This is a genomic window from Corallococcus sp. AS-1-12 (assembly GCF_020036995.1).
In the GTDB taxonomy this organism is placed as follows: domain Bacteria; phylum Myxococcota; class Myxococcia; order Myxococcales; family Myxococcaceae; genus Corallococcus.
Map to the genome: position 1 here is coordinate 56,280 of NZ_JAIQDD010000023.1, position 55,137 is coordinate 111,416.

At 71.6% G+C, this 55,137-nt stretch carries 56 protein-coding genes (2 of these 56 running past the window's edge); 10 read left to right on the top strand and 46 right to left on the bottom strand.

Features of this window, described 5'->3' with window-relative positions; translation table 11 throughout:
* The 3 genes from K8556_RS28450 to K8556_RS28460 form a co-directional block, all read right to left on the bottom strand.
* Positions 1–1,069 carry the 5' portion of a LysM peptidoglycan-binding domain-containing protein gene (locus tag K8556_RS28450; protein WP_223743254.1) on the bottom strand. 44 nt of this gene lie to the left of the window's left edge, so only the first 1,069 of its 1,113 coding nucleotides appear in the window; the start codon lies at positions 1,067–1,069; its stop codon lies beyond the left edge, outside the window.
* A 104-nt stretch (positions 1,070–1,173) separates the two neighbouring features.
* Positions 1,174–2,172: a c-type cytochrome gene (locus tag K8556_RS28455; protein ID WP_223743255.1), complete on the bottom strand. Its 999-nt coding sequence runs from the start codon at positions 2,170–2,172 to the stop codon at positions 1,174–1,176.
* Positions 2,169–2,732, bottom strand: coding sequence for a cytochrome C oxidase subunit III (locus K8556_RS28460; RefSeq protein ID WP_223743256.1), 564 nt, complete (start codon positions 2,730–2,732; stop codon positions 2,169–2,171). Before K8556_RS28460 ends, K8556_RS28455 begins: the two co-directional genes overlap by 4 nt.
* 159 nt (positions 2,733–2,891) lie before the next feature.
* On the opposite strand from K8556_RS28460, the gene K8556_RS28465 reads away from it, so the two are divergent.
* Positions 2,892–4,427 (top strand): glycosyltransferase family 87 protein, encoded by a 1,536-nt coding sequence (locus K8556_RS28465; RefSeq protein ID WP_223743257.1) that lies wholly within the window; start codon positions 2,892–2,894, stop codon positions 4,425–4,427.
* Here K8556_RS28465 and K8556_RS28470 read toward each other — a convergent pair.
* Genes K8556_RS28470 through K8556_RS28480 form a run of 3 tightly spaced genes read right to left on the bottom strand, consistent with a single transcriptional unit; the run spans position 4,424 to position 7,316 of the window.
* Positions 4,424–6,157 (bottom strand): cbb3-type cytochrome c oxidase subunit I, encoded by a 1,734-nt coding sequence (locus K8556_RS28470; RefSeq protein WP_223743258.1) that lies wholly within the window; start codon positions 6,155–6,157, stop codon positions 4,424–4,426. The genes K8556_RS28465 and K8556_RS28470 overlap by 4 nt on opposite strands.
* A complete protein-coding gene (locus tag K8556_RS28475; protein WP_223743259.1) occupies positions 6,154–6,990 on the bottom strand; it encodes a cytochrome c oxidase subunit II in 837 nt (278 codons plus the stop codon). The genes K8556_RS28470 and K8556_RS28475 overlap by 4 nt, the downstream gene beginning before the upstream one ends.
* Positions 6,990–7,316, bottom strand: coding sequence for a hypothetical protein (locus K8556_RS28480; RefSeq protein WP_223743260.1), 327 nt, complete (start codon positions 7,314–7,316; stop codon positions 6,990–6,992). The genes K8556_RS28475 and K8556_RS28480 overlap by 1 nt, the downstream gene beginning before the upstream one ends.
* A 154-nt stretch (positions 7,317–7,470) precedes the next feature.
* Between K8556_RS28480 and K8556_RS28485 the strand changes: the two genes are divergently transcribed.
* Entirely contained in the window at positions 7,471–8,130 is a 660-nt protein-coding gene (locus K8556_RS28485) for an SCO family protein (RefSeq protein WP_223743261.1), read from the top strand.
* A gap of 177 nt (positions 8,131–8,307) precedes the next feature.
* Here the strand turns inward: K8556_RS28485 and K8556_RS28490 are convergent, their stop codons facing one another.
* The 12 genes from K8556_RS28490 to K8556_RS28545 all read right to left on the bottom strand — a co-directional run bounded on the left by K8556_RS28490 (position 8,308) and on the right by K8556_RS28545 (position 18,032).
* Positions 8,308–8,724 (bottom strand): hypothetical protein, encoded by a 417-nt coding sequence (locus K8556_RS28490; protein WP_223743262.1) that lies wholly within the window; start codon positions 8,722–8,724, stop codon positions 8,308–8,310.
* Between the two features lie 130 nt (positions 8,725–8,854).
* Positions 8,855–9,262, bottom strand: a complete 408-nt coding sequence (locus K8556_RS28495; RefSeq protein WP_223743263.1) for a hypothetical protein — start codon at positions 9,260–9,262, stop codon at positions 8,855–8,857.
* 162 nt (positions 9,263–9,424) lie between these two features.
* The gene (locus K8556_RS28500; protein WP_223743264.1) at positions 9,425–10,006 is read right to left on the bottom strand and encodes a Fis family transcriptional regulator; all 582 of its coding nucleotides are present in this window, start codon (positions 10,004–10,006) and stop codon (positions 9,425–9,427) included.
* Positions 10,007–10,145: 139 nt separating this feature from the next.
* Positions 10,146–11,507, bottom strand: coding sequence for a universal stress protein (locus K8556_RS28505; RefSeq protein WP_223743265.1), 1,362 nt, complete (start codon positions 11,505–11,507; stop codon positions 10,146–10,148).
* Positions 11,508–11,653: 146 nt separating this feature from the next.
* Complete coding sequence (locus K8556_RS28510) at positions 11,654–12,073, bottom strand: type II secretion system protein GspG (RefSeq protein WP_223743266.1); 420 nt, start codon at positions 12,071–12,073, stop codon at positions 11,654–11,656.
* A 20-nt stretch (positions 12,074–12,093) separates the two neighbouring features.
* Positions 12,094–13,554, bottom strand: coding sequence for an adenylate/guanylate cyclase domain-containing protein (locus K8556_RS28515; protein WP_223743267.1), 1,461 nt, complete (start codon positions 13,552–13,554; stop codon positions 12,094–12,096).
* Between the two features lie 141 nt (positions 13,555–13,695).
* Positions 13,696–14,823 (bottom strand): hypothetical protein, encoded by a 1,128-nt coding sequence (locus K8556_RS28520; protein ID WP_223743268.1) that lies wholly within the window; start codon positions 14,821–14,823, stop codon positions 13,696–13,698.
* A 13-nt stretch (positions 14,824–14,836) separates the two neighbouring features.
* Positions 14,837–15,394: a Uma2 family endonuclease gene (locus K8556_RS28525; RefSeq protein ID WP_223743269.1), complete on the bottom strand. Its 558-nt coding sequence runs from the start codon at positions 15,392–15,394 to the stop codon at positions 14,837–14,839.
* A gap of 140 nt (positions 15,395–15,534) precedes the next feature.
* Entirely contained in the window at positions 15,535–15,711 is a 177-nt protein-coding gene (locus K8556_RS28530; protein ID WP_158617790.1) for a hypothetical protein, read from the bottom strand.
* Between the two features lie 125 nt (positions 15,712–15,836).
* The gene (locus K8556_RS28535; protein WP_120622620.1) at positions 15,837–16,700 is read right to left on the bottom strand and encodes a tryptophan 2,3-dioxygenase; all 864 of its coding nucleotides are present in this window, start codon (positions 16,698–16,700) and stop codon (positions 15,837–15,839) included.
* Between the two features lie 129 nt (positions 16,701–16,829).
* Entirely contained in the window at positions 16,830–17,354 is a 525-nt protein-coding gene (locus K8556_RS28540) for a cell wall protein (protein WP_223743270.1), read from the bottom strand.
* A 180-nt stretch (positions 17,355–17,534) separates the two neighbouring features.
* A complete protein-coding gene (locus K8556_RS28545; protein ID WP_223743271.1) occupies positions 17,535–18,032 on the bottom strand; it encodes a hemerythrin domain-containing protein in 498 nt (165 codons plus the stop codon).
* A 207-nt stretch (positions 18,033–18,239) separates the two neighbouring features.
* Between K8556_RS28545 and K8556_RS28550 the strand changes: the two genes are divergently transcribed.
* The 4 genes from K8556_RS28550 to K8556_RS28565 are packed head-to-tail and all read left to right on the top strand — an operon-like array spanning position 18,240 to position 21,265.
* Positions 18,240–18,929: a lysophospholipid acyltransferase family protein gene (locus tag K8556_RS28550; RefSeq protein ID WP_223743272.1), complete on the top strand. Its 690-nt coding sequence runs from the start codon at positions 18,240–18,242 to the stop codon at positions 18,927–18,929.
* Positions 18,922–19,803 (top strand): alpha/beta fold hydrolase, encoded by an 882-nt coding sequence (locus K8556_RS28555; protein WP_223743273.1) that lies wholly within the window; start codon positions 18,922–18,924, stop codon positions 19,801–19,803. Before K8556_RS28550 ends, K8556_RS28555 begins: the two co-directional genes overlap by 8 nt.
* A gap of 37 nt (positions 19,804–19,840) precedes the next feature.
* Positions 19,841–20,779 carry a proline dehydrogenase family protein gene (locus K8556_RS28560; RefSeq protein WP_223743274.1) on the top strand — a complete coding sequence of 313 codons (939 nt, stop codon included), beginning with the start codon at positions 19,841–19,843 and terminating at the stop codon, positions 20,777–20,779.
* A gap of 3 nt (positions 20,780–20,782) precedes the next feature.
* Complete coding sequence (locus K8556_RS28565) at positions 20,783–21,265, top strand: hypothetical protein (RefSeq protein ID WP_223743275.1); 483 nt, start codon at positions 20,783–20,785, stop codon at positions 21,263–21,265.
* A 10-nt stretch (positions 21,266–21,275) separates the two neighbouring features.
* On the opposite strand, the gene K8556_RS28570 is transcribed toward K8556_RS28565, so the two are convergent.
* From K8556_RS28570 to K8556_RS28630, 13 genes are all read right to left on the bottom strand, one after another.
* On the bottom strand, positions 21,276–23,069 hold the full coding sequence (locus K8556_RS28570) for a thiamine pyrophosphate-requiring protein (protein ID WP_223743276.1): 1,794 nt from the start codon (positions 23,067–23,069) through the stop codon (positions 21,276–21,278).
* 132 nt (positions 23,070–23,201) lie between these two features.
* Positions 23,202–23,540 (bottom strand): monovalent cation/H(+) antiporter subunit G, encoded by a 339-nt coding sequence (locus K8556_RS28575; protein WP_223743277.1) that lies wholly within the window; start codon positions 23,538–23,540, stop codon positions 23,202–23,204.
* The gene (locus K8556_RS28580; RefSeq protein WP_223743278.1) at positions 23,537–23,824 is read right to left on the bottom strand and encodes a monovalent cation/H+ antiporter complex subunit F; all 288 of its coding nucleotides are present in this window, start codon (positions 23,822–23,824) and stop codon (positions 23,537–23,539) included. Before K8556_RS28580 ends, K8556_RS28575 begins: the two co-directional genes overlap by 4 nt.
* 12 nt (positions 23,825–23,836) lie before the next feature.
* On the bottom strand, positions 23,837–24,334 hold the full coding sequence (locus K8556_RS28585; protein ID WP_223743279.1) for a Na+/H+ antiporter subunit E: 498 nt from the start codon (positions 24,332–24,334) through the stop codon (positions 23,837–23,839).
* Complete coding sequence (locus K8556_RS28590) at positions 24,331–25,698, bottom strand: complex I subunit 5 family protein (RefSeq protein WP_223743280.1); 1,368 nt, start codon at positions 25,696–25,698, stop codon at positions 24,331–24,333. Before K8556_RS28590 ends, K8556_RS28585 begins: the two co-directional genes overlap by 4 nt.
* Positions 25,698–26,066, bottom strand: a complete 369-nt coding sequence (locus tag K8556_RS28595) for a sodium:proton antiporter (RefSeq protein ID WP_223743281.1) — start codon at positions 26,064–26,066, stop codon at positions 25,698–25,700. Before K8556_RS28595 ends, K8556_RS28590 begins: the two co-directional genes overlap by 1 nt.
* Positions 26,063–26,506, bottom strand: a complete 444-nt coding sequence (locus tag K8556_RS28600; protein ID WP_223743282.1) for an MnhB domain-containing protein — start codon at positions 26,504–26,506, stop codon at positions 26,063–26,065. The genes K8556_RS28595 and K8556_RS28600 overlap by 4 nt, the downstream gene beginning before the upstream one ends.
* Positions 26,507–26,510: 4 nt before the next feature.
* A complete protein-coding gene (mbhE, locus tag K8556_RS28605; protein WP_223743283.1) occupies positions 26,511–28,790 on the bottom strand; it encodes a hydrogen gas-evolving membrane-bound hydrogenase subunit E in 2,280 nt (759 codons plus the stop codon).
* Between the two features lie 138 nt (positions 28,791–28,928).
* The gene (locus K8556_RS28610) at positions 28,929–29,546 is read right to left on the bottom strand and encodes a DUF4276 family protein (RefSeq protein WP_223743284.1); all 618 of its coding nucleotides are present in this window, start codon (positions 29,544–29,546) and stop codon (positions 28,929–28,931) included.
* Positions 29,540–30,748: an AAA family ATPase gene (locus K8556_RS28615; protein WP_223743285.1), complete on the bottom strand. Its 1,209-nt coding sequence runs from the start codon at positions 30,746–30,748 to the stop codon at positions 29,540–29,542. The genes K8556_RS28610 and K8556_RS28615 overlap by 7 nt, the downstream gene beginning before the upstream one ends.
* Before the next feature lie 44 nt (positions 30,749–30,792).
* Positions 30,793–31,674: an ATP-binding protein gene (locus tag K8556_RS28620; RefSeq protein WP_223743286.1), complete on the bottom strand. Its 882-nt coding sequence runs from the start codon at positions 31,672–31,674 to the stop codon at positions 30,793–30,795.
* A gap of 75 nt (positions 31,675–31,749) precedes the next feature.
* Positions 31,750–34,791: an FAD-binding and (Fe-S)-binding domain-containing protein gene (locus tag K8556_RS28625; RefSeq protein ID WP_223743287.1), complete on the bottom strand. Its 3,042-nt coding sequence runs from the start codon at positions 34,789–34,791 to the stop codon at positions 31,750–31,752.
* Positions 34,788–35,915, bottom strand: coding sequence for an enolase C-terminal domain-like protein (locus tag K8556_RS28630; RefSeq protein WP_223743288.1), 1,128 nt, complete (start codon positions 35,913–35,915; stop codon positions 34,788–34,790). The genes K8556_RS28625 and K8556_RS28630 overlap by 4 nt, the downstream gene beginning before the upstream one ends.
* A 227-nt stretch (positions 35,916–36,142) precedes the next feature.
* On the opposite strand from K8556_RS28630, the gene K8556_RS28635 reads away from it, so the two are divergent.
* From K8556_RS28635 to K8556_RS28650, 4 genes are all read left to right on the top strand, one after another.
* The gene (locus tag K8556_RS28635; protein WP_223743289.1) at positions 36,143–36,688 is read left to right on the top strand and encodes a hypothetical protein; all 546 of its coding nucleotides are present in this window, start codon (positions 36,143–36,145) and stop codon (positions 36,686–36,688) included.
* Positions 36,689–36,952: 264 nt separating this feature from the next.
* Positions 36,953–37,372 carry a hypothetical protein gene (locus K8556_RS28640; RefSeq protein ID WP_223743290.1) on the top strand — a complete coding sequence of 140 codons (420 nt, stop codon included), beginning with the start codon at positions 36,953–36,955 and terminating at the stop codon, positions 37,370–37,372.
* A 13-nt stretch (positions 37,373–37,385) separates the two neighbouring features.
* Entirely contained in the window at positions 37,386–37,850 is a 465-nt protein-coding gene (locus tag K8556_RS28645; protein WP_370639982.1) for an SMI1/KNR4 family protein, read from the top strand.
* A gap of 76 nt (positions 37,851–37,926) precedes the next feature.
* The gene (locus K8556_RS28650; protein WP_223743292.1) at positions 37,927–39,258 is read left to right on the top strand and encodes a DUF2254 domain-containing protein; all 1,332 of its coding nucleotides are present in this window, start codon (positions 37,927–37,929) and stop codon (positions 39,256–39,258) included.
* 3 nt (positions 39,259–39,261) lie between these two features.
* Here the strand turns inward: K8556_RS28650 and K8556_RS28655 are convergent, their stop codons facing one another.
* The 15 genes from K8556_RS28655 to K8556_RS28725 all read right to left on the bottom strand — a co-directional run.
* On the bottom strand, positions 39,262–39,666 hold the full coding sequence (locus K8556_RS28655) for a cytochrome C oxidase subunit IV family protein (RefSeq protein WP_223743293.1): 405 nt from the start codon (positions 39,664–39,666) through the stop codon (positions 39,262–39,264).
* Positions 39,667–39,677: 11 nt separating this feature from the next.
* Positions 39,678–40,307 (bottom strand): cytochrome c oxidase subunit 3, encoded by a 630-nt coding sequence (locus K8556_RS28660; RefSeq protein WP_223743294.1) that lies wholly within the window; start codon positions 40,305–40,307, stop codon positions 39,678–39,680.
* Positions 40,297–41,904 carry a cbb3-type cytochrome c oxidase subunit I gene (locus tag K8556_RS28665; RefSeq protein WP_223743295.1) on the bottom strand — a complete coding sequence of 536 codons (1,608 nt, stop codon included), beginning with the start codon at positions 41,902–41,904 and terminating at the stop codon, positions 40,297–40,299. The genes K8556_RS28660 and K8556_RS28665 overlap by 11 nt, the downstream gene beginning before the upstream one ends.
* Positions 41,885–42,916 (bottom strand): cytochrome c oxidase subunit II, encoded by a 1,032-nt coding sequence (gene coxB / locus K8556_RS28670; protein WP_223743296.1) that lies wholly within the window; start codon positions 42,914–42,916, stop codon positions 41,885–41,887. Before coxB ends, K8556_RS28665 begins: the two co-directional genes overlap by 20 nt.
* A complete protein-coding gene (locus tag K8556_RS28675) occupies positions 42,913–43,272 on the bottom strand; it encodes a hypothetical protein (protein WP_223743297.1) in 360 nt (119 codons plus the stop codon). The genes coxB and K8556_RS28675 overlap by 4 nt, the downstream gene beginning before the upstream one ends.
* Positions 43,269–44,459 (bottom strand): hypothetical protein, encoded by a 1,191-nt coding sequence (locus K8556_RS28680; RefSeq protein WP_223743298.1) that lies wholly within the window; start codon positions 44,457–44,459, stop codon positions 43,269–43,271. Before K8556_RS28680 ends, K8556_RS28675 begins: the two co-directional genes overlap by 4 nt.
* Before the next feature lie 286 nt (positions 44,460–44,745).
* The gene (locus K8556_RS28685; RefSeq protein WP_223743299.1) at positions 44,746–45,675 is read right to left on the bottom strand and encodes a c-type cytochrome; all 930 of its coding nucleotides are present in this window, start codon (positions 45,673–45,675) and stop codon (positions 44,746–44,748) included.
* Positions 45,672–46,202 (bottom strand): DUF3341 domain-containing protein, encoded by a 531-nt coding sequence (locus tag K8556_RS28690; RefSeq protein WP_223743300.1) that lies wholly within the window; start codon positions 46,200–46,202, stop codon positions 45,672–45,674. The genes K8556_RS28685 and K8556_RS28690 overlap by 4 nt, the downstream gene beginning before the upstream one ends.
* Complete coding sequence (gene nrfD, locus K8556_RS28695) at positions 46,199–47,623, bottom strand: NrfD/PsrC family molybdoenzyme membrane anchor subunit (protein WP_223743301.1); 1,425 nt, start codon at positions 47,621–47,623, stop codon at positions 46,199–46,201. The genes K8556_RS28690 and nrfD overlap by 4 nt, the downstream gene beginning before the upstream one ends.
* Positions 47,620–50,835, bottom strand: a complete 3,216-nt coding sequence (locus K8556_RS28700) for a TAT-variant-translocated molybdopterin oxidoreductase (RefSeq protein WP_223743302.1) — start codon at positions 50,833–50,835, stop codon at positions 47,620–47,622. The genes nrfD and K8556_RS28700 overlap by 4 nt, the downstream gene beginning before the upstream one ends.
* Positions 50,823–51,473 carry a cytochrome c3 family protein gene (locus K8556_RS28705; RefSeq protein WP_223743303.1) on the bottom strand — a complete coding sequence of 217 codons (651 nt, stop codon included), beginning with the start codon at positions 51,471–51,473 and terminating at the stop codon, positions 50,823–50,825. The genes K8556_RS28700 and K8556_RS28705 overlap by 13 nt, the downstream gene beginning before the upstream one ends.
* A 207-nt stretch (positions 51,474–51,680) precedes the next feature.
* Positions 51,681–52,628: a protein kinase gene (locus tag K8556_RS28710; protein WP_223743304.1), complete on the bottom strand. Its 948-nt coding sequence runs from the start codon at positions 52,626–52,628 to the stop codon at positions 51,681–51,683.
* A 118-nt stretch (positions 52,629–52,746) separates the two neighbouring features.
* Complete coding sequence (locus K8556_RS28715; RefSeq protein WP_223743305.1) at positions 52,747–53,346, bottom strand: hypothetical protein; 600 nt, start codon at positions 53,344–53,346, stop codon at positions 52,747–52,749.
* A gap of 199 nt (positions 53,347–53,545) precedes the next feature.
* Positions 53,546–54,544, bottom strand: a complete 999-nt coding sequence (locus tag K8556_RS28720; protein WP_223743306.1) for an SDR family NAD(P)-dependent oxidoreductase — start codon at positions 54,542–54,544, stop codon at positions 53,546–53,548.
* A 123-nt stretch (positions 54,545–54,667) separates the two neighbouring features.
* Positions 54,668–55,137 carry the 3' portion of a DUF2378 family protein gene (locus K8556_RS28725; RefSeq protein WP_223743307.1) on the bottom strand. 142 nt of this gene lie beyond the right edge of the window, so 470 of the gene's 612 nt are visible here — the last part of the coding sequence; its start codon lies off the right edge, out of view — the gene reads right to left on this strand; the stop codon is at positions 54,668–54,670.

The following is a 55,137-nucleotide window of genomic DNA, read 5'->3' on the forward strand; positions in this document are numbered from 1 at the left end:
TCGCGAGGCCGTTGTAGCCGCCGTTGATGCGGCGGGTGACCTCGCGGAAGTTGCCCGCGTCCGCGTAGCTGTTCAGGTTGCGCGAGCCCCAGTACCAACCCGCGATGCGGAACGCGACGTCCGGATCCTTCGCGCGCTCCGGGTGCCCTTCCAGGTCGATTCCCAACGCCTTGCCCGCCGCGCGGTAGTTCGCGCGGCCCGTCAACTGGATGGGGCCTCGGCCCTTGTAGCGCTTGCCGTCGCCCGGCTGCGTGTTGCCCAGGTCCTTGCGGCCCTCGTACGCGGCGCCGGAGGCGATCTCCTCCATGTAGCGCAGCTCGCCGCTCTCATGCGCCAGTTGGGCCAGGAACATCTCCTTGCGCCGGGGTGTGTTGATGTTCGCCTCCGCCATCGCCTTGTTCAGGTGCGGCAGGTACTGCTCCGCCTTCGCCTGCGACAGGTTCGGCATGATCCGCCGCAACTGCGCCACCGTCACCCCGCCCTTCCCTCCCGACGTGCCCGGCGTCCCACCCACGCCCCCCGTCGACGGAGGCGGCTTCGACGCCCCGCCCGTCCCGCCCGTGCGGCCCGGAATCGTCAGCTTCTGCCCGACGTAGATCTTGTTCGGGTTCGCGATGTGGTTCGCCTGCTGCAACGCCCCCACCGTCGTGCCGTACCGCCCCGCGATGCCGCTCAGCGTGTCCCCGCTGCGCACCGTGTACGAAGCGCCCCCGGACGGCGGCGGCTTCGACGTCACCGGCGCCGCGCCCCCACCCGCGCCCGGAATCGTCAGCCGCTGGCCCACGTAGATCTTGTTCGGATTCGCGATGTGGTTCGCCTTCGCCAGCGCCCCCACCGTCGTGCCGTGCCGCCCCGCGATGCCACTCAGCGTGTCCCCGCTGCGCACCGTGTAGCTGCCCGCCTTCGACGGCGCCGCCTGGAACCCGTCCGGGACCGTCAGCCGCTGCCCCACGCGGATGAGGTTCGCGTTCGCGATGTGGTTCGTCTTCTGGAGCGAAGACACCGACGTGTTGAAGCGCTGCGCGAGGCCGCTCAACGTGTCGCCGCTGCGAACGGAATAGGTCGTCACGGATGAAACTCCGGGGAAAAGAGGTAATCAGTGCCCGGATTTTCGCGACGCCTGGGAATTAGTTTCCCAGGAAGACCTACTTTTCAGGTTGCTGCATCTATCCGTTATTCCTGCACCTTCGAGTCACGCAACCGTTGCTGGAGGTCGCGGGCGGCGCGGGTGTCGTGCATCACGACGAGGCTCTGCACGTAGTACGTGAGCGCCCAGAGGTTCTCCTCCGGGATGGCGCCCTTCCATGACGGCATGGCCGCGCCGCCGACGCCCGCGGCCATCACGCGATAGAGGTCCTCGCGCTGGGCCTGCGCGGTGTACGGCTGGCCCTCCACGCGCGTGCCCTGCGGCCACACCGTGCGCAGGCGGTGGAAGAGGAAGTCCGGCGGCAGCACCTTGGCCATCTGCGTGGCTTCCCCCTTCGCGTCCACGGTGAGCGAGTAGTCCGAATCCCGCTGCAGCGCCGTGTACGGATCCGCGTTCGCCAGGTTCACCTTGCGGCCGGTGACGCTCTCCGTGAGCGCGGCGAGCTCCGCGCGGGGCAGGTACGCGACGTGGCAACTGGCGCAGCCCGCGTTGCCCTTGCCGGCCACGTGGTAGACGGTGCGGCCGCGCTCCACGGCCTCGGCTTCGCGGCCCTTCCACGGGTCGTCCGACACGGCGATGGCCGCGCCGGGGGACTCCTGCGTCCAGCGCGGGCTGAACGTCTTCAGGTACTGCACCACGGCGTCCACGTCCGCCGGGGGCACGTCCCACGCGAACATGGGCGTGCCGTGCAGGCCACGCCGCAGCGTGCGCTTCAGCGCGTCGTCGGTGGGCAGCTCGCCCGCCGCCACGCCGCCGAACTTGTAGAGGCCCTGGTGGAAGTTGCGCGGCGGCGGCCGCATCCCGGAGCCCGCCGGGCCCTGACCGTCGCCCTTCTCGCCGTGACAGGACGCGCAGTAGTGCGTGTAGACGTCGTATCCGCGCGCCAGCGTCGCGGCGGGGATGACGGTGCCGTCCGCGAGCTTCAGGGGCTCGAAGGTGGGCGCCTCCTTGCGGCACGCGGGAGCGAGCGCCCCCAACGCGAGCACGGCGAACAGGCGGAGCGAGGAGCAGGGAGTGGGCTTCATGGGAGGTACACCACCGCGAAGAGGACGCCGTACATCATCGTCGAACACCACCAGCCGGGCAGGGCGCGCCGCACCGGAGCGCTCGCGTCCTGTCCGCGCAGGACGCGGAGCCCCGCGCGCAGCAGCCCCAGGAGCACGACCGCCAGGTGCGCGGCGTGCACCGCCGACAGTCCATACAGCGCGGAGGCGAAGACGCCGCTGTCGGGGATGCGCAGGTCCCGGTACCAGAACAGCACGTGCAGCCAGGCCGCCTGCGTCGCCAGGAACCCCGCCCCGGCGCCCAGCACGCCCGCCAATGTGAGCCGGTCCGGCCGGGGCCGCCGGAGCGCGACGTGCAGCAACACGGCCCCGATGACGAGGAGCCCCCCGGCCAGCGCGGGGACGAGGACTCCCGGGCGCGCGGACGCGGGAGGCCAGAAGCCGCGCAGCCGGTAGAAGCCCGCGGTGAAGGCCATGGCGCAGAAGAGCATCGCCGCCGCGCCGTGCGCGATGACGGCCCCGAACCAGAGGTTCCCTTCGTCATGATGAGGGGACGGCGAGGCCCGTTCGTTCGTGCTCACGGGGCCGGACTCTCGCATGCCTGGGCCCGGCGCGAAGCACCAGGAAGCCGGGCGGCCCCCCGTCCCTCGGAGCGGCGCCCATCGACCGAATCACCTCCGCGCATCACACCCGTGATGCCGCCCTGGGCCCGCCGGTAGTAGCCTGCCGCGCTGACTCCGATGGAACCCGCGCCCACTCCGTCCCCGCCCGTCCCTCCTCGCGCCGCGCGGAGCCTGGACCTCTGGCCGTTGATCATCGTGGCGCTGGGCGCCTGGGTGCTGCGCGCGATGGCGTTCTTCCATCGCTCCGGCGCCATGGGCTACCCCATGGACTACGACGAGGGCGTCTACTTCTCCGCCGCGTCGCTCCTGCTGCGCGGGGACCTGCCCTACCGCGACTTCATCTTCGTCCACCCGCCCGGCGGCCTCCTGCTCTGGGCCCCCGGCGCAGCGCTCACGCTGGGGCTCGACGCGGCCACCGCCTACGGCATCACCCGCTACCTCGCCGCCGCCGTGGGCGCCCTGTGCGTGTTCCTCGCCGGCCGGGTCGCCTGGCGCGCCTGGGGGCCTGTCGCGGGCTGCGTGGCCGCGCTCGCCTATGCCGCGTATCCGGAGGCCGCCCTCGTGGAGCGCGGCACCTTCCTGGAACCGCTGCTCAACGTCCTGTGCCTGGGCTTCGCGAACCTCTGGCTCGCCTCCGGCCCGCCCTCCCGAGCCCGCCGCATCGGCGCGGGCGTGCTCCTGGGCCTCGCCCTCTCCGTGAAGCTCCCGGGCGGACTGTGGCTCGTCGCCGCGCTGCTCTCGCGCCCGGGGAGGGAGTCCTGGCGTCACGCCCTCCTGCCCGTGCTCGTCGCGTCCGCCACCTTCGTCGCCGTCGTGGGCCCGCTGGCCGCGCTCGCCCCTTCCGAGTTCCTCCGCGACGTCATCACCTTCCAGGCCACGCGCCCGCCGGACGGCGAGCTGGACCGCTGGCTGCGCCTGCGCGACATCTTCCACGAGCGCCGGTGGGGCGAGGTCCTCCTCGCCCTCGTGGGCCTGGGCACCGCGTGCGTGCGCGCCTTCCGTGCCGCGCCCGAGCACCGCCCCGCCGCGCGCTTCTTCGCCTGCGCGTTCGTCCTCAGCGTGGCCCTGTTCCTCGCGTCGCGGACCTACTGGAACCAGTACAACGCGCACCTCGCCGCGTCGGAGGCCGTGCTCGCGGGCCTGGGCGCCTCCGTGCTCCACGCCTTCAGCACCCGCTGGGGCCGCGCGGCCTCACGCGCCGCGGCCGCGCTCCTCTTCGCCGCCGCGTTCCTCCCCGGCGCGAGGCACGTCCACCAGAGCGCCCGGCTTCAGGCCCCGGACGTGGTGGCGCTCGCGAAGCACATCCGCGCGGACGTGCCTCCCGATGCGTGCCTCTACTCCTTCGAGCCCGGCTGGGCGCTCGCGGCGGGCCGGCTCCCCACGGGCGCCACGCCCATCGTGGACGGCTACGCCACCATGCTCCAGGACGCCATGAGCACCGGCGACCGCTTCGAGACCACCGACGAGGCCCTCTCCGCCGATGAGGCCCAGCAGGCCCTGCGCATCATGCTGGGCTCCTGCCGCTTCGTCGTCCTCGGCTGGCGCGGCGAGTGGCAGCTCACGCCGCAGAGCCGCCCCTGGTTCAAGCAGCGCTTCGTCCGCCGATTCCCCCAGGGCGACGCCGGCGGCGTGGACCTCTGGGAGCACCGCTAGACGGCGCCCTCCACCCCGGGCACCGGCGGCGCCACCGGCTCCGCCACGGGCACGCCCGGGGACAGCGGCTCCGCCTGGCCAATCCAATCGCGACCCAGTTGCTCCTGCACTTCCGGTTGCGACAGCGCATGCGGCCCGCGCAGCACCAGCGCGCCGGGCGCCGCGTCCGTCCACTCCAGCGTGCCCACCCGCCACGGGTTCGGCTCCGCGGCGCGGCCCCACCCGAGCGTCCGCACCAGGTTCACCACGAACACCAACTGCGCCGCGCCCAGCGCGAACGCGGCCCAACTGGTCCACCGGTTCAACGGGAGCAGGTGCTCGAGGAACGTGTACTGGTACGGGTCATAGAGCCGCCGCAACTGCCCCGCGTAGCCCGCCACCAACTGGCCGCCGAAGACGGCGATGAACAGCACCGCGCTCAGCAGCACGTGCACCTTCGCCAGCCGCTCGTCCAACGCGCGCCCGTACATGCGGGGGAACCAGAAGTAGAGCCCCGCGAACACCGCGAGGAAGCTGGCCGCGCCCATCGTCAGGTGGAAGTGGCCCACCACCCACATCGTCCCGTGCAGCGGCACGTCCGTCGCCACCGCGCCCAGCGCCAGCCCCGTGATGCCGCCCAGGCCGAAGACGACCATCGTCGCCAGCGCCGCGAGCATCGGCGACGTGAGCCGAACGCTGCCCCGCCACAGCGTCATCAGCCAGTTGAGGAACATCACCTCCGCGGGCAGGGAGATCAGCAGCGTCAGCACCATGAACGTGCGCCCCAGCACCGGCGCCATCCCGCTGGTGAACAGGTGGTGCGCGTACACCGCGCCGCTCAGCGCCGTCACCACGCCCATGGCCCCCGCCGTCAGCCGGTAGCCGTGCGCGGGCTTGCGGCTGAAGAACGCGACGAAGTCCCCCACCATGCCCCACGCGGGCAGGATGAGGATGTAGACCTCCGGGTGGCCGAACAGCCAGAACAGGTGCTGGTACACCACCGGGTCACCGCCCCCGCCCACCGCCGCCGCGCCCGCGATGAAGAACTGCGTGCCCGCCACCCGGTCCAACAGCAGCAGCACCGTGGCCGCCGCCAGCACCGGCACGAACAGCACGTTGAGCACCGCGCCGTAGAACAGCCCCCACACCACCAGCGGCATCCGGCCCCACGTCATCCCCGGCGCGCGGCAGCGCACCACCGTGACGACGAAGTTGAGCCCGTACAGGAACGCGGACGCGCCCACGAACAGCACCGCCACCGTCACCAGCGTCTGCCCCAGCCCCGGCGTGAACGCGGGCGTCGCCAGCGGCGGATAGGACGTCCACCCCGCGCTCGCCGGCCCCAGCCGCACCACGAACGACACCAGCATCAGCGCGCCGCCCACCGCGTAGGCCCAGAAGCCGAACGGCGACAGCCGGGGGAACGCCATCTGCTTCGAGCCAATCGCCAGCGGCAGCACGAAGTGCCCCAGCGCGCCGAAGAGCAGCGGCGTCACCGCGAAGAAGATCATCAACAGGCCGTGCATCGTGAACACGGCCGTGTACGTGGGCGGCGTGAGCGCGCCCTTCGACTCGGGCAGCACCCACGCGAGCCCCGGCACCGGCTGCCCGGGCCACGCCCACTGGAAGCGGATGAGCATGGCCAGAAGGCCGCCTATCAGCAGGAACAGGAACCCGCCCCACAGGTACTGCCGCGCCACGCGCTGGGGGTCCGTCGTCCAGAGCGACTTCACGAGCGCCCCCGCCTTCATGGCGTCCTCCACACCCAGCCCCAGTGGGCCGCCGTGTCATCCGGGTCGTAGGCCTGCACCGCCTTGAGGCTCGCCTCGCGCAGCCACGCCGCGTACGCCTCCGGGGACAGCGCCGTCAGCATGCCGCGCATCCGGTAGTGGCTGGTGCCGCAGTGCTGGTAGCAGGCCACCTCCCACGCGCCCTCACGAGCGGCCTGGAACCACGTCTGGTTCACCCGGCCCGGGATGGCGTCCAGCTTCACGCGGAAGGCCGGCAGCGTGAACCCGTGCACCACGTCCGTGGAGACCAGTTGCACCCAGACGGGCACGCCCGCCGGCACGCGCAGGTCGTTCCACGTCACCACGTCGTCCTTCGTGCCGAACGCCCCGTCCGCGCCCGCGTACCGCGCCTCCCACGACCACTGGTGCGCGTTGAGCTGGATGCGCACCGTGCGCGGGTCCTCCATGGGGACGCGGAAGTTCCAGAGCACGTCGTCCAGGTAGCCCTGCGAGCCCAGGAACAGCGTCCCGTCCACCACGCCGAACGCGCACACGGCCAGCCCCAGCACCCACGCCCGCGAGCGCCGCGTGCCCCCGTCCGGCGCCACCTTCCGCGCGCCCCGGAAGCGCGCCACCGCCAGCAACAACCACCCGAGCATCACCGCCGCCAGCGCCAGGTCGAAGCCGTGGCTCGTGGCCAGCAGCGCGTCGATGCGGTCGCCCGTCGCGCTCGCGTTCTCCGGGGGCGCCAGGCTCCAGGCGCCACGCGCGGGCGGCACCGCCAGGGGCGCCTGCGCATCCGGCGGCGCGACGTCGCTCACGGACGACGGGGACAACGCAGGGGACTCCGCCATCACGGATGCTCCTGTTCCACGGGGGCCGAAGCCCGCTCTGCTCCCGGCGCCGCTCGCCCCGCCCGCCAGGCCGCCCAGAGCCCCACGCCCACCAGCGCGAAGGGCACCAGCATCAGCGCCAGCAGCAGCTCGCCCGCCCCACCCGGGGACTCCGGCGCCCGGGCCGTGCACGAGGGGCACGCCAGCGCCGCCGCCGGCACCAGCCCCCCGGCGAGCCCGAGCCACGGCCCGGAGCGACGGGAAAGCCTCCCCGCCAGCGACCGGAAGCCTCCCCACCCGCCCGGCGAAGCGCGTCCACCCGGGGGCTGGAAGAGGGCCTGGGACATGGCCTCCGGGCTAGCACGCACCCAACGTCCCCTCAAGCAGCACCCCGCCCTCCGCGAAGCGGCCACTCTCCCTCATGCCTCGCATGCGGCCAGCCCCTACCCCCGGCGGGCCCGGCGCTTGTGCGTCCCCCGCCGATGCCGTACGTGCCGACGCATGTCCGTCGAATCTCCGTCCGCCGCCCCCCGCTCCCGTCCCGTCCGCCGCTCCTGGGTCTGGGCGGGCATCGCCGTGGCGTCGCTCGGCTTCATGGGGGTGGCGGTCCACGACCTGGTGAAGGGCCGCGCCCAGCCGCCGCCCCGCCTGGGCGCGCTGCCGGACTTCACCTTCACGCGGCAGGACGGGCAGCCCTTCGGACTGAAGCAGCTCCGCGGCCACCCGTTCATCGCCAACTTCATCTTCACCCGCTGCCCCACCGTCTGCCCCGTCTTCACGCAGAAGATGGCGCGCGTGCAGGAGCACACCGCGGAGCTGGGGACGGACCTCCAACTGGTGTCCTTCTCCGTGGATCCCGCCTACGACACCCCGGAGCGGCTGGCCGAGTACGGGCGGAAGTACAAAGCGGACTTCACCCGCTGGAACTTCCTCACCGGCGACTACGCCACCCTCAAGGACACCATCGTCCAGGGCTTCAAGATCAGCATGGGCCGCGAGGCCGGCGCCCCCGAGGACGACCTGCTCTCCATCTTCCACGGCACCCACTTCGTGCTGGTGGACGGCACGGGGGAGATCCGCGGCTACTACGACAGCGCGGACCCCGAGGCGACCCAGAAGCTGGAGGCCGACGCCCTCCGCGTCACCCGCGAAGAGGGCTGAGCCCCGCCGCGCCCTGATCGCGCCCACACCCTGGGTGCGGCACACCAGGTCATATCCAACCCGCCTCCAGGCCCGGGCCGGAGCCCGGCGCGAAGCCCGCAAAGCCGAAGGGCCGGCCCCCACCTGACGGTGAGTACCGGCCCTCGTGCCTGAGTCACGCCAGCTTCAGCGGGGAGCTCAGTTGATGAGCGCAGCCTGCGCGTGGGCGAACAGGTTCTGCACGTTCTGCTGCGCGGGCTGGGAGGCCAGCGCGCCGACCTGGTCCGCGCCCTGCTTCACGGTGGTCGCGATGTCCGCGATGGACTTCACGGTGGGGGCGAACTTGGTGAGCTGGGACAGACCGGCCAGGGGGCCCTTGGCGAGCAGGGACGCGCCGGAGTCGATGAACTTGTCCACGAACGGCTTGGCCAGCTTGCCCAGGCCGAACGGGAGCTTGTCCAGGAGGCCGCCCGCGATGCCCTTCAGGCCGCCCGCGATGGCGCCCATGGGGTTCTGAACGAAGTTCAGCGCCTTGCCCGCGATGTTCGCGACGCCGCCCGCGATGTTGGAGACCGTCTTCGCGACGCTGCTGACAACCTTGCCGATGCCGCCCATGGTGAAACCCCCTGCTTAAATTTGGTTTGGAGAGTGTGAGCCGGAGTGAAGCTGCAAAAGGATTCTCGGAAGGGGGAGGAAAATGTTTCCTCCGAATTTCCGATCAATTTCACGCAGATTCCGGGCGGCCTCAGCCGCGGGTTCCGCCGCCGCCCTTCTTGAGCTGGTCCATCAGCTCCTGGCGCTTGGCCTCGTCCTGGGGCGCCTTGGGGGTCTCGGCCGCGGGGTTCAGGCTCGGCTTGCCCGCGCCGGCGCTCTTGCCGGCCTCGAACTCGGACTTGGCGAAGGGGTTGCCCTGGCCGGGCAGCTCACCCTTGGCGCCCGCGACCAGGAACTCACCGACCTCCTCCACCGTGTGCACGGGGAAGCCGTTCGCCTTCAGCTCCTCGTCGGACACGACGTTGAGCATGGGCTCCTTGTCCTTGTCCTGCGCGTACTCGAGCACCAGCTCGACGTAGTCCTCCAGCTTCATGCCCACGGCATCCGCGATGCGCTTCGTCTCGGGATCCTTGAGGAGCTCCGCGCGGACGACTTCCACGGGACGGGACAGACCACGCTTCTTGCCAGGGGCTTGCTGGGACATTGCGATTTCGCTCCGGTGAGGAGAGGAAAGACGGCTGGGAACAACTCTAGCCCATCTTTCCAGTAGTACCCATTCCCCACCCCGGAACGCGCCCGCCCCCTCTGGGGCGCCCGGGTTTCAGCGGACCGCGTTGCGGGGCGTGCCCTTGCGCACGGGGGCCGCGGGCTTGCGCTTGGGCAGGATGCGGGTGACGGAGCCGGGGCGGCGGGCCGCGGCGGCGGCGCGCTCCTTCTCCTCGGCGGCCTTTAGCGCCGCGGCGCGCGCGGCCAGCGCCTCCGCCTGCTGCGCCCAGCGGCGCTTGAGCGCGTCCCGCAGGCCCTCCGTCTGCAGGTCCACCTGCGCCTGGTGGAGCCGGTAGTGCAGGTCCTCGCGCAGCGTGCCCCGGGTGAGGGCGGCCATCGCGGTGCCGGACACGCCCACCACCACCTTGGGCCGCTCCTCCTGCATCTGGAGGCAGCGCAGGATGAGGCCCTGGGCGTCCAGCGGCAGCTTGCCCACGTCCGGGATGAACACCACGCCGTTGGGCTGACGGAGCGCTCCGGCCAGCTCCGGCGCCTGGCGCACCTCCGTGAGCGGGACGCCGAAGTTGCGGGCGGCTTCCTCCGCCCAGGCCCTGCGCTCGTCCTCGGTGCCTCCGTGGATGAGCAGCGACGCACGGTTGGAGACGAGGTCCTCTTCTCGATAACCGCGAAGAGCCACGGGATGCCCTACCCTTCTGGGAAAGCGGGTCCTCCCAAAGTCTAACGCCCTCCTGGGTCGCCTGTTCAATCCATTACGCGCGGGAAAAAAGCAGGGACCCGCGCCGCGAGGAGCCCCGCACTGGACGCCCGTTCCCGGGTCAAACGGAGGGCACCACCATCACGGGCCGGCGGCAGCGCACCACCAGCTCGCGCGCCACCGTCTCCTCCAGCACGTCCGGCGCCACCTCGCGGTGGGGGGACGTGCCCACGCAGACCAGGTCCACGCCCTCGCGCTCCGTGGCCTGGCAGATGGCGACGGCGACGTCCTCTCCGCTGACGCCCTCCACGCTCCAGTGCACCGCCCGCGCGACCGTGTCCCCGGGCACCTGCGCCCAGAGCCGCTTCAGCACCCGGTCCCGCTCGCTGTCGGGCTCCGGGAGCACGCCGTGGAAGTCCCGGGGGCCCCGCTCGCGGCCCCGGAGCCGGTGCACGTGCAGCAGGTGCACGCGGCCGCCCGGCCCCACCAGCGAGCACGCCTGCGCGATGGCCTGTCCGGAGGCCTGCGTGAAGTCCACCGGCACCAGCGCGCTCCGGGGCGGCGGCAGCCGGCGCGGCTCGCGCGCTCCGGGCGGGATGCACGCCACGGAGCGCTCCGCGTGGCGCAGCACCCCTTCCGACACGGAGCCGTGCCACAGCCGCAGCACGCCGCCGCGCAGGTGCATGCCCACCACCGTCAGCTCCACGCTGCGCGCGTGGGCCACGTGCAGCAGATGGTCCGCCGGGCGGCCATAGCCGGGCTCCAGCACCACCTCCACGCGGCCCTCGCCCTCCAGGTCGCCCAGGCGCTCGCGCACCTCGCGCTGGAGCACGCGCTCCACCAGCGGCTCCAGCCCCTCCATGGTGCGCTCGCGCGCGTCCAGCCGCTCCACGTGCACGGGGGTGTGGATGCCCAGCCGCTCGCGCTCCTCCAGCGGCGAGCACACGTACGTGGCCAGCACGTCGCACCCGCCCACGCGCCGCAGCTCCCGCAGGAAGGTGATGGCCGCGTCGGACGTGGCGGAGCGGGGGTCCACCCCCACCATCACCAGCAGCCTGCGCCGGCCCCGGGCCCAGTCCAGGAGCGCCGTGTCCCGGCGCACCGCCAGCACCGGGGCGCAGCCGTGGCGGGCCAGGCGCTCCGCCAGGGACGTCTTGCGCCAGGGGGACGTGCGCCAGCCCTCCGCGGCCACCACCACCAGCCGGGCGCTCCTGCACTCCTCCTCCCCCAGCAGCGTCTCCACGGAGGCGCCCCGCTGCATGCGCGGCTCCACGGTGCCCACGAACGCCCTCAGCCGCGCGGCCTCCTCGGCCAGCCCCCCTTCCTCCGTGGACAGGGCGTCCGGGGCCTGCGCGTCAGGGACGACGTCGTCATCCACCCCCAGGAGCAGCAGGGGCTCTCCCAGGCGGCCGGCGATCGTCGCCGCGAGGGTGGCCGCGTGCGCGGCGTCGGCGGACAGGTTGGTTGCGCAGATGATGGCCATGGCGGGGCCCCCCTCGGAGGAGGCGATGCCCGCTGGAGCCCCCCCTCGCCACGAAGGATGCGCACGCCGGACGCCGGTGACGCGCCGCCCGCGCATGCCGGCCTGCCTGCCTGGCGGGGTGGGGCGGCCCGGCGGCGGGGCCCTCCCTAGCGCAGGAGCTGCTGGTGCCCGTCGTGGTTGGTGTGGTCCTGGTTGTCGCCCACGCCGCCGCGCTGGTTCTCGCGGCCGAAGCTGGACAGGAACACGCCCTGGTCGCTGCTGGCGTAGTGGTACGGCCGGCCCCAGGGGTCCAGGGGCACGGCGGGGAGGTAGCGGGGCACCAGCAGCGCGTTCAGGTCCCCCTCCTCCGGCAGCTTTCCCCCGTGGTCCGCGCGGTAGCGCTCCAGCGCGTCCAGGATGAGGGCGAAGTCGGAGTGGATGTGCTGGGCCTGCTCGGGGTCGCGGCGGCGGAAGGCGGTGAGCACCAGGGCCACGACGAGCGCCACCGCGAACACCACCGCCACCCAGGGCAGCGGGGAGCGGCGGGACCTCTCGGAGGGGGCGGACGGGGCGGGGGTGGCGGCCATGGCCCACCCACCCTACCGCGTCAGAGGGCGCGGTAAAGCGGCACCGGCTGCTGCTTGCCCTTCAGGCGCACCGGCGGCAGGTCCTCGAAGGCGGTCTCGTTCGCGTCCACCAGCTCGCGCGTGCGCTCGCCCACCAGGATCTCCCCCGGCCCGGCCAGCGCGCACAGCCGCGCGGCCACGTTCACCGCGTCGCCGATGCAGGTGTACTCGGCCCGCATCGCGCCGCCGATGTTGCCGGACACCACCACCCCCGAGTTCAGCCCCACGCCCAGCTCCAGCACCAGGGGCCGGCCCTCGCGGCCGTGGGCCACCCACTCGGCCTCCGCCACGGCGCGCAGCTCCGCCACGGCCTCCATCATCATCTTCGCGCACTGCAGGCCCCGGAGCGCGTCGTCCGGGCGGCCCACCGGCGCGCCGAAGACGGCCATCAGCCCGTCCCCCAGGAACTTGTCCAGCGTGCCGCCGCAGGTGAGCACCGCGTCCGACAGGCGGCCCAGCACCTGGTTGAGCACCGCCACCACCTGTTCCGGAGGCAGGCTCTCCGCCAGGCCGGTGAAGTTGCGGATGTCCGCGAACAGCACCGTCACCTCGCGCTTCTCTCCGGCGAGCACCGCCGCGTCCGCGCTCTTGAGGATCTCCTCCACCACCGCGTCGGACGTGTAGCGCGCGAACAGCTTGCGCATGCGCTCCGTCTCGTCCGTGCGGCGCACCACGCTCTCGATGCGCGCCGCCAGCTCGTCCATGGACGCGGACTTGTTCACGTAGTCGTCCGCGCCCGCGCGCAGGCCGCGCACGCGCTCCGCCTCGCGGTCGTTGGCGGTGAGCATGATGACGGGGATGGCGCTGCGCGGGCCCTCCTTCAGCCGCCGGCACAGCTCCACGCCGTCCAGCCCCGGCATCTCCAGGTCGCTCAGCACGATGGCCGGCTGCAGCCGCCCCATGCCCTCCAGGGCCTCGTACGGGTCCTGGAAGCAGAGGACCTCGTAGCCCAGGGCCACCAGCCCCTCCTGCACGAACGCGCACGCCAGGGGGCTGTCGTCCACCACCACCACGCGGCGGCGCCCCTCCGTCGCGGGGCGCGGCAGGTCCTGCCGGCCCACGATGCGGTTCTGCACGCCCAGCGCCTCGTAGATCTGCTTGTACGTGCAGTGGCCCAGCTCGACGAGGATCTCCCCCAGCCGCCGCCCGTCGCGCCGCTGCCGCGCCAGCGCTTCGTCCAACTGCGCGAGCGTCACGTACTTGAGCCCCACCAGCAGCTCGCCCAGGGGCGGCTGCGAGGGCCCCTTCTCCTGGTTCAGGCCCAGAGCTTCTCCCAAGGCGTCCTGAATCTGTTCGCGCGACACGTAGCCCAACGAGATGAGCGCCTCCCCCACGCGCTGTCCGGTGAGGGCCTGGAGCGCGAGCGCCTCCTGCACCTGTCCCGGCGTGACGACGCCCAGCTTGAGCAGCAAATCACCGAAGAGGGGGTTCGATGCACTCACGCGGAAGCCTCCGTCACACGCCCGTCCGCGGAGCGTAGCGCAACCCCGGCCGCCGCGAACCCCTCACCCCGCCTTCCCCCGCCCCGGAGTCCCCCACCCGACGGGACCGTCGTCCCTTCGGGCGGGCCCGGGGGAGCGCCGTCAGTGCTCGAACACGCGGCTGAAGGCCATGACGATCTCCAGGATGATCAACGCGACGATCATCACCTCCAGGACGTGCGAGCGGTCGATGTCCACCTCGCCCTTGAGCAGGCCGTAGGTCTGCGCGAGCAACTGCTGCTTGCGCGTGACGGAGGCCTGCCACGCGGGGATGCGCAGGCGGCGCACGGCGGCCTCGTAGACCTTGGCCAGGTAGAAGTCGCCGATGATCTTCAGGCTGTTCTCCACCCGCTCCACGAACTCGTTGAGGTCCACGAGCGTGCCCAGCGTCTCCCGGGCGAGGTTGCGGTACGGGCTGCGGAACAGCGTGAGCCAGCCGGGCTTCTTCTTCTGCACCTCGTCGTGGATGCGCGCGATGTGCTTGTCCAGGCGCTCGTCGTAGTAGCGGAACTCCAGGAGCTGCGCGTTGGCGATCTCCAGGAGGTCCGGGATGTCGCGCGAGCCGGACGGCTCGTAGACGAACGCGCTGTTCCAGTCCACGACGACCAGGTCGTGGGCGGTGTAGCTGAAGCGCACCTGGGTGACGGCCTCGCGCTCGCGCGGCGCGAGCGGCGCGGCGGTGCTCTCTCCCAAGAGGAGCCGGGCGATGTCCGCGCGCTGGAACAGCTCCTCCGCGGAGGGGTTGCCCTGGATGCGCTCGGCGAAGATGACGGTGTAGCTCTCGCTCTGGTCCCAGAGGTGCGGCCCCTGCACGGCGGCGGCGATGGTGCGGCGCACGCCCTCCACCAGCTCCCGGGCCAGGTCCTCCAGGGCCTGGCTGTCATAGAGCTCGTCCGCGACCTGGGTGAGCGTCTCCCAGGTGGTGCCGGGCGCGACGGGGACCCTCAGGATGATGGACGCGGCGCCGTGGTCGAACAGGCGCGCGGTGGCGTCCACGGTGACGGGGCCGCCGCGCAGCGCGAGCGGCCTGCGGCCCAGCTCATAGGCCACGGGCGGGTTGGGCAGTTGGATGTACTGGCTGTTCTCTCGCGACAGCTTCAAGCGGCGCGAGTCCTCCGAGAGCGCCTTGCGCGCGCGCTCCAGGTCGATCTCCTCCGCGATGTCGAACGTGCGGTAGCAGAGGATGTGGGCCTGTTCGAAGAGCAGCGTCACTCCGGCGGGCGCGGACATGGTGCGGAAGAGCCTACTCGACGTCCTCCCACAGGACCTTCAGTTCCAGGGGAAGCGCCTCGAAGGGTTCAGCATGGACGGTCTCCGCGTCCTGATGGGTCCCCACCAGGAGGTAGTGGGAGCCCTCCAGACGGAAGACCTCCAGGGTGTACTGGAGCGGGTCCACCAACCAGACGTGCCTGACCCCCTCCCGGGCGTAGACGGGCAGCTTCCGGAAGCGGTCCAGCCGGGACGTGGACGGGGACAGCACCTCGCACAGCCAATCCGGCGCCAGGGTGAAGCCCACGACATCGGGCACCCTGGGCATCCGCTCCCGGCGCCACCCCGCCAGGTCCGGCACCAGGACGTCCTGGCCCAGGTGCAGCTCCGGCTCCGTGAGGATGATCCACCCTCCGGGTCCGCCACGGCCCCGGTCGAAGGGAGCATAGAGCTCGCCTCCCAGATGCGACGCCGCGACGGCATGCCGCGATGCCGGCCGGGGGCTGGCGTACAGCTCGCCATTCACGATCTCCCCCACCTGGTTCGAGGGGAGCGCTTCCAGGTCGGCGTAGGTGGCGGGCTTTCGGGTCATCTCTGGGACGAAGAACCTAGCAGGTAGGGACATGCCCGGACACTCTCATGCCCGTCTGACACGTGTACCCCGGTGGCCAGGAGCCCTGGAAGGGCCCCGGGCCTGAAACATTTCCGCCGAAACATTTCCGGATGTTTCACTCAGTCGCCGCCGCCCTCGGGCAGCTTGATGCCAATGCCACCCGGGCCCTCGCCGTGGTCCGGCAGGTTGCCAATGTGGCCGGGCGTGGGGATGGGGCGGTCTCCCGCCTGACGCTTGTTGTCCTGTTCGTCTTCCGGAAGCTGCGGTTCCTTCCGGGGGCTTTCGTGCTCACCCATGGTGGCTCCTTCGCGCGTTGAGAGGGTTTGACCTCTCCCAAGCTAGGGAGCCCGCGCCCCGGCTGGCACCCCGCCCCTGCCGGTCCGCGGGGCATGCGGGGACACGAGCGGGGCGGCCCGGGGGCTCAGGCGCCCCGGGGCTTCGCGGGCGGCGCCAGCGCCGTGCGCACGTCCCACAGCTCCGGGAAGAAGCGCAGGTCCAGCGCCTTGCGCAGGAAGCCCACGCCCGACGAGCCGCCCGTGCCCTGCTTGAAGCCGATGATTCGCATCACCGTCATCATGTGCCGGTAGCGCCAGAGCTGGAACCGCTCCTCCGTGTCCACCAGCTTCTCGCACATCTCATACGCGTCCCAGTGCTTCTCGGTGTCCTCGTAGATGCGGCGGAACACCTCCATCACCTGGGGGCTCTTCTCATACGGCTGACGCCAGTCGCGCTCCACGTGGCTTCTGGGGATGTCGTGGCCCTTGCGCGCCAGGTGACGCAGGAACTCGTCGTAGATGCCGGGCGACACCAGCAGGCGCTCCAGCTCCGCGTGCACGCCCTGCACGTGCTTGAAGGGCCCCAGCGCCGCGTCGTCCTTGTTGCCCAGCAGGAACTCCAGCGCCCGGTACTGGAAGCTCTGGAAGCCTGACGCGTGACCCAGCGTGTCGCGGAACTCCAGGTACTCGTTGGGGGTGAGCGTCTCCAGCACGCTCCACTGCTCGAAGAGCATCCGCTGGATGTGCGCGACGCGCGCGAAGATCTTGAAGGACGGCTCCAGCCGGTCCGCCTGGATGTAGCGGATGCAGGCGGACAGCTCGTGGATGAGCAACTTCATCCACAGCTCGCTCGTCTGGTGCTGGACGATGAACAGCAGCTCGTCGTGATGGGGAGGCTGGGAACGGGGCACCTGCGCGGACAAGAGGCGGTCCAACTGCAGGTAATCGCCATAGGTCGTCCGGCCCGCGAGGTCCGTGACGATTCCAGGCTCCAGGTCGCGTTTGTTCATGGCCCGGGCACTCATGCACACCAACCCCCTCGCGGCGCAAGCACATCCTCCGCGCGGTCACTCCTGCCACGTGCTTCCAGCCGGAAGGACGCGGTCCACCTCTGCCCGGGCCGGGGCAACAAATACTGCTTAAGCGTTCTTCTGAGCGGCTTCCGCGAGCGCCTTGGAGGCGGCGCGGCCACGGGGCAGCTTGATGTCCTCCACGCTGTTGGGGTTGGCGTAGTCCGACCACTCGGAAGGACGGCGGTTGGTCTTCTCCAGCATGCGCAGCTTCTGGTAGTGCGCCGCGCAGTAGCCCTTGGTGCGGCTGGGCTTGCCGCAGCCCTTGATGGCGCACTCACGGGCGCCGCCCTCCGCCGCCGCCGGCTTGCGGCCCCGGCGCTTGCCACCCGCCGCAGCCACCGGCGCGCTCACCGCGGCCCGGCCCGCCGGACGACCCGCGGGGCGACGACCGGCCTTGCCAGCCGCGGGCGCGTTCGCGCCGAAGAGGGGGCCCACCACCTGCGCCAGGGGCGCCAGCCGCTCGGCCACGTTGCGCAGCGCATCCAGGTCCGCCGTGCCCGACTCCAGACGAGACACCACGTCGCGCAGGGGCTTGAGCTGGACTTCAATCTCGTTGCGAATCATCTCGCGGAACGCCTTGTCAACTGACATTTCGAACAATCCTCGGTTTAAGGGGGGAGCATTGCCTTGGCGTGAACCGGCACGCCGGACTACCAATACCTTCCAGAAAGGCAATTGTCGAAGGAAGCGATAAAAAGTTGTGACGCGGCTGCGTATCAGCAGGCGAGAAAGGCCCGGGAAATGGGGCGCGGAGACGCTTTCAGCCGCTTCTCACGCATCCCAATGCAGGGGTTCCAACAACGCGCCACGACCGGAGGCGGGGGGGGGCTGCGAGCGATCCAGCAGTTCCTCGTACGTCAGTGCCAGATCGTGTCCCAGTTCCTCCAATTCATCCGCGTCCAGGGACGCGGACAGGCGGGGGAGCACCCCGTGTTCCATGGCCTGGACATGCGCCACGACCTGATCCTCCAGCGTGAAGAGGCGCGCCTGCCACTCGACGCCGCGAGGTGTCAGCTCCTGCAACTCCTCCATCAGCTCACGCAGGGTGAGGTGGTCCTCGGCCTCCTCGCGGGCGCGGGCGCGGCCCTCCACGCGCGTCACGAGCGGCTGGACGCAGCGCTCCTCCAGGCGGGAGTGCAGGCGCAGGAGGCGCGCCAGGGACTCCTGGGCGTGCGCCAGCTCCTCTGCGTCCGCCTCTGAAGCCAGCCGCTCCAGCAGGTCCTCCAGCTCGCGGTGTTGGTGAAGGAGGATGTCGAACGGGCCGGCCATGCCCCCAAGCATCAGCACGGCTCCGGAAGCAGACAACCGCACCCCTTCCCCCGACGTGAAAGCCAGCCTGCTGGCGTGCATGCCCTTTTCCGGTGATGGCGGCGGTGGAGCCCCTGCCCGGCCGCCTGGTCCCAGGGTGCCGGCGCGCGAGGGCGGCCGCATCTTGGCTCCACCGTGGAAAACGCACTCGCGAGTGTCCGGCAGGCCGTGTTCCGTTTCGCGGAGGGCGGCGCCGCCCTGTCCGCGCGCTACCACCGCGCCCGACTGGTGGGAGCTGAACATCTGCCCGGACAGGGGCCGTTGCTGCTCGTGGGCAACCACGGTGTCTGGGGATACGAGACCCCCGCCTTCTTCCACCTGCTGCACCAGGCCACGGGGCGCTATCCGCTGGGGCTGGCGGAGCGGGGGTTCTTCAAGATTCCCCTCGTGCGCACGGTGCTGCCCTGGCTGGGCGGGGTGGAGGGGACGCGGGAGAACGCGCTCCGCTCGCTCCAGGAGGGGCAGCTCGTCGTGTGTTATCCGGGCGGCGCGCGGGAGACCTTCAAACGCAGTCAGGGCCGCTACCGGCTGCGGTGGGAACGCGCGCTGGGCTTCGTCCGGCTGGCCATGCAGGCCGGGGTGCCGGTGGTGCCCTTCGCCGGCTTCGGGGTGGATGATACCTTCTTCTGGCCCCCGGACGAGGACCGCTGGTGCGTGCGCCTGGCCGCGGAGGACAAATACCGCATGCCGTTGGTGATGGGATTGGGCCCCCTGCCGCTGCCCGTCCAGCTCACCTTCGCCGTGGGTGAACCCCATGAACCGCCGCCGTCGGGTGCGTCGGAGTCGCGCGTGCGAGCCTTCCGCGACCGCGTGGCCGCCAGCGTCCGGCGCCTGCTGCTGAGGGCCTGCCATGCTTGATACCGCCTCCACTCCCGTCCCCGCCCCGCCCCGCCCGCCGCCGCTGGTGCCGGACGTGGAAGACATCCAGCGCGGCTATGAGCGGCTGGACTGCGAGGAGCGCGTCGTCCGGGGCACGCCGGCGCGGCTGTTCACCTTTCCCGGGGGCAACAGGGATGTATCACGCACGGTGGTCTGTCTTCCGGGGCTGGGCGCCAGTGGCCGGTCCTTCGCGCCCATGGAGCCGCTGGCCCAGGCGTGGAACCTGCTGTTGTGGACACCGCCGCTGAAGACGCCCGCGACACATACACCGCTGCAGTGGAACCTGTCGGTGCTCAACCACCCGGAGGCCGGGCTGCCGGAGCGCTTCGCGTTGCTGGGGTCGTCCTACGGCAGCCTGCTGTCCATCGCGTATGCGTTGGAGCACCCCCAGCGGGTGAAGGCGCTGGTGCTGGTGTCACCGGTGGCCAGCGTGCGCAAGGTGCGGCGGCTGGCGTTGACGCTGTCCACGCTGGTGCGGGCGCCCCGGCCGCTGGCGTATGTGTTCGCGCCCACGGTGGCGCGCATCCTGGGGGGCCGGTGGCTGCCGCCGGAGGGGCGGGCGGAGATCGTCCGCGAGGCGCGGCGCATGTCGTCGGTGGAGCTGATGCGGCGGCTGCGCGACATCCTGGCCGCGGACTTCCTGCACCGGCTGCGGGAGCTGCGCGTGCCCACGCTCATCATCGAGGGCGGCAGGGACCTGCTGGTGCCGCCCGCGGCCGCGCGCGACGTGGCGGCGCACGTGCCGGGCGCCGAGCTGGAGTTCCTGGAGACGGCCAGTCACCTGCCGTACATGAGCCACCCGGAAGCGTTCAATGCACGCGTGTCCGACTTCCTGTCGCGGCACCCGGACTGAGCAGGCGTTATCTCTAGCGGCGGGGGAACACACTCAGATGACCACTGCCTCGGATCAGTTGTCCCGCTCCGCGCTGCTGTTCCTGTCGCGTCAGTCCAACCTGAAGGACGTGGCCACGCGGCTCAAACCCTTTCGCCAGCTCGCGTCCCGCTTCATCGCGGGAGAGACGCTGGAGGAGGCGGTGGACGCGGTGAAGGCCCTCACGGCGAAGGGGCTGATGGCCAGCTTCGACCACCTCAACGAAGCGGTGCGCTCCCCGCAGGAGACGCGCGACGAGGTGAAGCAGTACCTGCGGCTGCTGGCGCGCATCGACCAGGTGGGCGTGCGGGCCAATGTGTCGCTGAAGCTCACGCAGTGCGGTCTGTTGTTCGACCGGAACCTGGCGCTGCAAAACGCGCGGGCGGTGGCGGCGGACGCGTCAGCGCGGGACTCCTTCGTGCGCGTGGACATGGAGGAGAGCGCCGTCACGCAGACGACCCTGGACATCGTGCGGGACCTGCACTCGGAGTTCGGCGAGCGGCACGTGGGCGCGGTGCTCCAGAGCTACCTGCGGCGCACGGAGGCGGACGCGAAGGCCCTGTGCGCCGAGCGCGTCCGCGTCCGGCTGTGCAAGGGGGCCTACCTGGAGGGCCCTGGCGTGGCCTTCCCGGACAAGAAGGACGTGGACGCGAACTTCGTGCGTTGCATGCGCATCCTGCTGGACAGCGGCGTGTATCACGGTATCGCCACGCATGATGAGCGGATGATCGACGCCACGTTGGAATACGCCGCGCGCCAGCATCTGCCCAGGGGCGCCTTCGAATTCCAGATGCTGTATGGCATCCGGCGCGACCTCCAGGAGCAACTGGTGAAGGCTGGCCATCCGGTGCGTGTCTATGTCCCGTATGGGAAGCACTGGTATCCCTATTTCATGCGCCGGCTGGCGGAGCGTCCGGCCAACCTGTGGTTCGTGATGCGCAACCTGCTGAAGGGGTAGGCCATGAGGAATCCCTACGCCGCCGCGTATGTGGCCGGGGCCGTGGGCACGGGCGCCCTGGGGGCGCTGGTCACCGTGCGCAATGCCTGGCTGGGCCACCCGCCGCCCTACGCCGCGCGCAACATCGCCCGGCACGTGCTGAGCCGGCTGTTCGGACGCAAGCTGTCCAGGCGTGAGGCGTCACAGTGGGCCTTCGCGCTGCGCGCGGGCTACGGGCCGCTCCTGGGGATGGGCTGGGGGCTGGTGCGCAGGCGCACGTCGAAGTGGACCCTGCTGCACAGCGGCGCGCTGCTGGGCCTGGGGGTGCTGGCGTTCGAGCGCGCGGCCTTCCCGGTGTTCAAGGCGACGGCCGCGGAGGGGTCCTGGTCGCGCGCGGAGCACGTCTGGCTGTTCGCGCAGACGGCCCTGTTCGGCGTCGTCACGGAGGCGACGATGCGCTGGCTGGTGAAAGAGGAGGAGCCCGCGTCCCAGGGAGACGCGGGCTGAAGGCTTCACGTCAGGACTTGTTGCCCTTGTGGGGGAGGAGCGTCTCCACCACCTCCTTCATGGACTGCTTGAGGAAGCCGCCCGCGTCCGCGTCCCCCTTCACCACGGCGGAGGCGAACATCTTCGCCTGCTCCACGGTGATGTGCGGCGGCAGGGGCGGCACGTCCGGGTCGGTATAGGCCTCGAAGACGACGGGCCGGTCCGCGGCCAGCGCGTCATCCCACGCGGCGGCGAGCCGGTCCGGCCGGTCCACGCGCAGGCCCTTGAGCCCCAGGGACTCGGCGTACTTCGCGTAGGGGAAGTCCGGCAGGTCCTGGGACGCTTCGTACTTCGGGTCGCCGGCCATCACGCGCTGCTCCCACGTCACCTGGTTCAGGTCGCGGTTGTTGAGCACCAGGATGATGAGGCGCGGGTCCTTCCACTCCTTCCAGTACTTCGCCACGGTGATGAGCTCCGCGTTGCCATTCATCTGCATGGCGCCGTCGCCCACCACCGCGAGCACCGGGCGGTGCGGGAAGGCGAACTTCGCCCCCAGCGCGTACGGCACGCCGCAGCCCATGGTGGCCAGGTTGCCGGACAGGGACGCCAGCATCCCCTGGCGCACCTTCAGGTCGCGCGCGAACCAGTTGGTGGAGCTGCCGGAGTCCGCCGTGAGGATGACGTCCGCGGGCAGCTTCGGGGACAGCTCCCAGAACACGCGCTGCGGGTTGAGCGGGTTCGCGCCGCTCATGGCGCGCGCCTCCAGCACCTTCCACCAGCGCGCCATGCCCTTCTCCACGCCCTCGCGCCAGCTCCGGTCCTCCTTGCGCTGGAGCTGGGGGATGAGCGCGCGCAGCGTCTCCCTCGCGTCGCCCACCAGGCCCACCTCCATGGGGTAGCGGATGGAGAGCATCCGGCCGTCCAGGTCGATTTGGACGCCGCGCGCCTGGCCCTCCGGCGGCAGGAACTCCGAGTAGGGGAAGCTGGTCCCCACCATCAGCAGCGTGTCGCACTCCTGCATCAGGTCCCAACTGGGCTTCGTGCCCAGCAGGCCGATGGGGCCCGTCACGAAGGGCAGCGCGTCCGGCAGCACCGCCTTGCCCAGCAGCGCCTTCGCCACGCCCGCGCCCAGCCGGTCCGCGACCTCCAGCACCTCGTCCGCCGCGTTCAGGGCGCCCGCGCCCACCAGCATCGCCACCCTCCTGCCCGCGTTGAGGACGTCCGCGGCGCGGCGCAGGTCCGCGTCCTGGGGAATCACGCGAGGGGACGCGTAGCCCACGCTGGAGTGCACGGTGCCGTGCTTGCGCGCGGGCGGCTCGTAGGGCTGCTCCTGCAGGTCATTGGGCAACACCAGACACGTCACGGTGCGCTCGCACCGGGCGATTCTCACGGCGCGGTCCAGCGCGTGCCGGACGGCGGAGGGCGCGGTCACCATGGTGATGTACTCGCTGGCCACGTCCTTGAAGAGCGTGGTGAGGTCCACCTCCTGCTGGTAGTGGCCGCCCAGGGCCGTGCGCGACTGCTGGCCCACGATGGCCACCACGGGCTGGTGGTCCAGCTTCGCGTCATAGAGGCCGTTGAGCAGGTGGACGGCCCCCGGGCCGGAGGTGGCCATGCACACGCCCACCTCTCCGGTGAACTTCGCGTGCGCGCAGGCGGCGAAGGCGGCCATCTCCTCGTGGCGGACCTGGACGAACTTCATCTCCGGGTTGCGCCCCAGCGCGCCCATCACGCCGTTGATGCCGTCGCCCGGGTAGCCGTAGACGCGGCGCACGCCCCACTGGATGAGGCGGTAGATGAGGTAGTCGCTGACGGTGGCGCTCATGCGCGAGGCTCCTGGACAGGGGTTGGGTGGAGGTCCCTCGCGCATCAAGCTGGTGACCGCGAAGGGCCCTGGAGCCCGGGGGCATCCGGGTGCCCGTGCCGCCTGTCCGTGAGCGGGCCTGCGTGCGGGCGGCTACTCCCGCTCGGGCTTCCCGGGCCGGTGCCGCGGGCCCTTGTCGTGGGCGAGCTCCGGGCGCTTCTCCGCCAGCCAGGCGATGGCGTGGGCGGAGCTGGGGATGGTGAGCATCAGGAACGCGGCGACGAGCAGCCCTCGCAAGAGGAGCCAGCCGTCCCCCGTCGCCAGCGTGGCGCCGATGATGACCAGCACCCCGCCGAAGGGCACCGCGCCCGTCGCGTGCACGCGGGTGAGCACCGAGGGCAGCCGGTACATACCGATGATGGCGGCGGTGATGAAGAGCAGGCCCAGCGCCACCAGGGCGTCGGCCACCCACTGCACGGCGGCGGACATCATCGGGAGTCCTCCTCGTCGTGGAAGGTGCGGCCGTGGTGCAGGAAGCGGGCGCCGGCCACGGTCTGCACGTAGGAGAGCAGGGCCAGCACCAGGGCCGCGTCCAGGTAGCCGGCCTCGCCGCGGGTGGCGCCGTACAGCGCCAGCACCGCGCAGATGACCAGGCCCAGGCTGTCCACGGACATGAGCATGTCCGCCGAGGAGCGCTGACGCGAGGCCAGCAGCACCAGCGCGCCCAGCAGGCCCACCATCCACACGATGGACAGGGTGAAGAAGGTCTCGTGCATCGCCGGGCCTCCCTACGGGAACACCGCGCGCTGGTAGCGCTGGTAGAAGTGGTCCTGCTGCTGGATGAGCTTGTCCGGATCCGACGCGTCCAGGGCATGGATGCGCATCACGCGCCGCTCCCAGTCCAGCTCCAGCAACACCGTGCCCGGGGCCATGGACAGGACCCACGAGGACACCTGCACGCCGCGCGGCGTGCGCTCGCCCATGGGGAACTCCACGACGCCCGCGAGGCTCGCGCGGTCAGCGGGGCCGAAGATGATGGTGAGCACGTGGACGCAGCTCCGCGTCACCAGCACGGCCAGGGCCCAGACGAAGCGGGGCAGGTGCAGCGTGCGGCGCCAGTGCTCACGAGCACTCAAGGCCGGCGCCAGGCCGGCCAGGGGGAACAGGCGCATCACGCCCAGGGCCAGCAGCGCGCCCAGCGCCAGGTCCACCGGGTGGAAGCTGCCCACCATCAGCGCGTACAGCAGCGCCAGGGCCAGCATGTTCACCAGGGTGCGCGGGCTCATGGCAGCGTCCCCAGGCCCTGGATGGCGTCGCGTCCGGCGCGCAGCAGCGGCTCCGGCCAGAGGCCCGCGGCGATGAGCGCCAGGGACAGCGCGTACACCACCGCGCCGGTGCCCCGGTGCAGGGCCGCGCCCTCCCTCAGCCACCGCTCGCGCTGGTAGGCGCGGAAGAGGGCCAGCAGCGACAGGGTGCTCGCCAGCACCACCAGCCCCGCGAGCCAGGCGTGCCCCTGCTCCAGCGCCGCGCGCAACAGCCAGGCCTTGGCCCAGAAGCCCGCGGTGGGCGGCACGCCCGCCGTGCTGAAGGCCGCCACCGAGTAGGCGCGGCGCGCCCGCTCGCCGCCCCGGTCCTGCGCCAGGAACAGCGCCGTCTTGTCCAGGGAGCCCGCCAGCGCCAGCGCCACCGCCGCGCACAGGCCCTCGCGGCCCGCCAGGCTCAGCGCGGCGATGATGAGCCCCGCGTGCGAGATGGACGCGTACGCGAGCACCTCGCGCGTGTCCCGCCGGGAGAGCGCCAGCACGGAGCCGTAGAGGATGCTCGCCGCGCCCAGCAGCTCCAGCAGCGGCCGGGCCTGCGCCAGCACCTGCGGCATCACGTCCACGCCGAAGCGCAGCAGGCCATAGCTGCCGATGTTCGCCAGCGCTCCCGCGAGCAGCGCCGCCACCGTGGGGCCCGCGTCCCGGTACACCGCGGGCGCCCAGAAGTGGAACGGGAAGAAGCCCAGCTTCACCCCGAACGCGCACAAGAGCAGCGTGCCCGGCACCAGCAGCGCGAACGGCGGCCCCGCCTGTCCCCACGCGATGATGGACAGCATGTCCAGCGTGCCGGTGGTCAGGTACAGCATCACCACCGCCGTGAGGAACAGCGTGGACCCCATCAGGTTCACCACCACGAAGGTGAACGCGGCGCGCAGGTTGCGGGGCTTCTCGCCATACGACGCCAGCCCGAACGCGGCCGTCATCGCCAGCTCGAAGAAGACGTAGAAGTTGAACGCGTCCGACGTGAAGAACACCCCGGTGAGCCCCGCCCCCATGAAGACCACCAGCGCGGGGAAGCTGCGCGACGTGATGCCCCCCGCCACGTGCTCGTACACGAGCGTGCCCAGCAGCACCGCCGTGGACACCAGCGCGAACACGATGGAGAGCTGATCCGCCCGCAGTCGGATGCCCACGCCCACCGGCCAGTCCCCCGTGACGAACTGGGGCGCCTGCGCGCTCCAGGCCTGGGGCAACAGCCACGCCGTGCACACGAGCGTGCCCCCAAGCCCCGCGATGGCCAGCCACGCCACCCACGCGCGGCGCCCATCCAGGAACGCCAGCACCGTGCCCAGCACCCACGGCAGGAGCAGCGGCCCCCAGAGCGGCATCAGTGCTCCTCCTCCGGCTCCACCGCGTGGACGCGCTTCAGCTCCGCCTCCACCAGCCGGTCCGTGCGCAGCGAGCCGTGCGCCCGCTGCGTGCGGTGCACCAGCGTGAGCAGCAGCGCGGACACCGCGAAGCCGATGACGATGGCCGTGAGCGCCAGCGACTGGAGCACCGGATCCGTCACCGGCCAGCCGGGCCGCACGCTCAGCGCCTCGCCCCGCTCCGGGAAGGAGCCCGCGAGGATGAGCAGGACGCTGGAGTTGGTGATGAGCACCGTGCCGCACGCCACGCGCACCAGCTCGCGCTCCAGCACCATGCGCACGCCGCACGCGAACAACAGGCCCACCACCAGGGACGCGATGAGGATCATGGTCCGGACTCCCCTTCCGTCCCGGTGCGCAGGGCGAAGCGGTCGATGACGGTGACCACCAGCCCGAAGACGATGAGCATCAGCCCCCCCTCGAAGATGAGCGCGGTGTGCAGGTGGAGCCCGCCCACGCCCAGCTCCTGCTGGTCCGGGCGGGGGAAGAGGCTCATGGGCGTGTAGCCCGCGAGCACGGGCAGGAACGCGGTGCCCACCACCAGCAGCAGCCCCACGCCCGCCAGCGGCGCGGCGTACCGCACCGCCACGTAGCGCCGGGTCTGGTCCCGGCCTATCACCACGTACTGGAGCAGCACCGCGAGCCCCGCGAGCGCCCCGGCCGGGAAGCCGCCGCCCACCGACGCGCCGCCCTTCAGCCAGAGCGCCAGCGCGATGATCAACGACGGCCACAGCAGCAGGCGCGACAGGGGCGGGACGAAGGAGATCATGGCCTCACCGCCTCCCCTTCAGGCGCAGGAGGCTGGTGACACCCAGCAGCGCCGCGACCACCACGGTCATCTCCCCCACCGTGTCCAGGCCCCGGAAGTCCGTGAGCACCGCCGCCACGACGTTGGGCGAGTGCGCGGCCTTCGCCAACTGCACCGTGCGCGCGCCCACGCGCTCGGCGTGCAGGTGGGACAGGGCGCTCCAGCTCAGGAGGAAGGCGCTCGCGCCCGCGACCGCCGCGGCCAGACGGTCTCGGCCACGGGGGTTCTGGGCCTCGTGCTGGGCGCGCTCGAGCCGGGCGCGGGGGAGCAGGGCCAGCAGGCCCGCGAAGAGCAACGTGAAGGTGGTCTCCACCAGCACGGAGGTGAGGGCCACGTCGGGCGCGGCGGCGAAGGCGAACACCATGGCCAGGCTGAAGCCCACGCAGGAGATGAGCAGAACCAGCCGCAGGTGGCCCTTCGCGCGCAGCGTGGCCAGCGCGGCGGCGGACGCGAAGGCGAGCGCCATCACCAGCGTGATGTCCGCCCAGCCCACGGGGCCCACCTTGAAGCGGTCGCGCAGCGGCGTCACGCCCAGCACCGTCAGGCCCAGCAGGCCCGTGGGCACCAGCACGGACGCCACGCGGTCGCGCAGGTCGCGCACCTCCTTCTCGTGCAGCCACGTGGACAGCCGGTCCAACTGGTGCAGCAGCAGGCGGTAGCCCCGCTCGGCGCCCACGTGGGACGCGGCCTCCAGCACGCGGGCGAGCGCGGGCGTCCACGCGAGCCGGGTGGCGAAGAGCAGCGCGCCCAGGGCCCAGGCCCCCACGGCGAGCAGGTTCTCCACGCGCGCGTCCAGGTGGTACGCGAGCTCCAGCGTGGAGGGCTCGCCGCGCATCGCCTCCGCGGCGGCGCGGGAGGGCGCGACCAGGAGCCCCGGCGCCACGCCGCCCAAAAGGATGCTCGCGGCGAGCACGACGACGGGGGCCACGAGGAGCGTGGGCGCGGCGGGCACGTCCTGGCGCGGCCCGCCGAAGAGGCCCCACCACAGGCGCAGCGTGTACGCGAGCGTCAGGCCCGCGCCCACGAGCCCCGCCGCCATGAACGCGGGGCCCTCCTTCGCGAGCGAGTGGAAGAAGACCTCGTCCTTGAAGAAGCCCACGGTGAGGGGCAGCGCGGAGAGCCCCGCCGCGGCGACGGCGCTGGCGCCCGCGAGCACGGGGAGCGAGTGGCGCAGGCCGCCGACCTGCGACAGCTTCTTCTTCCCGGTGACCTGGGTGACGGCGCCCGCGGTGAGGAAGAGGGCGGCCTTGCACGGCGCGTGGGCGGCCACGTAGAGCGGCGCGCCCTCGGAGCCCAGCGCCACCAGCACCAGCGCGTAGCCGTACTGCGCGATGGTGGAGTACGCGAGCACGCGCTTGAACGGATCCGCCACCAGGGCCATCAGGCTGCCCATGCCCATGGACAGAAAGCCGATGGCGAGCAGGCCGTGGCGCACGTCCGTGGCGGGGGCGAACAGCGGGTAGAGGCGCTGGAGGAGGAAGACGCCCGCGGCGACCATCGCGGCCGAGTGCAGGTACGAGGACACGGGCGTGGGCGCGGCCATGGCGCGCGGCAGCCAGAAGTGGAACGGCACCTGCGCGCTCTTGCCCAGCGCGCCCACGGCCAGGCACACCAGGGCGCCGGTGGACGCGGGGGACTGCGCGGCGAGTTCGAAGACGCGCGGCAGGGAGAAGGTGCCGTACTGGACGCCCAGCGCCATGGCGCCCGCGAAGAAGACGACGGAGGTGGCGCCGGTGAGCACCAGGGACAGGAGCGCGGCGGCGCGCGACTCGGGGTCCTCGCGGTCGAAGCCGATGAGCAGGTAGGAGATGATGGTGGTGAGGTCCAGCGCCACGAAGAGCAGCAGCAGGTCATCCACGGTGACGAGCAGCACCATGGCGGCCATGAACGCGAGCAGCAGCCCCTGGAAGCGCACCTCGTCGCCCGGGGGGCGCCGCTCCTGCGCCAGGTGGTGCGGCATGTACGCGCGCGAGTACAGGACCACGAGCGCGCCGACGCCCAGCGCCAGCGCGGCATAGAGGCCGGACAGGCCGTCGCGCGTGAACTCCAGCGACAGGCCCCAGGAGGGGGCCCAGGGGAGCACGAGGCGCGTGGTCCCCTGCATCCATTCGTAGACCAGCGCCCCCATGGCGGCGAGCGCGCCCGCGGCGCCCATCCAGGCCGCGGCGCCCGGACGCCACCGGCCCGCGACATAGGCGAGCGGCGCGCACGCCAGGGCCAGGAGGATGGGCAGGAGGAGGGGCATGGGCGAAGGGCCCACGTTAGGAGTGGCCCGCCGACGCAGGCGCACAACCGTCAGCCCCGCGCGCGGAGCGTCACCCCCAGGTCACTCGTGGAGCCGGAGCCGTGCGCTGGTGGACACAGCCCCGCATGCGCCGAGGGCTCAGGTCAGCAGCTTCTCGAGCACGGAGAACAACCGGTCGCAGTGCGGCGCCCGGGCGCGAACCTGCGCGGAGTCCACCTGCTTGAGCAGCTCCGAGCAGTGGCGAACCTTGTGGTACTCGCCCTTCCGCGTCCCCTGCGTCGCCTTCTTCAGCGAGGCCTCCAGGGTGTCCTTGGCGATGTGCTCCACGTTGGTTGTCCTGGGCAGGCTCGCGAGCGAGAAGCCCTGACCGTAGAAATCCTGGAGGGCCTTCGGGTCGGCCATGAGCCACGCCTCGACGGTTTGGACCATCAAGTGGCAGGAGTCCGCCGAAGCCTCTCCGGGCCGCCTCCATGATGGGTCGCGGGTGGCGAGGTGCTCCCATGGCGTGCCCGTCACAGGTCCTTCGGAATCAACGAGGAGGATGTTGACCGCGGACGCATGACTTTTGAGCGCGTGTCTGAACGCATGGAATGCCTCGCCACGCGAACCACACATCACGAAAGCCCACCGGACCCGGCTCTTCTGACCAAGTGTCACGGACGCATCGAAGAATTGCCTGAAGCCGTGGCGTAGAAGGGCCTTGCCATCCGCGGACGTTCCACCGCCCTCGATGTAGAGCCGTATCTCCTTCACCATCGGGTTCCCCCCAACTCACCCATCCGCCAGACCTCCCCCAGGCTGTACCGCGACAACCACTCCGACAGCTTTTCCTTCTCCAGGCGCCGCAACACCGTTCCGCCCTGCTCCTGCTCACAGACGACGACGGACTCCGGCACCTCCGAGAGCGCGGAGACCAACGTATCCGAATGCGTCGTCACGATGAGCTGTGTGCGTGTGCTCGCTTCGACCAGCAGCCGCCCGATGACCGGAATGATGTCCGGATGAAGCCCCAACTCTGGCTCCTCGATGCAGACCAGGGGCGGAGGCGTTGGGTGGCACAGCAGGGTGAGCAGACAGAGGTAGCGCAGCGTCCCATCGGACAACCGGGTCGCGGGAATGGGAGCGCTCAGACCTTCTTCACGAAAGAACACCTGCACGGTTCCGCCAGAAATCTTGACCGAAAAATCCTCCACGCGCGCGTAAAGGAGCCGGAGATTTTCCAAGAGAGCTTTCTTCACGCCGGGACGAAACTCCAAATCATTGAGCACAAGTCCCAAGTTGCTTGCATCCTCCAGCAAGAAGTCTCCTGGAAGGTCCACCCTTTGAGGAAGCCGCGGAGCCGTATACCGCCCCACGTTCCATTCACGGTGCAGCGAGAAGCGGCCCAGCAACGAATTCACATGGGTCAGTTCCGGGTAAACGTCCGCATCGCGCCGCTGCGAGAGGATGGACTGCTCAGAGCTGACTGAGTCCCGCTGCAAGACCCTGGGTTGGCGCCCTGTCAGAGTTCCTGGCTGGTCCTCTGCCTTCACGCGGGCGTTGATGACGGGCTTGCCGGACTGGTAGCGATAGAAGAAGTAAGGCTGAGCCAGATTCTTCTGCGGACGCTCATTCTCAATAACCTCATCGGACAGTTCCAAGCGTTGGCCCGCTGAGGTGAATGCCAACTGGTAGCGCAGCGGCATGACGCCTTCCGGGTAGTCCAGGACGACTTCCAGCCTCGCGGTGGTCGGCCCGGATTCCGTCCCCCCTTTCCACAACCATTCCGTGACGCCTCCGCCTTCACGAATGGGCGCCAGGAGGTTGCCGGGCGTTGACCGCAGCAGGCCCAGCGCCTCGATGAGGTTGGACTTTCCGGACGCGTTCGGCCCGATCAGGACGTTGAGCGCCCGAAGGGGAAAAGCTTCGGAGTCAGGTCCAAATGAGAGGAGGTTCTGGAGGCGGATGCTGCGGAGCATCCCTTTACTCTAGCCGGGACTGGACAGCTCTAGCTCCATTCTGGCTACAGCGTGTCCAGCAGCTCCCGGCACTCGCGGCGCCAGTGGAGCGCGGTGGCGGGCACGGGGCTCACGCGCACGGAGCCGTCCGCGGGCTCTCGCGACAGCAGGCGCACCTCTTCCGGGCGCACGTGCTCCAGGAGCTCCGGCGAGTGCGTGGCCAGCACCACCTGCACCGGCTGGCCTCCCGTGGACTCGCCTCGCGTCATGGCGCGCAGCAGCTCCAGCACCTCGCGCACCAGGCCCGGGTGCAGGGCGCGCTCCGGCTCGTCCAGCGTGAGCAGCTCCGGCAGCGGGCGCTGGTAGGGCAGCACCAGGAACGCGAGCAGCCACAGCACCCCGTCCGACACGTCGTCGGGGCCGAACCACACGTCCGGGCTCCAGCGGTCGCGGAAGCGCAGCCGGAAGGCGCGGTCCTCCAGGTCGCGCGCCACGTCCACCTCCGACAGCGACGGCACCCGCTTCGCCAGCTCCCGGGAGATGACGTCCCGCGTGGACATGGGCAGCGCCGCGAAGACGCTCGCGAGGTTGCCGCCCTTGCGCTCCAGCCACGTCGCCTTCGCGGACGAGCCTCCCGCCCGCAGCGCCTCCATGCTCAGCGTCAACTGCTGCGTGGAGTGCCCCTGCCCGGGCAGGGTGTCCATCACGCTGAACGGATACTCCACGCGCGTGCGGTCGCCGTGCGCGTACGTCCACTCAATCGAGAGCGGGCGGGACTCGTCCCGGCGCCAGAAGTCCGACGGCTCGTACGCGAGCTGGTGCTGGAGCCCCTCCAGCACGGCCGTCTTCCCCGACGCGGAGGGCCCCACCAGGACGGTCAACGGCTCCAGGGTGAGCTGCACGCGAAGCAGACACCGGTAGTGCTCGAAGCGGACGGAGGCAATCACAGCCGGAAGCCTAGCGGCCTCCCCCCAGGGGCCGTCCATGGCTCCAGTCGGACCCACGCTCCGCGTGTGGGGCCTTCAGGCCCTCCAGGAGACCCGCCCCGCGGCCATCAACACCCCGCCCACCGCCAGGGCCGCGGACAGGCGCGGCCGGGCGGGCGCTTCGTCCGGCACGTCCTCGCCGCGCCGCAGCGCCTTCCGCAACACCTGCGCCAGGTGCAGCGGCTGACGCCCCGTGGCCTGGCGGATCTGCTCCCGGCAACTGAACCCGTCCGCGATGAGCAGCGTGTCACGCGGCGCGGCGCGCACCCTGGGGAGGATGACCCGCTCGCCGCAGGCCTGGGACACGCCGTACTTGTCGCGCTCGTAGCCGAACGCGCCCGCCATGCCGCAGCAGCCCGAGTCCGGCTTCTCCCAGTCCAGCCCCGTGCGGTCCAACCACTGCTTCTCGTCGTGGAACTTCATCACCGCCTGGTGGTGGCAGTGCGCCTGCACCAGCGCCCTCCCCTCCAGCTTCGGGAGCTGGAGGTCCGGCGCACGCTTCCGCAACAGCTCGCTCAGCACGTACGTCTGCGCGGCCAGCCGCTGCGCGTCCTCGTCATGCGGGAAGAGGTTGAGCAGCTCGTCGCGGAAGACCGCCGCGCAACTGGGCTCCAGCAGCACGAAGGGGACCCCCGCGCGGATGTCCTCGCGGAAGCGCGTCAGCGTGTGCCGCAGCAGCGCCTTCGCCGTGTCCAGCATCCCGTAGTCGTAGAGCGGCCGGCCGCAGCAGACGAAGCCCTGGGGCACGCGCACCTCGAAGCCCGCCGCCTCCAGCACCTCCAGCGCCGCGGAGGCCGTGTCCGCGTGGAAGAAGTTGTTGAAGGTGTCCGGGAAGAGCACCACCGGGCCTCGCGGCCCCACCGCCGGGCGCCTGCCGCGCACGCGCCGCTGGAAGGGCGTCGCGGTGAAGCGGGGGACCTCGCGCGCGGGGTGCACGCCCGCGGCCGCCTTCGCCAGCGTCCGCAGCCCCGGCGCGTGCGTGAGGAGGTTCGCCAGCCACGGCACCCTCCCGCCCACGCGGGCCCAGAACATCACCAGGCCAAAGGCATACGCGTGCCGGGGACGCAGGCGGCCCCGGTAGTGGTGGCTCAAGAACTCCGCCTTGTACGTGGCCATGTCCACGTTCACCGGGCAGTCGGACTTGCAGCCCTTGCACGCCAGGCACAGGTCCAGCGCGTCCTTCACCTGCGGGCTCCTCCAGCCCTTCCCCACCACGTCGCCGCGCAGCATCTCGAAGAGCAGGTGCGCGCGGCCTCGCGTGGAGTGCCGCTCCTCGTGCGTGACCATGTAGCTGGGGCACATGGTGCCGCCCCCGGTGCGCCGGCACTTGCCCACGCCCACGCAGCGCGTGGTGGCGCGCGAGAAGCTGCCCTGGTCCTCCGGGAACCGGAAGTGCGTGCGCGGCTCGGCGGGGGCGTAGCGCGTGCCCAGGCGCAGGTTCTCGTCCAGCCGGTACGGGTCCACGACCTTGCGCGGGTTCATCCCGCCCTCCGGGTCCCACAGCCGCTTGAACTCCCCGAAGGCGCGCACCAGCTCCTCTCCGAACATCTTCGGCAGCAGCTCCGCGCGGGACTGGCCGTCGCCGTGCTCGCCGGACAGCGAGCCGCCGTGGCGCACCACCAGGTCCGCCGCCTCCTCCACGAAGCGGCGGTAGCGCGCGATGCCCTCGCGCGTGCGCAGCTCGAAGCTGATGCGGCAGTGCAGGCAGCCCTGGCCGAAGTGGCCGTAGAGCGACGCCTTGTAGCCGAAGCGGTCCAGCAGCCCGCGGAAGTCCCGCAGGTACAGGCCCATGCGCTCCGGGGGCACCGCCGAGTCCTCCCACCCCGGCCATGTGTCCGCCTCTCCCGGGATGAACGCCGTGGCGCCCAGGCCGGACTCGCGGACCTCCCAGATGAGCTCCTCCTGCGCCTTGTCGTCGTAGAGGTGCATGGACGGCGCGTGGCCTCTCGCCTTCAGCCGGTCCATCAGCGCGTGCGCCTTCGCGTCCGAGTCCGCCTTGGAGTCCCCGCCGAACTCCACCACCAGCCAGCCCTCGCCGTCCGGCAGCAGCGGCAGGTCCTGCACGTGCAGGTGCTTGCGCCGCATCCCGTCGATGAGCTTCGCGTCCATGCCCTCCAGGCCGATGGGCCCCGCCTCCACCACCTCCGGGACGTCGTCCGCGGCGCGGAACACGTCCGGGTAGCCCAGCACCAGCAGGGAGCGCGCCCCGGGCTCCGGCACCAGCTTCAGCGTGGCCTCCAGCACGGTGACGCAGGTGCCCTCGGTGCCCACCAGGGCGCGCGCGACGTGGAAGCCGTTCTCCGGGAGCAGCTCGTCCAGGTTGAAGCCGGACACGCGGCGGGGGATGCGCGGGTACCTGGCGCGGATGAGGCCGGCGTAGCGATCGCGCAGCGCCTTCATGCCCCGGTACAGCTCGCCCACGCGGCCGGGCTCGCGCATCAGGCGCGCCAGCTCCGCGTCGGACGTGCGGCCCACGCGCAGGCGCACGCCGTCGTAGGTGAGCACGTCCAGGGACTCGGTGTTGTCCGCCACGCGGCCGGCCATCTGCGCGTGCACGCCGCAGGAGTTGTTGCCGAGCATCCCGCCCAGCGTGCAGCGGTTGTGGGTGGCGGGGTCCGGGCCGAAGGTGAGGCCGTGGCGCTTCACGGCCTCCACGCGGAGCACGTCCAGCACGGTGCCGGGCTGCACGCGGGCGAGCCGCCGCTCGGGGTCGATGTGCAGCACGCGGTCCAGGTGCCGGGAGAAGTCCAGCACCACCGCCACGTTGCACGTCTGGCCCGCGAGCGCGGTGCCGCCGCCCCGGGACATCAGGGGCGCGCCGAACCTCCGGCACAGCCGCACCGTCTCCTCCACGTCCTCCACGGTGCGGGGGCACACCACGCCCAGCGGCACCTGCCGGTAGTTGGACGCGTCCGTGGCGTACAGCGCGCGGTCGCCCGGGTCGAAGCGCACGTCGCCTCGCACCCGGCGGCGCAGCTCGCGCTCCAGGCCCGCCACGTCCACGGCCCTCCGCTCGCGCGGGGCGGCGGCGCGGGGGCGGCGCGCGTGGCGCAGGGTGTCCAGGAAGGTCGTTGTCATGGGGAGGTCTCCACGGCGAAGCGGGCGGCGTCCGCCCGTTTGAGCTCCAGCCCGAGTCCGGGCCGGGACAGGTCCGGCGCCATCGCGCCGTGCACGGGCGGAGGGACGCCGTCGAAGAGCATCCGCTCCAGCCGCGCGTGGTCATGGAAGTACTCCACGTGCACCAGCCGCCGGGCGGCGCAGGCCACGTGCAGGTGCAGGGCCGGGGCGCAGTGCGCGGACAGGGGGACGTGGAAGGCCTCCGCCAGCGCGTCCGCCTGGAGGAAGCCGGTGAAGCCCAGGCAGCGCGTGGCGTCCGCCTGGAGCACGTCCACCGCGCCCGCCTCCAGCATGCGGCGGAAGTAGGGGCCGCTGTCGCCGTACTCGCCCGCGGCGACGTCCAGGCCCGCGGGCCCGCGGTCGCGCACGAGGCGCAGGCCGGACAGGTCGTCGCTGGAGACGGGCTCCTCGAACCAGGACACGCCAGCCTCGCGGAAGTCGCGCGCCAGGGCCAGCGCCTGCTTCACGGTGTACGCGCCGTTGGCGTCCACGAAGAGGGCGGGCCCGGGCCCCAGGGCCTCGCGCGCGCTGCGCACGCGGGCGGGGTCGGCGTCCGCGTGGGTGCCCACCTTCATCTTCACGCGAGGGATGCCCGCGTCCGCCCACCCCGTGAGCTGCGTCTGGAGCCGCCGGTCCGAGTAGCTGGTGAAGCCGCCGCTGCCGTAGAGGGGCGCGGCGGGGCGGGCCTGACCGAACAGCCGGGCGAGCGGCACGCCCAGCAGCTTCGCCTTCAGGTCCCAGAGGGCGGTGTCCACGGCGGACAGGGCCCGGGCCACGAGGCCGCGCGAGCCTGCGTTGCGCACCCGGCGCAGGAGCGACGCCATCCGCGCCGGGAGGTCCCAGGCGTCCTCGCTCACGAGCAGCGGGACGAGCATGTCGCGGATCAACGCGGCGCCGGCCGTGGCCGCGTACGTGTAGCCCAGCCCACGCTGGCCTCCGGCCACGGGCTCCACGAGCAGCAGCGTGGTGGACGTCCAGGCGAAGGTGCCATCGGACTCCGGCGGGTCCGTGGGCACGGTGTACGCGGAGACATCGACCCGCTCGATGGGCGCGGCGGCGCTGTCATGGCGGGTGGAGGGCGGCATCGGGTTCCTTCGGGTTCCGAGGGCTTCACGGTGAAGCTAGGCGCTGGGTACGGGATGGCAGTGCGGCGGGACCTCTCGCACGCACGCTGTCCGGGACGTGCGCCGGGCGCTCCGTGAGGCGCGTCCCCTGGGCGGGTGCCCGCGCGGGCCTCCGTCCCCAGGTTGAGGCCAGAGTGGATCCGGGGCGCGGAAGGCCAGGGCCCTCCGGGCCGCTCGGGAGGCTGGGCATGCGCAAGCAGCAGCGGACTCGGGCGGTGGACCTCGCGGTGGCGCCATGGAACCCGGTGCGCGATGTCGTGCTCCCGGGTGCGGTCGCGGGAACGTTGGGCGCGTTCGTGATGGCGGTGCTCGCCTGCGCGTTCTCGGGCGTGCTGCACGGCGAGCCCTGGAGGCCCGCGCTCCTCGTGGCGGGGCTGTTCTTCCGCGATGGCGCGGCCCACGGGGTCTTCGCCGTGGTGCTCGGCCTGCTCATCCACTTCGCCGTGGCGGGCGGACTGGCCACGGGCTTCGCGCTGCTGCTGCCACGCCGGGGGACCGCCGTCGCGGCGCTCTGCCTGGGGGTGCTCTACGGCATGGGCCTGTGGACGGTGATGACCTGGTTGATGATTCCCTTCTCATCTCCCCCGCTCTCGCGCGCGGCCCCGACCTCGATGCTGTTCCTGCTGCACCTCGCCTTCGGCGCGGCGCTGGGCACGGTGCCCGCCGCACGCGACGTCCTCACCCGCATGGACCGGCTGCGCCGTCAACTCCGGCGCTTGAAGCAAGCGGCCTGAACGGACAGGGATTCAGTGCCGCCCGGTACCGTGCGGCGGAATGCAAACCCATCCCATCAAGGCCTCCAGGCGCGCCTGGTTGCTTCTGTCATTCCTGTTGGTTCTCCTCGCCGCATGCGCCGAAGGCGTAATGACCGCGACCGGCGGCATCCGGAAGTGGGTGGGACCGGAGGTGCGGGTCCCTGGCGGTGGGAACTTCCGCACGGTCATCTACTACGGCCCCTGGCAGTGCAGCCCCAACCTCATGAACTACTGCCGAGACAAGTGCTCAGGCGAGGCTACGCGCTTCAAGGCTGCATCTGGCTCGCGGACGTGAAGATGGACTTCGTGGGCGATATCGTGCGCGCCGGGAGCCGGTTCGGCATGGCGAACTGCTGCTGCAGCTATCCGACCTTGAGCAAGGCCCAGAACGACTCGGCCCGGGCGAAGTGGAAGTCCATCCGCGATGGCTTCCGGGAGCGGTGGTCCGAAAAGTTCGGTGAGTGGCCGCGCGAAGCGGACGGATCGCCATACCCGGCGCACCACGTTCGCGACCTCAAGCATGGAGGCAACCCCACCGACTGGGACAACATCATCCCCTACCCCAAGGACATTCACGAGACGCTGTTGGGGCTCTACAACCAGTGCTACGCGGGCCAGCCCCCATGGACCACCGCTGGGGGAAGCTACCCCTACGGAGAGTAGCCACATGCCGACGATGACCGAACTGCTGGAAGCGGTGTCACGGCACCACTTCCCCAACCCACCCGCGACGCCTGCCCAGGTCGAGGCGTTCGAGGCCCGGATGGGATGGCGGCTGGATCCGGACATGCGCGCGTTCTACCTGCACTGCGACGGCGCGAAGCTGTTCGACCGCATCGACCCGGACTTCCACTTCCTCCCGCTGGCGATGATTCGCCGCGCACGGACGGTCATGCTCCAGGACGACAGCGACAAGGCCGGTCCCGCGTCCTGGTACGTGGCGTGCGCACTCCAGGACAGCAACTACATCCTCGTGGACGTGGGCCAGCAGTCCGGCGGGCGTTACCCCATCATCGACGGCTACCGGGAAGCGTTCCCCGACCCGTACTACTGCACGCGGATCGCCAACTCCTTCTCGGAGTTCCTCGCTGGCGCGCTCCACTCCGAACGACGCTGGTTCTGGCTTCGGGAAGAGACCTGAGCCGCGCGTCCCAAGCCACCAGGCAGGCAGCCGCTCCCCGCGCGCGACGGGCGCCCGGCGTGCATAACGTCCTCTCATGAGCCAAGGAGCGGTCCCGCGCGCCCTCACCCGGCTGCGCACCACACGCCTCGCGGAGAAGCTGGGCACGAGCTACTGGCTCATCCCCGCCTTCTGCGTGGCGGCGGCCGTCGCCCTGTCCTCCGGCGCCGAGGCGCTCGACGCACACCTGGTGCAGCGGGAGTCGGCCTGGTACCTCTTCCGCGGCGGACCGGAGGGGGCGCGCTCGGTGCTCAGCGCCGTGGCCTCTTCGATGATGACGTTCTCCGGCCTAGTCTTCTCCGTCACCATCCTCGTGCTCCAGCAGGCCAGCAACCAGTACTCGCCGCGCATCCTGCGCACGTTCCTGAGCGACCGGCAGAGCCAGCTCACCCTGGGCATCTTCGTGGGCACCTTCGTCTACGCCCTGCTGACCCTGCGGAGCGTGCGGGGCACCTCCGAGGAGCTGCACATCCAGGCCCACGTGCCGTCGTTGTCCGTCTGGCTGGCCCTGGTGCTGGTGCTCGCGTGCGTGGGCGCGTTCATCTTCTTCATCCACCACGTCGCCCAGTCCATCCGCGCCGTGGTCATCCTGGATCGCATCCGCGAGGAGACGTGCGCCACGCTGGAGCGGATGTACCCGGAGGGCGTGGGACAGGACGCGCACGACCCGGCCCTCCAGCGGCCCCAGGCCCCGCCGTCGCTGGTGGTGCCCCACGGGGGCGCCTCCGGCGTGCTCGTCACCGTGGACGAGGAGCGGCTGCTGGCCTGCGCGAAGAAGGCCGGCGTGCTGGTGGGGCTGGTCCCGATGATGGGCGACTTCGTGCCGCACGGCGCGCCCCTCTTCGAGGTCTGGGGCGACGGCGCGAAGCTCGACGTGAAGGCCCTGACCGACGCGGTGGGCACGGGGCGGGAGCGCACGCTCCAGCAGGACACCGCCTTCGGCTTCCGCCAGCTCGTGGACGTGGCGGAGCGGGCCCTGTCTCCCGGCATCAACGACCCCACCACGGCGGTGCAGGCCATCGACCCGCTCCACGACCTGCTGCGCCGCATGGTCCACCGGCGCTTCCCGTCCCCGTCACGCCAGGACGACACCGGCGCGCTCCGGCTGCTGTGTCCCCGGCCGGACTGGGACACCTACGTGCGGCTCACCGTGGATGAGATCCGCCTCTTCGGCGCGGGGGACCTCCAGGTGTCCCGGCGGCTGACCTTCCTGGTGACGGACCTGCTGAGCGTGGCCCCGGCCTTCCGGCGCGAGGAGCTGGAGCGGCAACTGCGCCTGCTGGACGCCAGCATCGACCGGTCCTTCCAGGACGAAAGCGACGCCGCCATGGCCCGCCGCCCCAGCGCCCAGGGCCACGGCCCGCGCTGAGCCCTACGGATTCAGCGGCCCCGCCGGCTCCGGCGGCCTCGCGCTCCTCGGGTCGCTCATCGCGCCCGGCAGGGCCTCCACCGGGAACGGGCCCGGCGGAATCGTGGGCCGGAAGCGCGTGCGCACCTCCAGCACGCACACCGCCAGCAGCACCGCCAGGAACACCACCGAGGTGATCAACACCAGCCCGTTGCTCGCGCGCTGCTCGCGCAGGTGCATGTAGAACAGGGCGATGAGCAGCCCCTTCGCCGCCGCGATGAGCAGCGCCACCGGCAGCGACCACGCGCCGTGCGGCAGCTTGTGCAGCCCGTACGTCAGCGCCGTCAACGCGAGCAGCACCCCGCCCACGATGAGCACCCCGGCCACGCCCAACTGGCGCTCCGGCTTCTCCACCGCGTCCTCGGTCACGGGCCCGCTCCTCATGACAGGTACAGGATGGGGTAGACGAACAACCAGATGACATCCACCAGGTGCCAGTACATGCCGCCCAGCTCCACCGGCGTCGCGTACCCCGCGCCGAACGTCCCTGACGCGGACCGCACGCCCAGCACCGTCAGCACGCTCACGCCCACCGTCACGTGCAGCGCGTGGAAGCCCGTCAGCAGGTAGTACAGCGTGAAGAAGAGGCTCGCGCCCACGCGCGGCACCTCCGTGAACCGGTACGCGTCCCCCGGCAATCCCCCGTCCTCCACGTGGTGCGCGTACTCCACGCCCTTCACGACCAGGAACACCACGCCCAGCAGCGCCGCCACCAGCAGCAACGCCCCGCCCAGCCCCGGCCGGTTGCCTCGCACCGCGTGCACCGCGAGCGCCACCACGATGCTGCTCGTCACCAGGATGAACGTGTTCAGCGTGCCCAGCCCCACCTCCATCGTGAGCTGCGCGGCGCGGAACGCCTCCGGGTACACCGAGCGATACACGCCATAGGCCGTGAACAGCCCCGCGAACAGCAACACCTCCGTCGCGATGAAGACCCACATGCCCAGGTACGCCGCCTGCTTGCGCGCGTCCTCGGAGCCCCAGTGCTCGGTCACGGCCTCAGGCGGCATGCGGCACCTCCTCCCGCGCGTACTCGTGCGGCCCCGTGGGGTACTCGGGCGGCGTGGTGAAGTTGTGCGTGGGGGGCGGGGACGCGCTCCGCCACTCGAAGCCCTCGCTGCCCCAGGGGTTGTCCCCCGCGGCGGCGCCGTACCGCAGGCTCCACGCCAGGTAGCCCGCGATGACCAGGAACCCGAACGCCAGCAGCGACGCGCCCGCCGTGGACGCCACGTGCAGCGACTGGAAGTGCGGCGGATAGTCCGCGTACCGCCGGGGCATCCCCAGGTTCCCCAGCAGGAACTGCGGCACGAACGTGGCGATGAAGCCGAAGATGATCAGCACCGCCGCGCCGTTGGCCAGCTTCTTGGGGAAGCACCGCCCGGACATCTTCGGGAACCAGTAGTGCAGCGCCGCCAGGAACGCCATCACCGTCGCCCCCACCATGATGAAGTGGAAGTGCGCCACCACCGAGTACGTGTCGTGCCAGTGCAGGTTCAACGACGTGGTCGCGTACGCCACGCCAATCATCCCCCCGAAGAAGAGGAAGAACATGAACCCCAGCGTGTAGATGAGCGGCGACTCGATGGCGATGGAGCCCCGGTAGAGCGTGCCCAGCCAGGAGAAGATCTTGATGGCCGTGAAGATGGCCACCAGCATCGACATGGCGCCGAACGCGCCCGAGCCGAAGGTGGACTGGCCGGACGCGAACATGTGGTGGCCCCAGGTGAAGAACCCCACGAACGCGATGCCCAGCGTGGAATAGACAATCATCCGGTAGCTGAAGGCGTTCTTGCGGCTGAAGGCGGACACCGCCTCGCTGATGACGCCCATGGACGGCAGCACCATGATGTAGACGGCCGGGTGGCTGTAGAACCAGAACAGGTGCTGGAAGAGAATGGGGTCGCCTCCGCGCGCGGGGTCGAAGATGCCCGCGCCCACCACGCGCTCCAGCGCCACCAGGAGCAGCACCATGCCCAGCACCGGCGTGGCCAGCACCTGGATGATGGACGTGCCGTAGATGGCCCAGACGAACAGCGGCACCTTCATCCACGTGAGGCCCGGCGCCCTCAGCGTGTGCACCGTGGCGATGAAGTTGAGCCCGGTGAGGATGGTGGAGAACCCGATGATGAACACGCCCACCAGCACCGGCAGCACCGCCGTGCCCGTGGTCGTGCTGTAGGGCGTGTAGAACGTCCAGCCCGTGTCCGCGCCGCCCTCGAACATGCCCCACAGCGCGACGCTGGCCCCCAGCACGTAGAGGTACACGGACGCCAGGTTGAGGCGGGGGAAGGCCACGTCCCGGGCGCCAATCATCAGCGGCACCAGGAAGTTGCCGAAGGCGGACGGGATGGCCGGAATCATGAACAGCCACACCATGGTGACGCCGTGGAGCGTGAACATCCGGTTGTACGCCAGGTGCCCCATCACGGTCCGGCCGGGCGTGAGCAGCTCGATGCGCAGCGCCAGCGCGAACAGGCCTCCCACGAGGAAGAAGAAGAGCGTCAGCCCCAGGAACATCACCCCGATGCGCTTGTGGTCGTGCGTGGTGAGCCACGACCACACGGTGCGCCCGTCCGACAGGTAGGACTCAGCGGCCGGTGGGGACATAGACGGGCTCCTCGGCCGCGGTGACACCCGGGCGTGGGGGACGCAGGGACTTGATGAACTCCACGAGCGCGCCGGAGTCCTCCGCGCTCAGCCGGCCGTGGTAGCCCGGCATCACGGGCGCGTAGCCGGCCACCACCTTCGCCAGGGGGTCCATCATGGACTCGGTGAGGTACGCCTCGTCCGCGAGCACCACGCCGCCGCCCTCCAGCGGCTCCTTCCGGCCGTACAACCCCAGCCACGTGGGACCGATGTGCGGCGCGCCCGTCACCGTGTGGCATTGCAGGCAGCCCTGCGCGGCGGCGACGCGCTCTCCCCGCACGGCCATGGACTCCGGGGTGCGGACGCCCGGCAGCGCGGCCACGGGGAGGTTGCGGCGCTGCGCGTCCTGCCACGCCTCGAAGTCCGCGGGCGGCAGCACCACCACCTCGCCGCGCATCTGGGAGTGGTCCAGCCCGCAGTACTCGGCGCACAGCACCAGGTGGCGGCCGGGCTTCGGAGCCTCGAACCAGAGGTCGGTGTAGCGGCCGGGGATCGCGTCCCGCTTCATGCGGAAGTCCGGCACGTAGAACGAGTGGATGACGTCCCGCGAGGTGAGCAGCAGCCGCACGGGCCGGCCCGCGGGCACCACCAGCCTGTCGATGGCGCTGGGGCCTCCGGGATAGGTGAACTTCCACATCCACTGCTTGCCGGTGACGTACACGTCCAGCGAGTCCTGGGGCGGGCTCATCACCCAGACGAACTGCTTGAAGCCCAGGACGAACCAGAGGAGGAACAGCGACAGCGGCACGCCGATGAACAGCGCCTCCATCCACGGTGCGGCCACCACGCGCGGCGTGGGGTCCGACGCCGTGCGCCGGTGGTAGCGCACGAGGAAGAAGATGCCGACGGCGCCAATGCCCACCGCCACCGCGAACGTGGTGAGCAGCAGGACGTAGTGCAGGTGGTCCACCTTCACGGCGAAGGTGGAGCCCTGCTCCGGGAGGAAGAACAGGCGTCGCAGCAGCTCGTTCATCGCGCGCCCCCTTCACCCTCGGAGAGCACCTGCCGCATGGCCGCGTCGATGGGCTGGTGGATGACGCCCGCGTCCACGTCCACCCAGCCGTAGCCCTCCAGTTGCTCGCGCTGCCGGGCCTTCAGCGCGTCCGCTCTCCGGTCCAGAGAGAAGGGGGGCTGATCAATCATGCCGATCTGCTGGGTGCTCGCGGGCACCGGGAGGGGGCGCTCGGTGCCGGGACGCCAGAGGACCCACAGCGCCCACGCCGCGACGCTGGCCGCCGCGAGCAGCGCCAGCGCCACGGCGCCGACGCGCAGCAGCCACGCGGTGGGCAGCCGCTCCAGCTCCGGAGGCGGTGGACGGGGTTCGCTCATGGCGGGCGCACCTGGAGCGAGTGGACGAGATACGGATCCGACACGGGCACGGGGTAGGTGCCACGCGCGAGCCAGAGGGCCGCCGCGACGGACAGCCCGCCCACGCCCACCCACGCGGTGAGCGCCGTCCACGGGATGACGACGGCCTCCGGGAAGAGCGAGGGGAACAGCAGCCACGCCACGTCCACGGCGTGCATCGCGAGCATCCACAGCGACACGGCCCCCAGCACCCGGGGGCGCGCCTTGAGTTCGCGCGACAGGAGGAGCGCGAAGGGGAGGATGAAGTGGCCCAGCAGCAGCACGAGCGACAGCACGCCCCAGCCGTCCTCCAGGCGGACGCGGTACCAGCTCACCTCCTCGGGCAGGCCGGCGATCCACATGAGCATGAGCTGCGAATAGGCGATGTAGGCCCAGAAGCAGACGAAGGCGAACAGCAGCGTGCCCAGCCGGTGGTAGTGGCCGGGGGACAGCAGGCTGCCGAAGTGCTGGGTGTCGCGCGTGGCCGCGCCCGCGATGATCATCAAGGCCAGCGCGCCCACGAACGCGCCAGAGAAGACGTGGACGGCGTAGACGGTGGACTGCCACGTCGCCTCCAGCGACATCATCCAGTCCAGCGTCATGAAGGAGAACGTGAGGCCCAGCGCGGGCAGCGAGCCGCCGCCCAGCCGCCGCTGCCACACCGTCCAGCGCAGGTCGCCCGTCGCGTCCTGGCTCACGGACCAGCGGTGCAGCAGGTGGCCCACGCATCCCCAGACGAGGAAGTACAGCGCCGCGCGCACCAGGAAGAAGGGCACGTTGTTGTAGAGCCGCCGGTGTTCGAGCACATGCAGCGTGTGTTCGCCCAGGTCCGCGGACGGAGCGACCCACGGATACAGGTGGCGCATCCCCAGCGCGAGCGGCACGAACAGCACAAGGAACAGCGGCGCGGTGGCGGAGCAGACCTCCAGCGCGCGGCGCAGCACCACGGGCCATCGCGCCTTCGACGCGTGGAAGGAGGCGAGCAGCAGCAGCGCGCCCAGGCACAGGCCCAGCCAGTAGGTGAACCCGAAGAGGTAGCCCGCCAACGCTTGGCGCAGGTCGAGGACAGCACCGACGGCGGTGGCGGCGAGCCCCACGACACCCAGCGCCGCGCTGATGAGCAGCGCACGCCGTCCGCCTTCGAAGCGTGGAAGCACGGGAGGAGTCATCGCGCGCGAACCTCCTCATGGCCGAACCGCACACGGAGGGTGGCGCGCGCAGAGGTCGAGGCCCCCAGGCCTTCCGACCTGAAAACAGTCTTCATGAGTGAGAAGCTGAGAGTCCCGCCAGGGCCCCCCTCCGGCGGCGCGGCCCTGAAACCTGTCCGACTGTCGGACAGGTTTGGACCGCTTCGGTCGCGGGGGCGGCTGCTCCACCTACGCCTTGAGAGCCTGTCCGACTGTCCGACAGGTTTGGGCCGCCGTGTCGGACCGGGGGTGTACGAAATGGGGGTCGTCATCTTGCTCCGACCTCCTGGCGCAGCCGTGCCTGCACCTCGGGCGGCGCGGCAGTGAGCGGTGCGCGCTGGCTGCGGCCCAGGGCTCGCAGGTACGCGACCACGGCCCAGCGTTCATGCGGCGTGAGCTGCGGGCCGTATGCGGGCATCACGCCGAAGCCGTGGGAGATGACCGCGAAGTAGAAGCCCGGCGGGTGCGGCAGCTCTCCCGTCGTGGAGGGCTCGTTGAGGCGTCCCTCCATCGCGAGGCCCCTTGGCCCCACTAGCGCCGCCTGCCGGGCTCTCGCCGTGCCTGCGTCACTCACCGGCACCTGCTCGCTCCCGGACTCCGGAGCCACACCGGACGTCGCCCACGCTCGGGGCCAGCCTGCATCGCTCGTCCACGCGACCGCGGCTCCGGGCCGCCCTGCATCGGCCGTGTCCCTCACGGCGCCCCACCCGTCCACCCTTTGGGGCAGCGGGAAGGCCTCCGGGCCCACCCTCGCGGTCACGGCCTGCGTCCCCGTGTATGGGGCTTCGCCCTCCACGACCCCGTAGACCACCTGGCTCGCGTGGTCGTGCGGCACGAACAGCCCGGGCGGCCGGCGCTGCGGCATCTTCCTGGCCACGATGGCGTCCCCGTCTCCCGTCAGCCCGTGGCACACCGCGCACCAGGTCTCATAGGCCGTGCGCCCCTCCTCCAGCAGCCGCCGGGTCAACGGCACCGGCACGGCCTGGAGCCATCGCCCGTCCGCCGTGAGCTCCCGCGTGTCCCCACGCGCGCGCCACTCCCGGGCCACCGTCCCCGGGACCAGGGGCCGCATGGCCCGGCCGTCGTCGAAGAACGTGCTCGCCTTGAACGCCTGCGCTCGCGGCTGCGACGCCATGGGGTCCGTGTCGTCGCACGCGGCCACTCCGCCCAGCAGCACCATGAGCGCCCAGCGCTTCATCGCGCGCCCTCCTCCACCACCGACACCTGCCGCGCTCCCAGCTCGCGCAGCGCCGCCTCCACCTTCGGCGCGTCCTCGCCGTCCACCGCCACGCTCGCCCAGAAGCCGTCCACGGAGGCGCTGCGGAAGGACTCCACGTCGAACACCGGGTGCGTCACGTGCGGGAAGCCGAAGAGCACCATCAGCGCGCCGAAGATGGTCAGCGCCGCGCTCAGCACGCCCAGCTCGAACGTGATGGGCAGGTTCGTGGGCACGCTGTGCAGCGGCCGTCCTCCCACGTCCAACGGATAGTCCACCGCGTTCGTGAACCACTGGGTCACGTACGCGAACACCGCCCCTCCCAGCCCCGCCCCCAGGGTCAGCATCGGCAGCCACGAGCGCTTCAGCCCCAGCGCCTCGAACGTCTCCTCCACCGGGAACGGCGTGTGCGCGTCCAGTTGCGCGAAGCCCCTCGCCCGCAGGTCCTTCAGCGCGGCCACCAGCGCGTCGCTGGACGCGAACTCTCCCAACACCCAGTGGCGGCTCATGGCGCACCGCCTGGCGGTGTGCCCTGCTCGCGCCGGAACTCGAGCGACGCGTCCACCTCGCGCTGGAGCTCCTTCATCTCGCTCACGGACACGGGCGGCACGAACTTCAGGAACAGCAGGAACGCCGTGCCGAAGAACGCCACCGTGCCGCCCAGCAGGCTCCAGTCCACCCACGTGGGCCGGTACGCCGCCCAGGACGACGGCAGGAAGTCCATGCTCAACGACGCCACCACGATGAGGAAGCGCTCCGTCCACATCCCCACGTTGATGAGCAGCGCCGCCACCCACAGCACCACCACGTTCGTGCGCAGCCGGGAGAACCAGAACACCTGCGGCACCCCCACGTTGCAGAACACCTGCATCCAGAACAGCGGCGCGTAGGGCCCGGAGAACTCCGCCTGCGTGGCGTGCATCTCGAAGGGGTTGCCGCTGAACCAGGCGAAGAAGTGCTCCTGGATGTAGCCGTAGGCCACCATCCACCCCGTGGCCATCAGCACCTTCGCCATGTTGTCCAGGTGCAGCGGCGTCACCACGTGCTCGATGCCCAGCGCCTTGCGCGCGGGGATGAGCAGCGTGAGCACCAACGCGAAGCCGCTGAACACCGCGCCCGCGACGAAGTACGGCGGGAAGAGGGTCGTGTGCCAGCCCGGCAACTGCGCCACCGCGAAGTCGAAGGACACGATGGTGTGCACGCTCACCACCAGCGGCGTGGCCAGCCCCGCCAGCAGCAGGTAGCCCGTGCGCCACTGCCGCCAGTGCTTCGCGGAGCCCCGCCACCCCAGGCTCGCCAGCCCGTACCAGAAGCGCGCCCGGGGCGTCCTCGCCGTGTCGCGCGCCGTGGCCAGGTCCGGAATCAGCCCCACGAACCAGAACAGCAGCGACACCGTGAGGTACGTCCCCACCGCCGCGATGTCCCACGTGAGCGGCGAGCGGAACTGCGGCCACGCCCGCAGGCTGCTGGGATAGGGCACCAGCCAGTAGAACTTCCACGGCCGCCCCAGGTGCAGCAGCGGGAAGAGCCCCGCGCACGTCACCGCGAAGAGCGTCATCGCCTCCGCGAAGCGGTTGATGGACCCGCGCCACTTCTCCTGGAACAACAGCAGGATGGCGCTGATGAGCGTCCCCGCGTGGCCAATTCCAATCCACCACACGAAGTTGGTGATGCCGAACGCCCACGCCACCGGGATGTTGTTGCCCCACGTCCCCACGCCCACGAAGAGCGTGACGCCCACCGCCACCGCCAGCAGCGCCGTCCCCGCGAGCCCCAGCCCCAGCAGCGTCCACCAGGTCCGGCCCGCGGGGCGGTGCACGTAGGCCAGCAGCGACTCGCTGTAGGCGCGGTCGGAGTGGCGCCCCTCCAGCAGCGGGTGCTCGGTGAGCGGGTCCCCGGGCGCGGGCACCTGCGGGTCGGCGGTGCTCATGCGCCTCCCTTCGGCGCCGGGTTCTTCAAGCGCACCAGGTGCACCGTGCGCGGCCGGGTGCCCAGCGAGTTGAGCAGCTTGTAGTGCCTCGGGTCCTCGTGCTCGCGGCGCACGCGCGACTCCGGCGCGCGCAGGTCCCCGAAGGTGATGGCCTCCGTGGGGCAGGCCTGCTGGCAGGCGGTGTGGACCTCGCCTTCACGCACGTCCCGGTGCTCCGAGCGCGCGACGGTGCGCGCCCGTTCGATGCGCTGCACGCAGTACGTGCACTTCTCCATCACGCCGCGCGAGCGCACCGTCACGTCCGGGTTCTGGCGCAGGCGCGCGAGGGGCTCTCGCCGCTGGTACTCCAGGTAGTTGAAGCGGCGGACCTTGTAGGGGCAGTTGTTGGAGCAGTACCGCGTGCCGATGCAGCGGTTGTAGACCATCTGGTTGAGGCCCTCGTCCGAGTGGACGGTGGCGTTCACCGGGCACACGTATTCGCAGGGCGCGGCCTCGCAGTGCACGCACGCCACGGGCTGGGTGATGAAGCCCGGGTCGTCCGGGTCGCCCAGGAAGTAGCGGTCGATTCGCAGCCAGTGCATCTCCCGGCTGCGCAGCACCCCGTCGCGCCCCACCACCGGTACGTTGTTCTCCGACTGGCAGGCCACCATGCACGCGCTGCACCCCGTGCACCGGTGCAGGTCGATGGCCATGGCCCACTGGTGGCGGTCGCTCTTCAGCAGCGCGCCTGGCGGATAGAGCCGCTCGCCGTCCTCCTGGAGTGCGTGGAGCGCCTGGGGCTTCGCGTGGAAGGACGCCTGCGGGAGCTGGAGCGCCAGTTGGCGGCCCTCCATGCTCCAGTGCTCCTGCGTGAGCGCCAGCGCGTGGTGCCGGCCCGTGCGGGTGACGGTCGGAGTGCCGACGGCCCACGGGCGGTCCTGGAAGCGCAGCGCGTACGCGTTGACGCCGACGCCCTGGCCCACCGGGCCCACGCGCTCGCGGCCGTGGCCCAGCGCCAGCGTCACCGTGTCGTCCGGCTGGCCGGGCAGCACCAGCACGGACACGTCCACCCCCTGGCCGCGCACCTCGATGCGCGCGACGTCGCCCTTCTCCAGCGACAGGGCCCGCGCGGTGGCCGGGGAGAGCAGCGCCGCGTTGTCCCAGGTGAGCTTCGTCACCGGGTCCGGCAGCTCCTGGAGCCACGCGTTTCCCGCGAAGCGGCCGTCATACAGCCGCGAGTCCAGCACCAGGGACAGCTCCAGTCCCTGGGGCGCTTCCGGTCCCGTGCGCTCCCGCGCGCCCTTCATCACCGCGGCCTCATCCAGCGCGACGCGCGCGGGCGGGGCCTGGGTGCCGGGGATGACGCCGTCCGCGAGCCACTCTTCCCAGCGCGCCTCGAAGTCCGGCGGTGAGTTGGAACGTTCACGCCACAGCGACTTGAGCAGGTCGTACGGGCTTTGGGACTCCAGGCCCGCGAAGACGGACAGGAGCTCCGCCTCGGAGACCGCGCCAGGGAACAGGGGCGCGATGAGCGGTTGCAGCACGGACGCGGTGCCGTCGGGGGCCTGGCCGTCGCGCCAGGACTCGAAGGGATGCGTCGCGGGGACGAAGGTGGGGCAGCGCGCCGCGGTCTCGTCCTCGTGGAGGCCGTGGTACAGGCGGAAGGGGACACGCTCCAGACGGCGCGTGAAGTCCGAGTCCACCGCCGCCGTCCAGGCCGGGTTCCACGCCGTGATGATCAGCGTGTCCACCCGCCCGTCGGACAGCTCGCCCAGGAGCGAATTCAGCGCCTCCGGGTCTCCGTCCGGGAGCGCCACGGGTTCGAGCAGCCGGGGCGTGTTGCCCAGCGCCTCGTCCAGCGCGAACGCCAGCGCATGCACCAGCGGCGGCTGGCGCGGACCCACCGTCACCCGGCCCTGCCCCCGATGCGCGAGCAGGTCGCTCGCCGCGCCGCGCACCCAGGCGCGCTGGGCATCCGTGAGCGCGGTCGGTGGAACGCGCAGGCCCGCGAGTCCCGAGGCCAACGCGGGGGAGACACGCTGACGCGGCCCGCCTTCCGCGGAGGGGCCGGGCGCGGGCGCTGATGGAGCGCGTGCATTCGCGCCCCTTCCATCAGCGTTCCCATGGCGTGCGTTCGTGCTGCCTGCATCGGCGGAGCCTTGCGCGGGCGCTGTTGGAGCACGCGGTTCAGGCGCGGGCGCTGAGGGTGCTTGCATGTCGGCGCCCTGCCCCGCTGGCGCAGCTCCGCTCAACCCCGCGCCCACCTCCGCCGCCAGCGCGAGCATCAGCGCGATGCCCTGCGACGGACGCAGCCGCAGCCGTTCGTCGGCGAAGCCGCCCGTGACGGTCAGCGTGCCCTCCGCGACCCACAGCCGGTTCATCGCCTCCGGCTTGCGCGCGTTCACGAAGTCGCGCGCCGCGCGCAGGTTCCCGGGCTGCGTCGTCGCGAGGAAGTCGTCGTCCACCGCCACCACCACCGCGCGCCCGACGTCGTGCACCACGTCCAGCACCCTGCCGTATGCCAACCGGGTGCCCTCGCGGCGCCCGTCCGCCAGGGCCGCGCCACAGGGGACGATCCTCGCGGACGGGAAGCGCTGCTGGATGCGCGCGTACAGCGCCTGCACCAGCGGGCTGCTCGTGGGCTCCACCAGGAAGCGCAGCCCCGCGCCTTGGTCGTCGCGCTCGGCTTGCTTGCGCAGCGCATCCCTCACGGTGCTCCACGCGGCCTCCACGCCCTGCAACCGCGCGGTCTTCGCCCTCGCGGGGTCATAGAGCCCCAAGAGCGCCGCCTGCTCGAACACCCCCGCCGCGCCCAGGCTCGCCGGGTGCAGCGGGTTGCCCTCCACCTTCGTGGGCCGCCCCTCGTGGCTCTCCACCACCAGCCCCACCGTGCGGCCGCCCCACTCCAGCCCCGTGGCGAAGTGCAGCGGCACCCCCGGCGTCAGCCCCTCCGGCGGCGTCGAGTACGGGAGGATCTTCTCCGGCGGCTGACGGAAGCACCCGCTGAAGCCCGCCGCCGCCAGTGACGCCGTCGCGAGCTGCAGGAACGTGCGCCGCGCCACACCCTCCGGCGGGAGCATCGCGCCGGGGGGATGCTCGCGCGACAGGGCCTCGCGTCCGGGCCCTCCCGCGTGCCACTCCTCCAGGCTCCTCCACGCGCGCACCGGCTCCGTCCCGTCAGCGCCGGGCGTCTCGCGGGCCTCCGTCCGTGCGGGGTCGGTCAGAAGTGGCATGTGTTGCAATCCGTCCTCGGGTTCACGTCGAGCGCGGCCTGCACCGCGCGGCCCGTCTCCCTCGGGTCTCCGGGGGGACGCCACGTGAGGTTCGCGACCTCGGACACGGGGCGCAGCCACGGCGCCGGGTCGCGGTGGCAGTCCAGGCACCAGCCCATGGTGAGCGGCGCCACCTGCTGCACCGCCGGCATCGTGTCCACGCGGCCGTGGCAGGTCACGCAGCCCACGCCCTTGTTCACGTGGATCTGATGGCTGAACCAGACGTAGTCCGGCAGCGCGTGCACCCGGTTCCACGGCAGCGCCGTCCCGTCGAAGCCGCTGGCGCGCACCGGCTCCAGCCGCTCGCTCTCGTTCCACACCTGCGCATGGCACCCCAGGCAGCGCTGCGTGGGCGGCACTCCCGCCACCGGCGAGCGCCACGCACCCTCATGGCAGTAGCCGCACGGGATGCCCTCGTCCCCCACGTGGTGCCGGTGGTCGAACGGGAGCGGCTGCTCGTGAGGCGTGAACGAGCCGCGCCCCAGCGGGTTGCGCGCGAGCAGCAACAGCCCCGCCAGCGACGCCGCGGGCACACCCAGGGCCAGGGCGATGAACGCCCGCAGCACCGAGTCAGTCCCCGGGCGAAACAGCGGAGCCATGCCCCTCCCCCCATGCAGCGTGGAGCCTCCGCGGATGCACGGGCCGGAGGCGCGCGCGACAGTGGGCGCGGCCGCATGGCGGCCACCAGCCTCCCGTTCGCGTCCCGTCGCGTTTCACACGGCCAGGGCGCGCGGCGTTCTCCAGCCCACGGCAGGGCTGTCCCCCCGTACAGCGCGCGAGCCCCGCGCGCTGAGCGGCCCCGCGCCTCAGGACGGCAGCGTGCGCCCGCGCACGGACGCAGAGGCCGTCATCACCGACGCCGCGCCCACGTACACGTCCACCGGAGACAGCGGCCCGGAGCCCGGCAGCGCCGCCAGCTCGCGCACCACCGAGTCCCGCCCGTGGCACTCCACGCCGTGCCCCAGGCAGTCGCGCAGCGCCCCCTGGAGCCCCACGGCGGAGTCCGCCCCGCGCGCCTCCAGCACCCCGCGCAGCACGTCCCGCAGCGCGGGCGACACCCCACCCAGCGCCGCGTCCACGCCCGCCGCGTCCTCGGGGACCACCGTGTTCCCGCAGACCAGCTCCACCAACACCCGCCCCAGCGCGCGCAGGTCCTCTCCCGGCGAGCCCACCGCGCCCTCGCGCACCGGCGGCTCCACCGCCTCCTGCCGCGTCGGCGACATGAAGCGGCGCAGCAGCGGACGCGCGCGCCCGAGCCCGAAGTCCGTCAGCGTCACCTCACCGCGCGGCCCCACGCGGACGCGGTGCGCATGCACGTCCCCGTGCACCACGCGCGCGCCATGCGCGGCCTGCAGCGCTCCCGCCACCTCCGCGCCCACGTGACACACGAACGCCTCCGACGGCCGCCCGCCCCGCCCCAGCACCCGCCGGCGCGCCGTGGCCAGCGAACAGCCCGGGACGTAGTCCGACACCACCGTCAGCGTGTCGCGCACGTCCACCTGGAAGCCATGGAGCCTCGCGATGCCCGGGTGCCGCAGCGGCAGCGCGCGCGCCAGCGCCTCCTCCAGCGGACGCCGCGTCTCCGGCGCCAGACCCGACGCCAGCAGGAACGTCTTCACCACCAGCGGGCGCGCGTCCGAAGCGTCCGGCTCCAGCGGCCACACCAGGGACACCCACTCGCCCAGCGGACCCCTCCCCAGCGGATGCAGGGGGGCGAACGCGGGCAGCCGGGTGGCGAACGGAAGCACGGACATGGCAACCTCCAACCCAACACATCCAACCCGTGACGTCAACGCATGGCGCCCTACGTCACGGGTCCTGCATTCCCCGACACCCGGGCACACGGCCCGGGGTGCCGGGGAAGGCCCGAGACTAGAAGTAGCCGCCGACCGTGGTGGTGATGCCCAGCGTCACGTCGTTGCCCGCGAAGTAGCCCTGCTCCGAGCCCAGGCTGCCCACGTCCTGGCTGATGATGGCGCGCACCTGCGGACCCGCGCCGATGAAGAAGTTCGGCGTGAGGTGGAAGAGGACGGGGGCGTTGAAGTCCAGGACGAAGTTCACGTCGCTGGCGCCCGGCACGTGGGCGAACTGCACGCCGAAGCCCGCCTTGGGCCAGAGCGACACGCGCTCGCCGAGCGGCAGGTGGTAGCCCACGCGGCCCAGCACGCCCAGGCCCACGACGGTGCTGTCACCGAAGCCGAAGGCCACCAGCGCGGACGCGCCCACCGACAGGTTCTGCTGGAGGAAGTAGTCCGCGGAGGGCTCCAGGCGGATCAGGAACACCTCGGAGGCGGTGTTGTAGCCCAGGAAGCCGTTGAGGTCCTGGCTGATGACCATCTGGCCCGCCTGGCCGAACGACGACGACCGGCCCGGGTTCGCGTTCAGGTTCGGCTCCTCGGCCGCCATCGCCGGCACCGACACCGCGAGACCCGCCGCGACCGCAAGACCCGTCCACTTGCTGTTTCCACGCATCGATGTTGCTCCCCTCGTTCGCGCCCGGCCGACCCTTCCCGGAGCGCATGCGGGGCCTCTTCTAGCCAAAGCCCGCCGCAACGCGAGGATGTTTTCCGACCCACCCAACACTTCGTTGACACGCCACCATCAGCGCCGCGAACGGAAAAATCCTGTTCGCGGCCCCTCCGGCGCCGGTGACGTCTGATCGCGGCCTGTCTCAGCGGACCGCGCGCATCAGGCCGCGCGTGCCCAGCACCGCGCCGCCCACCACCCCGCCCGTGAGCGCGGCCAGTCCCAGCGTCGCGGTGAAGCGCTTCCACGCGGGCGTCGGCGGCACGCTGCCCCGGGGCCCCACGCCCGCGGTCACGGGGGTGAAGAGGTTGCCCTCGGGCCGGTCCAGCGGGGTGTCCGTCGTCTGCATCCGCGCGCCGAAGCGGGACAGCACCGCCTTGCCCACGGAGGGCGCCACGCCGTTGAGCCACAGCATCAGCCGCCCCTGGAGGAACGCCGGCACGGACGTGCGGCCGGGCCGCTTCGCCAGGCGCACCACCGCGCGGGCCACCAGGTCCACGTCGTACGTGGGGGGCACCGGCACGGGCTTCTTCCCCAGCATCGTGGGCGCGTGGTCGAACATGGGCGTGGACACGGACGGCACCATCACGTTGGAGACGTGGATGCCCGTGCCGGCCAGCTCCATCTCCAGCGCCTGCGCCCACCCCAGCGTCGCGTGCTTCGCGGACGCATACGCGGACAGCAGCGGCGCGGCCCCCGCCGCCAGCATGGACTGCACGTTGAGCACGTGGCCGTGGCCCTGCTTCCGGAAGTGCGGCAGCACCGCGCGCGCGAAGCGGAAGTAGCCGAAGCACGACACGTCGAACACGCGCGTGATGTGCTCCCAGGGCAACTGGTCGAAGTAGCCGTAGGACTGCACCGCCGCCGCGTTCACCAGCAGGTCCACGCGGCCGTAGTGCGCCACGCACTCGCGCACGACGCGCTCCACGTCCTCGGCCACCGTCACGTCGCCGTCGCTCACCAGGCACTCACCGCCGCGCTGGAGCACCTCCACGCGCAGCCGCTCCAGGGCCGACTGGCGCCGGGCGGTCACGCACAGCCGCACCCCGGCCTCCGCCAGCCGCAGCGCGGACTGCCACCCCACGCCGCTCGACGCGCCCGTGACGATGGCCACCTGTCCCCTCAAGTCCTCGTGACGCGCCATGCGCTTTCGCCCCTCCTCGGCCAGAGGTGGGCCTTCCGCCCTGGCTTCGCACGAGGCAAGCCCGCGGAATCCTCCGCGTCCCCGCCCGCTCGCACGGCCGTCCTCCGGCCGGGGGGCCGCCGCCTACGACCAGGAGACGTCGTAGTAGGCGTCCACCAGGGACTGGGCGTACCCGCGCACCTGCACGTCGTGCACGCCCGTCACCTCCAGCGCGGACTGGAGGATGCCCTCGTTGTAGGGCACCGGCATCAGCGAGCGCTTCATGATGACCCGGCCCGACGTGGGGCCCGTCCACTCCACGGAGCGCTCGCCGAAGTTCAGCGCCGTGCGGTAGCCGGAGTGCATCAGCTCCAGCAGCCGCTTCGGGTCACCGCCCGCCTGCTGCACGAAGTCGCGCGCGAACATGGAGTTGAGGAAGTCCAGCATCGCCTGCGTGCCAATCTGCCGCTGCGCCGCATCATGGCCGCCGACGAGCGGCGACAACTGCTCCGCCGCCACGTAGGACAGCCGCAGGAAGCGCGGGAACGGATAGGTCTGCATGGGGATGAAGTCCGCCGTCTCCTCCACCAGCTCCAGACAGCGCTTCACCGCGT

What these genes read in the sequence shown, in the direction of transcription:
- K8556_RS28580 (WP_223743278.1), bottom strand. Translation starts at nt 23,824, where the DNA reads ATGCACGAGACCTTCTTCACCCTGTCCATCGTGTGGATGGTGGGCCTG.
- K8556_RS28665 (WP_223743295.1), bottom strand. Translation starts at nt 41,904, where the DNA reads ATGTCCCCACCGGCCGCTGAGTCCTACCTGTCGGACGGGCGCACCGTG.
- K8556_RS28535 (WP_120622620.1), bottom strand. Translation starts at nt 16,700, where the DNA reads ATGAACAAACGCGACCTGGAGCCTGGAATCGTCACGGACCTCGCGGGC.
- K8556_RS28470 (WP_223743258.1), bottom strand. Translation starts at nt 6,157, where the DNA reads ATGAAGGCGGGGGCGCTCGTGAAGTCGCTCTGGACGACGGACCCCCAG.
- K8556_RS28615 (WP_223743285.1), bottom strand. Translation starts at nt 30,748, where the DNA reads ATGCTCCGCAGCATCCGCCTCCAGAACCTCCTCTCATTTGGACCTGAC.
- K8556_RS28635 (WP_223743289.1), top strand. Translation starts at nt 36,143, where the DNA reads ATGCGCAAGCAGCAGCGGACTCGGGCGGTGGACCTCGCGGTGGCGCCA.
- K8556_RS28590 (WP_223743280.1), bottom strand. Translation starts at nt 25,698, where the DNA reads ATGCCGCTCTGGGGGCCGCTGCTCCTGCCGTGGGTGCTGGGCACGGTG.
- K8556_RS28455 (WP_223743255.1), bottom strand. Translation starts at nt 2,172, where the DNA reads ATGAAGCCCACTCCCTGCTCCTCGCTCCGCCTGTTCGCCGTGCTCGCG.
- K8556_RS28485 (WP_223743261.1), top strand. Translation starts at nt 7,471, where the DNA reads ATGTCCGTCGAATCTCCGTCCGCCGCCCCCCGCTCCCGTCCCGTCCGC.
- K8556_RS28570 (WP_223743276.1), bottom strand. Translation starts at nt 23,069, where the DNA reads ATGAGCGCCACCGTCAGCGACTACCTCATCTACCGCCTCATCCAGTGG.
- K8556_RS28685 (WP_223743299.1), bottom strand. Translation starts at nt 45,675, where the DNA reads ATGAAGCGCTGGGCGCTCATGGTGCTGCTGGGCGGAGTGGCCGCGTGC.
- K8556_RS28660 (WP_223743294.1), bottom strand. Translation starts at nt 40,307, where the DNA reads ATGCCGCCTGAGGCCGTGACCGAGCACTGGGGCTCCGAGGACGCGCGC.
- K8556_RS28480 (WP_223743260.1), bottom strand. Translation starts at nt 7,316, where the DNA reads ATGTCCCAGGCCCTCTTCCAGCCCCCGGGTGGACGCGCTTCGCCGGGC.
- K8556_RS28715 (WP_223743305.1), bottom strand. Translation starts at nt 53,346, where the DNA reads ATGCGTGGAAACAGCAAGTGGACGGGTCTTGCGGTCGCGGCGGGTCTC.
- K8556_RS28595 (WP_223743281.1), bottom strand. Translation starts at nt 26,066, where the DNA reads ATGATCCTCATCGCGTCCCTGGTGGTGGGCCTGTTGTTCGCGTGCGGC.
- K8556_RS28465 (WP_223743257.1), top strand. Translation starts at nt 2,892, where the DNA reads ATGGAACCCGCGCCCACTCCGTCCCCGCCCGTCCCTCCTCGCGCCGCG.
- K8556_RS28575 (WP_223743277.1), bottom strand. Translation starts at nt 23,540, where the DNA reads ATGATGTCCGCCGCCGTGCAGTGGGTGGCCGACGCCCTGGTGGCGCTG.
- K8556_RS28705 (WP_223743303.1), bottom strand. Translation starts at nt 51,473, where the DNA reads ATGGCTCCGCTGTTTCGCCCGGGGACTGACTCGGTGCTGCGGGCGTTC.
- nrfD (WP_223743301.1), bottom strand. Translation starts at nt 47,623, where the DNA reads ATGAGCACCGCCGACCCGCAGGTGCCCGCGCCCGGGGACCCGCTCACC.
- K8556_RS28675 (WP_223743297.1), bottom strand. Translation starts at nt 43,272, where the DNA reads ATGAGCGAACCCCGTCCACCGCCTCCGGAGCTGGAGCGGCTGCCCACC.
- K8556_RS28475 (WP_223743259.1), bottom strand. Translation starts at nt 6,990, where the DNA reads ATGGCGGAGTCCCCTGCGTTGTCCCCGTCGTCCGTGAGCGACGTCGCG.
- K8556_RS28540 (WP_223743270.1), bottom strand. Translation starts at nt 17,354, where the DNA reads ATGTCAGTTGACAAGGCGTTCCGCGAGATGATTCGCAACGAGATTGAA.
- mbhE (WP_223743283.1), bottom strand. Translation starts at nt 28,790, where the DNA reads ATGCCCCTCCTCCTGCCCATCCTCCTGGCCCTGGCGTGCGCGCCGCTC.
- K8556_RS28585 (WP_223743279.1), bottom strand. Translation starts at nt 24,334, where the DNA reads ATGAGCCCGCGCACCCTGGTGAACATGCTGGCCCTGGCGCTGCTGTAC.
- K8556_RS28505 (WP_223743265.1), bottom strand. Translation starts at nt 11,507, where the DNA reads ATGGCCATCATCTGCGCAACCAACCTGTCCGCCGACGCCGCGCACGCG.
- K8556_RS28690 (WP_223743300.1), bottom strand. Translation starts at nt 46,202, where the DNA reads ATGAGCCGCCACTGGGTGTTGGGAGAGTTCGCGTCCAGCGACGCGCTG.
- K8556_RS28720 (WP_223743306.1), bottom strand. Translation starts at nt 54,544, where the DNA reads ATGGCGCGTCACGAGGACTTGAGGGGACAGGTGGCCATCGTCACGGGC.
- K8556_RS28650 (WP_223743292.1), top strand. Translation starts at nt 37,927, where the DNA reads ATGAGCCAAGGAGCGGTCCCGCGCGCCCTCACCCGGCTGCGCACCACA.
- K8556_RS28555 (WP_223743273.1), top strand. Translation starts at nt 18,922, where the DNA reads ATGCTTGATACCGCCTCCACTCCCGTCCCCGCCCCGCCCCGCCCGCCG.
- K8556_RS28490 (WP_223743262.1), bottom strand. Translation starts at nt 8,724, where the DNA reads ATGGGCGGCATCGGCAAGGTTGTCAGCAGCGTCGCGAAGACGGTCTCC.
- K8556_RS28525 (WP_223743269.1), bottom strand. Translation starts at nt 15,394, where the DNA reads ATGACCCGAAAGCCCGCCACCTACGCCGACCTGGAAGCGCTCCCCTCG.
- K8556_RS28520 (WP_223743268.1), bottom strand. Translation starts at nt 14,823, where the DNA reads ATGTCCGCGCCCGCCGGAGTGACGCTGCTCTTCGAACAGGCCCACATC.
- K8556_RS28565 (WP_223743275.1), top strand. Translation starts at nt 20,783, where the DNA reads ATGAGGAATCCCTACGCCGCCGCGTATGTGGCCGGGGCCGTGGGCACG.
- K8556_RS28700 (WP_223743302.1), bottom strand. Translation starts at nt 50,835, where the DNA reads ATGCCACTTCTGACCGACCCCGCACGGACGGAGGCCCGCGAGACGCCC.
- K8556_RS28610 (WP_223743284.1), bottom strand. Translation starts at nt 29,546, where the DNA reads ATGGTGAAGGAGATACGGCTCTACATCGAGGGCGGTGGAACGTCCGCG.
- K8556_RS28560 (WP_223743274.1), top strand. Translation starts at nt 19,841, where the DNA reads ATGACCACTGCCTCGGATCAGTTGTCCCGCTCCGCGCTGCTGTTCCTG.
- K8556_RS28600 (WP_223743282.1), bottom strand. Translation starts at nt 26,506, where the DNA reads ATGATCTCCTTCGTCCCGCCCCTGTCGCGCCTGCTGCTGTGGCCGTCG.
- K8556_RS28680 (WP_223743298.1), bottom strand. Translation starts at nt 44,459, where the DNA reads ATGACTCCTCCCGTGCTTCCACGCTTCGAAGGCGGACGGCGTGCGCTG.
- K8556_RS28625 (WP_223743287.1), bottom strand. Translation starts at nt 34,791, where the DNA reads ATGACAACGACCTTCCTGGACACCCTGCGCCACGCGCGCCGCCCCCGC.
- K8556_RS28530 (WP_158617790.1), bottom strand. Translation starts at nt 15,711, where the DNA reads ATGGGTGAGCACGAAAGCCCCCGGAAGGAACCGCAGCTTCCGGAAGAC.
- coxB (WP_223743296.1), bottom strand. Translation starts at nt 42,916, where the DNA reads ATGAACGAGCTGCTGCGACGCCTGTTCTTCCTCCCGGAGCAGGGCTCC.
- K8556_RS28510 (WP_223743266.1), bottom strand. Translation starts at nt 12,073, where the DNA reads ATGGCCGCCACCCCCGCCCCGTCCGCCCCCTCCGAGAGGTCCCGCCGC.
- K8556_RS28710 (WP_223743304.1), bottom strand. Translation starts at nt 52,628, where the DNA reads ATGTCCGTGCTTCCGTTCGCCACCCGGCTGCCCGCGTTCGCCCCCCTG.
- K8556_RS28645 (WP_370639982.1), top strand. Translation starts at nt 37,386, where the DNA reads ATGACCGAACTGCTGGAAGCGGTGTCACGGCACCACTTCCCCAACCCA.
- K8556_RS28630 (WP_223743288.1), bottom strand. Translation starts at nt 35,915, where the DNA reads ATGCCGCCCTCCACCCGCCATGACAGCGCCGCCGCGCCCATCGAGCGG.
- K8556_RS28545 (WP_223743271.1), bottom strand. Translation starts at nt 18,032, where the DNA reads ATGGCCGGCCCGTTCGACATCCTCCTTCACCAACACCGCGAGCTGGAG.